This is a genomic window from Bacteroidota bacterium, from assembly GCA_016713765.1.
Classification (GTDB): domain Bacteria; phylum Bacteroidota; class Bacteroidia; order AKYH767-A; family 2013-40CM-41-45; genus Pollutiaquabacter; species Pollutiaquabacter aromativorans.
Window position 1 is genome coordinate 173,015 of record JADJON010000003.1, and the last position, 57,671, is coordinate 230,685.

Here is a 57,671-nt window from a genome sequence, read left to right on the forward strand (position 1 = left end):
CTTAACTTTCACACACACGTTGCAGTCCTACAACCCCCTGAAGGCCGTAACCTTCAGGGTTTGGGCTGTTCCCCGTTCGCTCGCCACTACTTGGGGAATCACTATTGTTTTCTTTTCCTCCAGGTACTTAGATGTTTCAGTTCCCTGGGTTGGCTTCACTTGGATGTATCGTCTTCAACGATACGGGTTGCCCCATTCGGAGATCTTCGGATTAGCGGTCGTTTGCACCTCCCCGAAGCTTTTCGCAGCTTACCACGTCCTTCCTCGCCTGCAAGAGCCAAGGCATTCACCATGTGCCCTTTCTTACTTTCTTGTCAATGTAGACAATTTCAATCTTACTCGTTGTGTTTTCTTTCAATATGTCAAAGAACGCTGTTCCTGTGGAAGCAGGAACTTGCGACAGAATACCGGAATCGAACCGGCGACCTTCCCGATAGACAGGGACGCTCTACCATTGAGCTAATTCATCTTATTTCAATTTCATTACCGCCGTTGCGGCAATGCATTCGTATTGGCATTAAACTGTTGCCGGACCGTTGTCCGGCACTGGTGGAGAATATCGGAGTCGAACCGATGACCCTCCCGGTTTCAACCGGGATGTTCTATCCGGCATTCTCTTTATTTCAATATAAGCTGAACCGTTGTTCAACTTTAGTGGAGAATATCGGAGTCGAACCGATGACCCTCCCGGTTTCAACCGGGATGCTCTATCCGGCATTCTCTTTATTTCAATATAAGCTGAACCGTTGTTCAACTTTAGTGGAGAATATCGGAGTCGAACCGATGACCCCCTGCTTGCAAAGCAGGTGCTCTAGCCAGCTGAGCTAATTCCCCATTCGAGTCCGAAGTTCGCCGTTCGCTTCTCCTGATTGCCAGGCCTGAAGAACCGCAAACCAAGTTTCGTAGTCCCGAGCAGATTTGAACTGCTGACCCCTACATTATCAGTGTAGTGCTCTGACCAACTGAGCTACGGGACTAAGTTCCCGGTGACGAGAGTCTTTTCTCAGATGGTGGGACCACCTCTCGCTCGTTTGGGCTTCAATAAGATTGAGAAATGATAGGAAACAACAGGCATACCGTAGAACGGTACATTACGAATCACTCCAGAAAGGAGGTGTTCCAGCCGCACCTTCCGGTACGGCTACCTTGTTACGACTTAGCCCCAGTCATCGGTTTTACCCTAGGCGACTCCTTGCGGTTATCGACTTCAGGTACCCCCGACTCCCATGGCTTGACGGGCGGTGTGTACAAGGCCCGGGAACGTATTCACCGCGCCATGGCTGATGCGCGATTACTAGCGAATCCAGCTTCATGAGGTCGAGTTGCAGACCTCAATCCGAACTGAGACAGACTTTGTGGATTAGCATCTTGTTGCCAAGTAGCTGCCCTCTGTATCTGCCATTGTAGCACGTGTGTAGCCCAGGACGTAAGGGCCGTGATGACTTGACGTCATCCCCACCTTCCTCACCGCTTGCGCGGGCAGTCTTCTTAGAGTCCCCAGCATTACCTGTTGGCAACTAAGAATAGGGGTTGCGCTCGTTGCGGGACTTAACCCAACACCTCACGGCACGAGCTGACGACAGCCATGCAGCACCTAGTTTCGGGCCATTGCTGGCTGACCCATTTCTGGATCATACCCTAACTTTCAAGCCCTGGTAAGGTTCCTCGCGTATCATCGAATTAAACCACATGCTCCTCCGCTTGTGCGGGCCCCCGTCAATTCCTTTGAGTTTCAACCTTGCGGTCGTACTCCCCAGGTGGATTACTTAATGCTTTCGCTTAGACGCGTACAGTATATCGCACACATCGAGTAATCATCGTTTAGGGCGTGGACTACCAGGGTATCTAATCCTGTTTGATCCCCACGCTTTCGTGCCTCAGCGTCAGAAATAGCTTAGTGAGCTGCCTTCGCAATCGGTGTTCTGTATCATCTCTAAGCATTTCACCGCTACATGATACATTCCGCCCACCTCAACTATCCTCAAGATCGTCAGTATCAATGGCAATTCTAGAGTTAAGCTCTAGGCTTTCACCACTGACTTAACAACCCGCCTACGCACCCTTTAAACCCAATAAATCCGGATAACGCTTGGGTCCTTCGTCTTACCGCGGCTGCTGGCACGAAGTTAGCCGACCCTTATTCTTTCGGTACATTCAGCCCTCCACACGTGAAGGGGTTTATTCCCGAACAAAAGCAGTTTACAGATCATAGATCGTTCATCCTGCACGCGGCATGGCTGGATCAGTCTTGCGACCATTGTCCAATATTCCTTACTGCTGCCTCCCGTAGGAGTCTGGTCCGTGTCTCAGTACCAGTGTGGGGGATCATCCTCTCAGACCCCCTACCGATCGTCGCCTTGGTGGGCCGTTACCCCGCCAACTAGCTAATCGGACGCATGCCCATCTTTAACCCCCGGAGGTTTGATCACAAGGCGATGCCGTCTCGTGATGTTATGCGGTGTTAATCCTCCTTTCGGAGGGCTATTCCCCAGTTAAAGGTAGGTTGCATACGTGTTACGCACCCGTGCGCCGGTCGCCAGCGATGTATTGCTACACCCTGCTGCCCCTCGACTTGCATGTATTAGGCCTGCCGCTAGCGTTAATCCTGAGCCAGGATCAAACTCTCCATAGTAAAGTTGATTTGACTTTTGGGATTCGCAATAGCTATTTACTCTCAATATGAATTGAGGGCAATAGAGCCTGTTGTTTCCTTATCAATTTCTCAAAGAACGTTCGCGTATGTCGAAATCTGCCGTTGCAGATCGTCGCGTTTCTTGATTGGGGCTGCAAAAGTACAAAGACTCTTGTACAAAACAACCTTTTTGCAAGATTTTTTTTGAAAATCACTTAATCTTTTGAAAACCAGCTCAAAAAAGTTGATTTCTCAGCTTTTTTGATTCAAATGCCACTTTTCAGCAGATTTTACCACTTCCCAGGGTGGCGCGATATCAACAAAGAACGATTGTGAATGGGAGGACAAAAGTACTCTGAGTTTTTGAATTAGCAAACAAGGGGGCGAAAATAATTATGAACAAGGGGGCACGGCGGGGAATGGCGCGGAAAACGGGGATGGGAGATTGGGAATTTGTAACTGGTAACTGGTAATTAGTAACTGGTAATTAGTAACTGGTTATTGGTGATTGGTTATGGTTATTCGGGATTAGGATAATTGTCCGGGTACTGCCTACCGCCTACCGCCAACCGCCTACCGGGAACAACGGTCTTCCGCCTCATGGGGTGGATGCCGATACCGGGATTGTTTTTCCGTTGAATAAGTACATCCCCTCCAGCGCGAAACGGGCTACATATTCCCCCATTCGCTCAGGAGTAGTCGAAGCGTCTATCCCGGGAAAAGCCGCGGAAAACATCTCCGTCTGCACCGAGCCTAACGCCAATGCATTTACATGCACCCCCCTTGGCTTCAACTCCTCCGCCAAACATTCCGTCACACCGATGATAGCAGCCTTACTCGAACTGTATGCGGAGAGTCCCGCAAACTTGGCACTTCCCTGCACGCCTCCCATCGACGAGATGTTTACGATATGACCTGGGGCTTCTCCTCTCGCTAAAGCTTCCCTGCTACGGATCAAGCCGGGCAACAATACCCGACTCATGGAAACGGTTCCGAAAACATTTGTCGCGTAGACTTCTTCCCAGTCTTCGGCCCGCAATTCTCCGAACGGTTTGTTGATCAATCGACCCGCATTGTTGATCAACGCATCGATCCTGGCGGAACGCGAGCGTATTTCCCTACCAATGGCTTCCACTTCCTGCTGTTTTGAAATATCCGCCGGCAGCAGGTGCACGCGCGCTCGAACACCGCGCTTTTCGGCTTCGGCTTCCAACAGTCCCAGCCTGGTGCGATTCCTGGAAACCACCATGACGGTGTGACCCTCCCGGGCGCTCCACAAAGTTGCTTCGAATCCGATACCGGACGATCCGCCCGTAATGACCAGTGTTGCCATAGTTGTTGCTGAATCTGTAACCTTTCGAACCAGCTAGGTGCTTTCACGAAAGTTGGCGTAATTTAGCAAGATGATCCGTAGGGTCCTGCTTCTCCTCTCCTGCTGCCTCTGCGCCAGCTTCCTTTCCGCACAATCACCCATGCTACAACCACCGGCCCCGTCGGAAGGTGATCGCTTCATAGACCGGGTATTCTTCGGCGGAAATTTTGGACTTCAGTTCGGCACACAAACGATCATCGAAATAGCCCCGATCGTCGGTTACCGGCTGACCGACCGTCTCGCCGCCGGCGTAGGCGGGAAGTATATCTATTACCGCTACCGTTCAGCCCCATTCGAGTATTCCACCAACATGTACGGCGGAAGCGTATTTGCCCGCTACAACATTCTGGAAAACCTGTTCGCCTATACCGAATACGAGATCCTCAATCTCGATGCACCGGATCCCTTGAATCCCTACCGACTTCGCAGAACCAATGTCACCTCCGTCTTCGTCGGCGGCGGTTATCGTCAGATGCTGGGAAATAACTCTTCCCTCAACCTGATGCTGCTGTACAACCTCAACGAATCAACCAATTCGCCCTATCAAAATCCGATCATCCGGATCGGTTTCGGCTTCGGGATTTGAATCCCCTTTCCCTCCTCAGTACTTTTCTTCCCGGAGATAGGCTTGTGCACCAAAAAGATTCAGATCGACATTGCGCATGATCTGGTTGTAATAATCCTGCTTCGGCAAATAATACACCGAGTAGTTTTTACCAATGTAATACAACAGCATGGGTTCGTCGAGGTAAGACGCAAAAACCAGATTACCGGAAGTCGTATCTCCTTCCTGTACGACCAACTGATTGTACCAACGACCGCTGACCAAGACCGCAGGCCGGCTGATGCTATCCACCGAGTTCAGGATCTCACGGGTGAAGGCCATACCCTCCTGCCGCCGCGACTTATATGCCACCACGGGGCCATGCAAGACATCCAGCATCAACATCTCTCCACCGGCCTGAAAGCGGAAACTAACCGAGGAAGGCTTGGCCGCATCCAGTCGATCGACCGGGCCAAGCGAACCTGCGAAGGGCGACAGGATCAGCAGGTAACAACACAACTTGAAGGCTGGCTCATAAAGATACTTCCCAAGGATCAGAATGACGAACGGCACAACCGGCGCCAGGTATCCCGACTCCATCGGCAAGCGCAAAAAGGCGATGACATAGAGGTCGATCGCGATAAGCCAGGCGATCACATAGCGTTCATTGACAGAGCGGGGAAACAAGTAGCGCTTGGACGTGATCCTGTTCGGGAGGAACAGCATGCCCACGCCAAGAAAAATGGCGAATAGTCCCACCACGCCCCACACTTCAAACGTGAACTTGTAGAGGATCTTCGCGATCGAGGGATAGGGTACGGGATAATACGTGAGGAAATCCCATCCGTATCGCTGGATGACGGGAGCAAAACACAGCAAACCGACTATCAATGCCGGCACTGCATACAACAGGATGCGTCGAAGATTGACGAACAGACCACCATTGCCAATCAGGATAATGATATAGGGCAGCAGCATAGCACCTGAGGTGACACGCGTGCCAATGGCCAATCCGGTGAGAATACCGGCCACTACTGGTTTTTCCGAAACGACGAAATAAAAAGATGCCAGCAGAAAACCCAACGCGATGGTGTAATCGATGGTTGTCGTACTGTGTATGTAAATTACCGGTACAGCCGCTAAGGCTGCAGCCGCCAGCAAAGGGTGACGAAACCGAAGAACTTTAAGCGAAAGAGCGAAAAAGAGTATGCCCGCCGCACTGACCATCGCCACCAACAAGTTCAGCGCAGTCGCACCACCGTTGATCAGCAGAGCGCTCAGCAGTTCCTGCACCGGATAACCCGGAAGCCGGGACGCTTCGTAGCTACCCGTATCGTGGATGTTCCTTGCCGTCAACGCGACGGCCCATGAATCCCCGTCAAGGCCATAACCATCAGAGATAAATGGCAGGCGACTTAGCAGAACGGCCAGGAAGAACAAGAAGTACTTCAGGCGGTCGTTGGAAAATTGAGCGGTCTCCAAGGCAGGGCAAATTTATACCGACTCCTGCGGGTAAGAAAGACTGATTTACATTCTTTTGAACAGCATGCCTAAAGCCCGGCTAAAAATCCTCCAGTTCCAGGTTACCCATGAACCGGACGATCCTGGACGCCTTACGCTGTATGTAGGCTGTCGGTCTTGCAGGTGACCATTTCCGGGGATTGGGCAGGACTGCGGCCAGGAGCGCCGCTTCGCGGTTGGTGAGTCGCGCGGCCGGTTTGTGGAAGTACTCCTTCGCAGCCACTTCGGCGCCATAGATGCCCTCCCCCATTTCCACAATATTGAGATAGACTTCCATGATCCTTTCCTTACTCCAGAAAACTTCGATCAGAAAAGTGAAATACACTTCGAACCCTTTCCGTACATAGGATCGGGATGGCCAAAGGAACAAGTTCTTAGCGGTCTGCTGGGAGATCGTACTCGCCCCCTTCAGTCGTTTCCCTTTGTGCCGCTCGTTGTAACGCTGGGCTTTCTGGATGGCATCAAAATCGAAACCGAAATGCTCCTCGAAACGCTGATCCTCCGCGGCAATGACTGCAAGTGGTAATGCGGGGCTCATCTTGTCGAGGGACGTCCAATCTTTGCTCATCCGTAACGACCTACCGTCCGTCAACTGCTCGACACAACGGATCAGCATCAACGGAGTAACCGGAACCGGAACGAAGCGGAACAGGATCACGGACAGGATGCTTAAAATGAAAAATCCCGCAACGATACGAATCGTCCATTTCCTCAGACGAGCCCACCACCCACTCTTGCCTTTCCCCGTTACCTTTTTCCCGGCCATTGCCTGATTCTTACTTCAACTTGATAAAAACTGTTTCACCCGGATCCAGATTGAAGCTATAGTAGTGACCAGAGCCGGAAGACCGAATCTGCATCGCTTTACTTCCCGCATCCAGCAGGTGTTCCGAATAAAGTGTAAAACCCTGCACGGGTTGGTGCCCTGAATTGGAATAACGCCAGCCATCTTCGGTTGGAACCATCTTCACTTCTCTGATCCTTTGCTGATAACTCAGATATTCCCGGACTACCGGCAACCACAGTTTGTGCTCTTCCCGGTAACGCGCTTGCAAGGCGAGCGCGTCATCGAAAGCCGGCTCTATCTCCCAATGGCCGCCATTCAGACGATAGAAACCATTCGTTGAATCCACCCGCGCGGGATAACAATGCGCGATGTAAGTTCCCCGACGCCTGACCAAGTCGTCCAGGCGCTGTTCACCCAGGTAATAGGACCACATGCTACCATCCGTCGGATCGAGCGTCGTGGTTGTACGCCAATGCAATATGCTTTTGCTTCTTGTCGGATGCGACCACCATACCGGTGCAGGAAATCGTCCGGAAATGCCGGAGTACGGGGCATCCAGGCGTGAATCGAACGAGTATGGCAGGAAGACATTCGTATCCTCGTAAAAACAATTCCACACCGAGGTGATCCCGTACCTCAACCATGTATCCAAGGCGTAGCCGTCCGAGAGCGAGTCGAGACCGTCGCAAACCAAATCTTCCCGATTGCTAGTCGGAGCATTGTCGTAACCATGGTCGATCCAGGTTGTGGTATTGAATCGGGATCGCATATACTGCAACGCGACATCCAATTGTTTTCGGTTGCTGGTGAATTGTTCGGGGGTATGCAAAGCGATCTCACTACGCGACTCCTCGAGTGTCTGCATCAATGCTTCAAATCCCGGCGTTTCCCTCATCGTCGCGATTGTACCCGGGAACGCCGCATGACGCTTTCGGTTCGTGACGCGATCCGGATTGTTGTAAAACACACTCTTGGTCATCGGAATGCCGCGTGCCACAAACCCTTTTTTCGCCGTTGACGGGTCCGAGATGGAATCATGACCAAACATCACCGCCCGTTGCAATTTCAAATCCGAGTAATCGGCATGCTCCGTCCAGATAAAGGTCGCATCGTAGCCAAACGGACGGTCTTGCAGCGCAGGAAGAAAGGATGGCATTCTGAAATACGTTTGCCATCGGGCTTCCAGGCGTTCATGCACTTTATACACACTGCAGCTCCTATCCAAGCGATGATTGCGGCTCTTCTTCTCCTTCGGCCAGTGCAGCAAGGGATGATCCATTGACCAATCGGCATTCAACCAAAGCGTGTTGGAGGCCCAATCCAATTGCAACGAAGACAGTTGATCCGGATAGGAAACGATCATCTCCGGAACGCTATCGCCAAAACTTACGGCACCCCTGCCCAACCAGCTTTCTTCGTCATCCCCGGCCCGCAGCATCCTTCCAACGACATCCACCGCCTGGCTGGCTGCCGGCTGCACCAGCATCACAATAGCCTGTCGGACCAGTTCAGTCGGTTGAAGCCATTCGGTATTCAGGCTCCAGCGTATCGCTGCCGCCTTTTCGTCTGTTGCCAGGGTAATGGTAGTGTTGAACCGTTCATTGGCTGATCGAAACAGCAGGTGGTGCACACCCTGAGCAACAGAATCGCGTTGAAACTCCAACGTACTGAACCGCGGTGTGATGGAATCGCCCTTTGCTTCCGTATATAAAAGCACATTGCGGATCAGTCGCTGCCCGTCGGGACGATCCACCCGCAGGATCCCACCGGCCGGCTGTATCCGTACGGCGTAATCCGTTCCCAGAAAGAGTTCCTGCTCCGCGCTTCTCGAATCGGATTGGGGCGAGCCCGGAGGCAGGAAGGACGGAAGTCCCCATCGGCAGAGACTGAACGTTACACCGGATGTTTCCACCCGTGACCGCCGGTCCGGCTGGTAGAGGTAGACTTTGATGGTTGTTCCGCGCCTCAGAAAATTAGCAGGCAACTTGAACCCGACGTTTGTATTGATGAATTCATCCTGCTTCCCCAACTGATTGCTCAGATCCCGGCCGTCCCACAATAAGGTTTGTCCCTGCTCTTCTATCGAAAGCACCCACTGGATACCGGGATTGAGGGTGGAAGACCGCAGTTTGGCTTCACAATGCAACAGGACGGAGCGGCTAGGCAAGCTATCGGGCCAGGTCCAGGAATAGCCGGCACCGTATGGATGGGTACTGTCCGTCACCAAAACAATATCCCCGTTCGGCAAAGCTTGTCGTTGGTCCAGATTCATCCAACCAGCTGCAGCCTGCTGTGACGAAAAATCCGCCGACCAACGAATTGTATCTGGAAATGTCGTTTGCGCCGACATTCGATATCCGATCAGCAGCAGGAAGAAAAAAAGCAACTGGCCACGCATGGACGACGAAGGTAAAAGTATCCGATGAGTGGCAAACGTTCGGTATAGCACAAAAAAAATCCACCCGGAGGTGGAGCCATGCTGCAGGTCAGAACCTATTCATTTGGTTTGTCGCCCGGCTGGAGCGCTGCCGCCGCCTGTGCCTTTCCGGCATACAGGTCCGCCATCTTCTGGTCGCCGGACTTCCGATAAGCCTTGGCCAGACTGTCATACAAGGCCGGTGAGCCGGGATGCATATCAAGATTCAGCTTCAACAATTTGATCGCTTCGTCGAAACGCCGGCGTTTCGACAATTCGCCGGCCAGCAGCGATACATGTTCTTCACTTGCCGGATAGGGTTTGAGAATTACATCCCGGGAAGCAAGGGTGATGACCGATGCCCAATGCGTGAATTCCTTTCTGATCTGCCCTACCTGCCGGATGAAGTACTCATACGGGATCATATCGTCGATCAGGTCGTGCTCATATGCGCGCAGCGATGCCTGCAGGTATTCGTAGGCTTCCCAGGGCTTCATGCCGGCACGGGAATAACGGGAAAGCATCCGGTCCCCTTTCACCAGAAATACGGTATCTCCATCCTGCTCGATCAACTCGTCGAAATTCATCAACGAAGCCAACGCGATCTGGCTGTAATTCTGGGATTCATTTTTAAAGCCACCACAGGTTGTTTGCCAGATTTGCTCAAACAACTGCAAGCCGCCGGCCTTGGGGTCGAGTGCATTGATAACACAACGGACATTACCGGCACCGGCATGATAAGCGTGTAACACCAAAAGCCGGAACCAAAGATCATGTTCCTGATACGGTATGCCTTTTTCATCCAGGAACTTCCGGATATAGGGAACACATCCCGTATTGATCAGGCGGGCGGCGGCCATACCGGCCTTGTTCATGTCCAGACGATCATCGTGGTATTTGGAAACCTTCAATCCAAAGCGACGGGCCACGGCAGGCATGAGCTGAAAGGGGCCCCGTGCTCCAACATAGGAACGTGCCGCACCTTTACCCGGGCTTTCGATCAACAGGATCGCCTGCGCGTAAAAAGGATCACAGCCGTGCTTCCGGAATACCTGGATCGCCTGATTGATATCGTCGAGTGTCTTTTTGACTTCATAGAATTCCCGCTTCCCTGCCGTGACATACAATTGCTCCGTGGGAGCGATGCAATGCACCTGGGAGAGACTGTCCTTGAAGCAGATCTTCTCCAATTCGGTTTGGTTCATCCACACCGATCTGGATACGCGTTCCACCGGTTTACGGCAGGAAGCGATGTTGATGATGCAGGTGTCGCTGGTCATCGTGATGACCTCGCGCCAGAAGCGCGCCTGTCCGACGGTGTCCCAGCCTTCCGTATAAAGCGATGAATCGCGCAAGAAGGTGTAACGACTGCTGCCGTTCCATCCCACGATCGTCTTGGTCACCCAGGCATCGGGGCCGGCCATGCTTTGAAACGCCGTGGCGAGCAACACCAGGAGCGCAAAAACGGCTCGATTCGGTTGAAAACGGTTAGAATGCGACATACCTCGAATAACCCATACGTCCGGAGGTTCCGGAAGTTGGGATAAAACGCAGGAAATCCTTACGCAATTGTCAGCTCAGAGCCCGCGAACTTTCTCCTTATGCTTTTTGATTTGCCGTGAAAGCGAGTTCATGCAGAGATCGGTCGCCTCTTCAAAGGTCTTGCATTGCTCGCTAACGATGATATCATTGCCTGGAAGTTGGATCTTGATCTGCACGATCTTGTTCTTCATATCGGAAGATTTGTCCAGCTTCAGAAATACCTCTCCGCCGATGATATGGTCGTAAAAGGTCACCAGCTTGTCCACTTTATCCTGGATGAAATCGATGAGTTTACGGTCGGCGTCGAAATGGATGGATTGAACTCTGATCTTCATAGTGCTTTCTTCTTCTTTTTTAAACGTTCGCTCAGGCTCTCGGATGAGCCTGCTGGTATACTTTTTTAAGTTTCTCGATGGTATTGTGCGTATACACCTGCGTTGCACTCAGGTTGGCATGTCCCAGCAGTTCTTTTACACTGTTGATGTCTGCTCCCCTGTTAAGCATGTGTGTGGCGAAGGTGTGTCGCAGGACGTGAGGACTGCGTTTCTCCAGTGTTGTGATGACTCCAAGATAACGCAGGACCAGGCGGTAAACGAATTTAGGGTAGAGGGATTTTCCCTGATCGGTCACGAAAAATTTTTCCCGGGATGCAAAATGGCCGTTCCGGACCTGCCGATACGCAACGATCAACTCCCGCATCTTATCAGTAAACGGAATGACGCGCTCTTTGTTTCTTTTCCCCAGGACTTTGAGCTGCATCGCGTGGAGATCGACATCCGAATCTTTCAACCCTACCAATTCGGCCAAACGCATGCCGGTTCCGTAAAGGGTCTCCAGCACCAGGCGGTCCCGAAGACCCGTAAAGCCTTCAGGAAACGCGACTTCGGTGAAGAGCTGGTCCATTTTCCGTTCATCGACGAAGGCGGGAAGCCGCTTCGATGTTTTTGGAGCCTGCACCCGCAGCATCGGGTTGACACGTAACGTCCCCTGACGAAGCAGGAATTTATAATAGGTTTTTAATGTGGTCAGCTTCCGGTTGATGGAACGGGTCGTGATCTTCTGCTCCATCAGTTGGACGATCCAGGAACGGATCATCGAATGTGTTGCTGCCGACAGATCATCGGTCTCATAAGTCGATCGCAGGAAAAGGGCATACTGCTCCAGGTCGGTACTGTACGCCTGGACCGTGTGTGGCGAGAACCGCTTTTCGTAGCGGATGTATTGAAGGAATCCCTGTATCACCGGCAATAAAAAAAGAGAACCTCCCGAGTGGGGGAAGTTCTCTTGCTATGCTTTCTTTACCATCATCGCATTCGTGTTACGAAACGACTACCAGTAAAGATACAAATTCCGGATGGATACAGCGAGCGAATCAGAGCGTTTCCTGGCGCTGCATCAGGTCGCGGTATTTCGCGCGAAGGACCTGCTGGCGGCGGGCAACCGACTTTTTCTCAAAAGTCTGGCGGCGACGCAATTCACGCAAAACTCCCGTACGTTCGAATTTCTTCTTGAACTTCTTGAGGGCCTTGTCGATTGACTCGTTTTCTTTGATCGGAACGATGATCATGTTGTTCTTTTGTATTGGGGTGGCGAAATTACAAAATCCTGAACTAAAAGCAAATTACTTTAGGATTTCGCGGGAAATAACCAGTTTTTGAATCTCGGAGGTTCCTTCCCCGATGGTGCACAGTTTGGAGTCCCGGTAGAATTTCTCAACAGGGAAATCCTTGGTATACCCATAACCGCCAAAGATCTGTACAGCGTCCGTGGAGACCTGTACAGAGACTTCCGACGCGTAATATTTGGCAAAAGCGCTTTGTTTTGTGCATTTCTCACCCCGATTCTTCAGGTCAGCCGCCTGAAGGGTCAGGAGTTCGGCCGCCTCGATCTTGGTGGCCATATCGGCCAGTTTGAAGCCAATAGCCTGAAAATCAGCGATCGGTTTGCCGAATTGCTGGCGCTCCCGGGAGTACTTCAAGGCCGCGTCGTACGCTCCTTTGGCGATCCCCAGGGCAAGGGAGGCAATGGAAATTCGGCCTCCGTCGAGGACTTTCATCGCCTGTACGAATCCGTCGCCTACATTTCCGAGGACCTGGTCCTTGTGGATGCGGCAATCTTCGAAGATGAGCTCCGCGGTCTCGGAAGCACGCATGCCCAGCTTATTCTCTTTTTTACCCGCCTTGAAGCCCTGGGTTCCACGCTCCACGATGAAGGCTGTGATGCCTTTTGAGTCAAGCAGGTCTCCTGTCCGAGCCAATACGACCGCAACATCCCCACTCTTTCCGTGGGTGATCCAATTCTTGCTACCATTGATTACCCAGTGATCACCGTCCTGCTTCGCTACGCATTGCATGCGCATCGCATCGCTGCCGGTATTGGCTTCTGTCAGGCCCCAGGCTCCGATCCACTGTCCGCTGGCAAGCTTGGGAAGGTACTGTTGCTTCTGCTGCTCATTTCCGAACGCCAGAATATGACCGGTGCAAAGTGAGTTATGCGCCGCCATGCTCAATCCGATGGAACCGCAGACACGCGCTACCTCAACAATAGCCGTCATGTATTCGAAATAGCTCAAACCCGATCCACCATATTCGTGCGGTACCAGGATTCCCATCAGCCCCTGCTCTCCCATCTTTCGAAACAACTCGACCGGGAACAGTTGCTCTTCGTCCCACTTCATCATGTCGGGGCGAATATGGGTCTCGGCGAACTTGCGAACGGTTTCGGCTATCAGTACCTGGTTCTCGGTAGGTTGGAAATTCATAGGATCAATAACAACAGCTAAGTGGTCTGTAGAGTTCAATAAGATACCAGCGCTTTAACGGGAGCGCCGTATGGGTTCAGTTTATCCCGACCGTTGAGAAAGTCGAGGCTAACTACGAATGAAAAGCCGGCGACTTCACCGCGCAGGTGGCGGATCAACTCGGCGGCCGCGGCCGCGGTTCCGCCGGTTGCCAGCAGATCATCGTGCACCAGGATGCGTGTACCCGGCTCGATCGCGTCTTCGTGCATCTCCATCGTTGCACTGCCGTACTCGAGTTTGTATTCGTATGAAACGGTTCGATACGGAAGCTTCCCTTTCTTGCGAATGGGGATGAAGGGCACCTGGAATCGCTGGGCGAGCATCATGCCGAAGAGAAAGCCCCGGCTCTCTACTCCTACTATACCGCCGATCTTTTGTCCGGAAAAATCCTGGTGAATGGCTCCGACGATATCCGAACACAAAGCAGGATCGAGCAGAATCGGCGTGATATCCTTGAACAGGATTCCGGGTTGCGGAAAATCGGGTATATCGCGAATTGCGGTACAGATACGGGATACTACGTCCATGGATTGGGTGCGGGACGCTTCTAAATAATTGACTAACAATTATTTATTCACTGTACCCGACTTCCAGATAAGGCGCAAGTTTACGGAAAATGTCCTCTTCTATCAACCCGGTTTTCAGTAGTTCCTCCACGTGTTGATAGGGACCGTGCTGCTTCCGGTAATTGATCAGGATGCGGCCCAACTTCCAACCGAGGTAAGGATGCCGGCCGAAGCGCTCGAGTGAATCCGTGTTCAAGTACAACTTGCGATGAAGCCCCGATTCATCAACCGTCAAGCGGCGTACGATGAATGAATACAAGCTGTCGTCAACACCCCAAACCTCCTTCAGCTGCTCCAACGTATGATAACCACCGAGCCGATCGCGGTACCGCACGATCCTGCCGGCCAATCCGGGGCCGATTCCGGGCAAAGCTTCCAGCGAGGCAGAGTCGGCTCCATTCAATTCGAGCAGTTGGAGTCCTCTTCGCTTATAGACAGCCGATTGCCGAACACGATCCGGCAGTGAATCCGGCAGCAGCAGAAATGGTGCAAGCATCTTTGCACGCTTCACTCCGATTCCGTATGCCTTTGCCAAATCACTTTTCACCCGAAAGCGTCCGCCTTTCTCCAGGTACTTGAGCACCGATCCGGCTTGCTTCGCTGTCAGTCCAAGCCGTTCCCAGCCTGCAGCATCCAGTCGGTTTGGATCGAATGGAGCTATCGTCTTTACAACTGAACCAGTGCGCTTCCAAGGCTCGCGCTGCAAGCCCTGATGCTCTTCATCGGGCTGTCTGCTATTCATCGCTTCCACCAGTTTGCGTTGCAAGGTGGCCGCGTCGGAAGGCAAGGGCGGAGCTGCAAACTTGTTCAGGTAATACAGGTATGCGCATTGCCCCAGCAGGATCAGACTCAGGATGGCGATCCCTTTTCGTTCGCGTCTGGTGAAAGTGAAATGGTCCTTCCAGGTATGGAAGACCGAAAAGCGATTAGCCGACCGGCGCATCGGCCAAAGGAAGCTACTCCCCCGGCAATGCGCCAACCATTATAAGCTGTTTCTTCACAACCTCGAGTCCTTCCAGGAATGAACGCGGACGAAAGCCCAATTCACGTTCGGCCTTTCCGATGATGAAACCGGTCACCGGTGGTCTCCGTGCAGGTTGGTTCAACTCATCGGAACTGACGGATCGGATCAGCGAAGCGTCCAGTTGGAAATAATCCGCCACGATCTTCACCATGTCGAGAATGCACATGAGTTCACGACCGGAGACATGATAGATCCCGTTGGCGCGCCTGACCGCTGCTTCGATGCAGGCATCGGCGAGGTCTTCCGCCAAGGTGGGAGAGCGGAACTGGTCATTGATCGCATTGATGGATTTACCGGCCTTCAGTGAGTTCAGGGTCCACAGCACGACATTGGAGCGGCTGTTGTCGTCGACCACTCCGTAAATGATGATCGTGCGGAGAATCGCCCAGGATCGCGCCGTCGCCATGACCACCCGCTCCGATTCCAGTTTGGTAGCGGCATAATGACTCAAGGGGTTCGGCTGATCCGATTCGATGTAGGGACCGTTTGCCCCGTCGAAAACGAAATCAGTCGAAAGGTGAACCAGGTGCGATCCGTGCTCATTACATGCATGCACGAGGTACTCGGTCGCCGTCACATTCATCAGCACGGCTTCTTCCCTCCTGCTCTCGCAGGCATCGACGTTGGTGAGCGCGGCGGTGTGGATCACCGCATCTGGCCGATAGCGCTCCATGACCGACCTGACCTGGTCAGGATCCGTAATGTCGAGGGAGACATATTCGTATCCGTCTTTCCTCATTAAGCGGTTCTCACCGCGGGAACTTGCAACACAACGAATGTTGTCCCTGCCGATCAAGCCGTAAACGATCTTTTGTCCAAGCAGGCCGTTGCTGCCGGTGATCAGTATCGTCGTGGAATTACTCATAAGGATTGTCGGATGATCTCCCGGAACTGCATCACTTGTTCCTGCGTACCGAGTACGAACAATTTGGTATCGGGGAGCATGGGGGTAGCGGGATCAGGGTTGATGAGATACTCGCCATCGCGTGTTTTCATTCCGATGATGTTCGCGCCGGTCTTGTTTCGTATCTCCAGTTCACGGATCGTCTTGTTCCGCATGCGCTCCGGCAAATCGCGGCACATGATCTCCTCCAGCCGGATGTTGATCCTTCCTGTGATGTGGTCGATGAACTCCAATACGTCCGGCTTGGTGATCAGGGCCGCCATGTGTGTACCGCCGATTTTGTCGGGCATGATCACGTTGTCCGCTCCGGCACGCTTCAGCTTGTGTTCAGAGCCATCCTCCGAAGCGCGGCTGATAATCTTCAGTCGGGCATTCCGGTCCCGTGCTGTCAGCACCACGAAGACATTGGAAGCGTCCGAAGGCAGGGCGGCGATCAGAGCCTTGGCACGATCCAGGCCAGCATCCAGCAATACTTCGTCTTTCGTCGCGTCACCCTCGAGGAACAGGATATTGTCCTCTTCCTGCATCTGCGCGATGATCGCCGGATTGGACTCGATGGCGACGAACGGGATGTTCCCGGACCGGAGCTGTTCGCAGGCCTGGCGGCCATTCCGGCCGTAACCGCACACGATGACGTGATCGGTGAGTTGCTTGATTTCCTTGTTCACGCGATAATGTTTGAAGTACAATTGGAATTCTCCTTCGATCACGTACCGGGTGATCACCGATACTGCGTAGGCAAAAGCGCCGATACTGAAGATGATCAGGAAGACTGTGAAGATCTTCCCATCCGTATCCAGCTCCCGCACCTCCCGGTATCCCACCGTCGCCACGGTGATGACGGTCATGAATACGGCGTCGAGGAAGTTGTAGTCTTCCAGCAACATGTAGCCGGCAACCCCCAACAGCAGCACAAAAACGACCAGGCCGAGGGCTATGTACAGTTTCCTGAAATAATGGAAGTTGGAATGGAGCAGGCTCACACGTACGGGATACGTGTCAAAGTTAATTCCGGGGCCGGACATCCCTTGGTGACGCCGGTCATTTTTTCAACGATGTGTATGACCCATCCAGACTCCCCAGCCGTGTGTTCCGGCAACCAGCAAGCCGTCCGATTTCCGGATCGCCAGGCCACTAATCATACAAGCCGGTAAGCCGCCCGACCAATCCGACCAGCGATTATCCTGCAGATGCCAAACGCCGCGACGGGTGCCGGCATAGAGGGTGCGGTGGGCATCCCAATCGTACGTCAGCGCATAAACATCATTGCTGCCGGACAATCCTTCCACGACCGTTTGCCAACGCTGAGCAACACCACCGCTTCGGTTCTGCATGACCTTACCCTTTGCCCCACCCCGGAAACCTACGGTGATCCATTCAGCATGGTCAGGATGAACAGCCAGGCTGGTAATCGACATCCAAGCTACCGACTGCAATCCGGAGGTAATATCGACCCACGTGTCACCGCCGTCGGTTGACTTGTACAAGCGTTGCTTCAATCGGTCCGACCATACCGGATTTTCAAATGCGACATAGATGGTAAGGCTATCCGAAGGTGCCCAGGCAACGGCGGTCATGGTCAGACCGGGATCCAGTGTGGAATCGACCCGGTGTCGCGTCCAGGATCGCCCCTCATCGCGACTGATAAAGAGATCATGAAAACCGGACAGGACCAAATCCGGATAAACCGGATGAGCGGCAAGCGCGGTGAGGTAATACCCCCGGCCGGAACCTTTTGGCGTGCAGGTATTCCAGGTGATGCCACCATTCCCGGATCGCCCTACGATCGTGTTGTTTCCATCGGCATGATAGGCTACCGAATCATTTTCCGCATCGAACTCTACTCCCATACCGTCACCACCACGCACAATGAACCAGGCGCCACCGAGCGTATCGGACCGGTACAAAACGGTACCACAGTCCTGCAGACCCGAAAGAACACGTAGGGAAGTGTCCGGAGCAATGGCCACATCCCAGCATTCCGCCATTGAAACGCTTTCGGAAGCTTTGGACCACGTTTTCCCGCTATCGGTTGTCGCGTACAAGCCGCCGTCCGTCGAAGCGAGCAGATATTTCCCCTGAGGATCGAACATCAGCTCATGCACATCATCGTGCAGATCTCCGCCGGCATAGACGGCACGCCAGGTGGTTGCCGATCGGACAAGTCGGTTGACCTTATTACCGGCACTAAAGAAAATCAGTTCCGGATCCTCCGGATGTACTGCCAGAGCAGTCCGCCAGGGAGGCGAGGCTGCGCCATTGCCCAGCAAGGAGAAGGAACAACCTTTGTCAAGCGACCTGAAGATCTGATTGGTCCGCAAGGAATCATTGACAACGAGCAGATCCACCATTCCGGAACGGCCAACGCCTACCGACAATTCCATTCTCGAAACCGTCTTCGCGGCAGGCAGACCGCTGTGATCAAGCAGCGTCCAATGACTTCCGAAATCGAGCGAACGGTAGAGCGCGGAGCCGGCGGCATACAAGACTCCTGCACGTTGGTCGTACTCCAGTTCCTTCAATCTGCCGAGCGTATCTTGCAAAACCGGATACCAATTGGCACCTGCGTCGAGTGACCGGTACACATAGCCGGTATAACGCCTTTCGGAATAATCATACGTGTGCAAGACCAGGCACATCCTGGCCGGGCGTTTCGGGTCGATGATCAACCGGCGGGCAACCTTTCCCGATGGCGCTGTCCAGAAATTGGTATCCACACTTCCATCCGGCCGTATCCAATTTCCGATCGGGCCTTCCCAACTTCGTCCTGCATCTTCGGACCGAAACAATCCACTGGACACACAATGCTCCGCCCATAAGGCCGGACCGTTGTGATCAAGTATGCAATCAGCATCGCCTGCGACCGCGTACCACTTTGACAAATTCTTAGGATGCTGTTGCAAATCGGCCACACCGCCCTCCAGCAAATCAGAGCTGGTGATCACTTCCCAGATCAACATTTCCTGATTCCATTTCCACATACCGCCATACGGTGTGAGCAGGATCCGTATCAGCGCTCCATCGGCTTGCTTCAGGAACCGAACTGCTCCCGCCCTGCCGATGCCGCGCGCATTCTTCAGAAAGAAATCCGACTTACCGGGGAATTCCGGAAACGTGGAAGGTCCCAGCGCGCGCCAATCCTGTGCCTGGGCCCGAAGTTCAAGAAGCAAGTGAAGGGTAATCAGCACAACGGTCAGGCACCTGGAGACGCCGACCGGCTGCCGGAAGCTTTCAAAGATCCCAGACCGAGGTACGCCTGTTGAAGACATAGTTCTTCATTTTGATCCAGAAAGCTAGAATCATGTATAAGATGACCGGAGAGCCGACCGCCAGAAAACTGGCGTAGATAAAAAACAACCGGATCGATGCGGTCTGCATATTCAGCCGCTCGCCCAACCAGGAACATACGCCGAATGCCTGACGTTCCCAACGGTCACGGATCGATTCGAAGAGCTTCATCGGAAGAATGGATCAAGTGGTTGCCGATGCTGCAAGATAAACATTTTTTAGGCGTACAGTAGTTCCGAAGCAGGTGCAACAAGGCCTGTCCGTCGCCTGCATGCTGCGGCTTTACTCCGGCTGTCCTCCATTCGCGCAGCGGCAGGCTTTTTTCAGAAGGCAATTCGCAGAGCCAGCGCAGCGCCTTCTCCTGCCAGTATGAGTTGCCCTCAGCTTTTCCTCTGGCAAAGACGAAAGGAACGACTGTGTTCAACAACAAAATCCGTATTGCATCATCGCCCAGCCACTTTTCCTCAAATTTGGTTGGCACCCCGAACCGGTAGTGATTGTGCCAATAGGGCGAAACGTTTACCCGAAACCTCGATAAGAGTGACTTGAGTTCATGTTCTTCTAGGCAACGCTGGAGCAAGGGAAAAGCGGTTTGAATCAGGGATGCGAGTTGCGCCAGCCGAATCGTGGGGAAATTTCGCGGTCGCATCCGAAGAAATTTCCATCCGGGCAGTGGTATCGGCTCAATTCCCAGTTTATGCCGCTGGAATCGATACTCCTCCAGCAAAACTGAGCTATACTCATCCGGAGCCGGCGCCTGCAACAAGCCGGATTGTCCGAAGAGCAAGGCTTCCAACGAATCCCTCCGTTGTGCTGTTTTAAGGAGAACTTTCAGCGGCAGGGAAGCCGCAACACGTTCCATCGGATCGGCATTGACAGCAAAACCCATCGCGCGGCTGACCGCACGAAAGATCGCGTCTTCCCAGTCGCCCCGTGAAACATGCAACTGTTGATCGACTCTTCTGACACGCTCTTCGAGTCGCTCCATCAACATGCGATCGATCCAGGAACTCCAAAGGTGCGGGGGCACGAATGGGAGCCGGTCGGTGCACGCGATAGCTGACGGCCGTTGCACCAGTAGTTCATATTGTCCCCACCAGGCGGCCAACGCTGATTCCGGGAATACGAATGTCGGCAGCATTCGGCCATGCACATCAAACACCTCCGCATCGTGCACGGCAACGGCATGCAGAATGCAATTGCCGTATAACGGGTCGAATTGGTGACCATGGCGATTCCAGTCGGAGGAACGCAGGTGAATCTCTACGTTTCCCGCCCATTCGGCCCCACCGATACGTAAACGGGCATTGAAGAAATCGGGACCTGCATCATGATTGTAGAGGCCTGTCTGCAGAATCTGCAAGGGCTCGCCCGATTTGGTTAGCAGTGGCTCGAACTGGAAAACGCGTTGTGACCAGACGTGGTGGAGGAATCGTTCGTTCATGGGACCGACTGCAAAGCAAATCGGCAGAACATTAATTCACTCTCAATAAATGCGGGAAACTCAAGCTTCGAGCAATCGGGACATCTCCTGTTGCAATGCCATTGCCTCTTTTCTTGCCGCTTCGGCGAAGTCTTCGCCAGAGGAAGCGTAGATGATTTGCCTGGAACTGTTCACGAGCAAACCCACCTGGTCGTTCATGCCCGCTTTCGAAATGGCCTCGAGGTCACCCCCCTGTGCGCCCACTCCGGGAACAAGGAGAAAATGATCCGGTACAATCTTACGAACACGTGTAAACAACTCCGGATGTGTTGCACCGATCACGTACATCATGGAATCGGGTCCGGACCAGCGTTGGGATGTGTGCAGGACGTGTTCGAAAAGTTGTTCTCCGGCCGCGTGTCCGGGCAAGGCGACATCGAGCATCTGGAAATCCAGGCTTCCGGCATTGCTCGTCAGTCCAAGCAGGATCACCCACTTCCCCGGAAACTCCAGAAACGGAGTGACTGAATCTTTTCCCATGTAGGGGGCAACGGTGACTGAATCGAAAGCATAGCGTTCGAAAAATGTCCGGGCATATAAGCTGGAGGTATTCCCGATATCACCTCGTTTAGCATCCGCTATGGTGAAACAATCTTTGGGAATCGCGGCAAGCGTACGCTCCAGACTCACCCATCCGGACGGACCTTCCGCTTCGTAGAAAGCGATGTTGGGCTTATAGGCGACACACAAGTCTGCGGTCGCTTCAATGATTTGACGGTTGAATTCGAATACGGGATCCTCCGCCTTTAGCAAATGCTTCGGCAGTTTGCGGATATCCGTATCGAGCCCAATGCACAGGTAGGATCGCTTGGCGCGAATCAATCGGGTCAGTTCCTGGCGTGTCACGCCGTAAAAGTACGGAATGCCGGCGGGATGTATTGTCGAAACCGTGCAGCGAATTCATCCAATCGAAAAACCGCTTACCTTTCCAACGCTTATGGCCTCACCTCCCAACCACCGCAAACTCTCCCTCTTCGACTCCACCGCCATCATCACCGGTTCGATGATCGGCTCCGGAATTTTCATCGTATCGGCCGAGATCTCCCGACAAGTGCACTACCCCGGCATGTTACTCCTGGCCTGGGCGGTCACGGCTGTCATCACCATCCTGGGCGCCCTCAGTTACGGCGAGTTGGCTGCAGCCATGCCTAAGGCCGGCGGGCAGTACATCTACCTTAAAGAAGCTTTCGGACCACTGTACGGGTTCCTCTATGGCTGGACCCTGTTTTCCGTTATTCAGACGGGAACCATAGCAGCAGTAGGTGTCGCCTTCGCCAAATTCACCGGTGTATTCTTTCCGGAAATCGGTCCAGAACGATTGGTGTTCGCGATGGGCAACTTCGCGATCAATACCCAACAACTCCTGGCAGTGGGCGTCATCGTATTGCTGACGCTCTACAATTTCAGAGAAGTGAAATCCGGTGCTTTTCTTCAAAACATCTTTACTGTCTCCAAAGTTGCCGCACTCATCCTGCTGGTTGTACTCGGCTTCTACTTTGGCATGAAAGGACTCGGCGACTGGTCAAATTTCAGCCCTGCTTTTCCGGATGTCATGACCTTGGCGACAATCGGCGTTTTCGGTGCCGCCATGACCGGCTCGCTTTTTTCGGCGGACGCATGGAACAACATCACCTACACGGCGGGAGAAGTGGATCGTCCGCAGCGTAACCTGCCGCTCTCGCTATTTCTTGGCACCAGCATCGTGTTGGTGCTCTACTTCCTGGCAAACATGGCCTACATCTACGTTTTGCCCATGGAGAAGATCCAGACTGCGGACAACGACCGGGTAGGGACGCTGCTCTTTGAAACCATTCTTGGGGAAAATGGCAAGTACTTCATGGCCGCGATGATCATGGTCTCGACCTTCGGCTGCCTGAACGGTATCATCTTCACGGCAGGTCGTGTTTATTACGCGATGGCACGCGACGGCTACTTCTTTCCCAGCGCCGCCAAATTGAATAAGAATCATGTACCGGCGAACAGCCTGGCCATCCAATGCCTCTGGGCATGTCTGTTGTGTTTTTCGGGAACGTATGGTGATCTGCTCAATTATATCATGTTCGCCGTGATGCTTTTCTACGTGCTGACCATTGCCGGCTTGTTCGTGCTCCGTAAGAAACGGCCGGAAATGGAACGACCGTATAAGGCCTTCGGTTATCCCGTGTTACCCGCGATCTATATCCTGCTGGCCGCGCTGGTGGCCCTGGACATGCTGATCTATCAGACCTCCGCCAGCCTCTATGGCCTGGTCATCATCTTGCTGGGCATTCCTGTTTATGCCTTTCTCCAAAACAAACAGCAGAAAAACGGCCGCCTTTCCTGACCATGCGCATCCTGTTCGGTTTCACCCTCGCCTGCGTTGTTTCTTCTTGTGCCTGGACCGATCACTCACCGGAGAACGGTTGGTATGAGGAGAATTTCGACAACCTCAATCATTGGAAAAAAGATGCCGTGATTTCATCCAATCAATGGCGTAGCGGAATGTATGCGACGTACGCGGACAGCGCTCACCCGGTCAGTGAGTCATTCACCATGCACTTCAACGAAGTTCGCTTTCATCATTACACGGGCGTAAAGGCTACTGCCTGGGTCTTCAATCCTTCGAACGATACCAGCGGACAGGTCGTTCTCGAGGTGGTGGATATGCGGAGCGGCGAACCCGAACGCGTGCTTTCCGAACAAGTCATCCTTGGAACAGACTTCCGGGAGTTCAACAGTTGGGGTAAAGTACAATTGACGCTCGACTTCCCTACCCTACCGGGGCCCCACCAGGTGCTGCGTTTTTATCTTGCGTCCCTCAATTGCAGGAAATCATACATGGACGATGTCACCCTGGAATTCCAACGCGAACTCATCCATCGCTGAACTCGTCAAAACCCGGTACGCACCGCTGATTTTTTCGGCATCCACAAGCGCACGAGTACGCTGACCAGTACGATCAGGTACAGCACTGCCACGGCAGGGGGACTCGACAGGATCGTGGGTACTCCGTTTAGAAAGTGTGGCAATGCACGTTCGTTGTTCAGCAGGTAGGCCATGGAAAAGACTCCGAACAGCCACCACCACCGGGACTGAAGCGCGATGAAGGCGATGAAGTAGAAGGCTGGAAACGTATAGCGTTCGTGCATCTGCGTGCTGAAGAAGAAAAATGCAAGAACCGACAAGCCGAGCAAACCGGCTGCATCTTCCAGATCATACGTCACCATCTGGCCTTTCCAGCGCTTATAGAGCACCAATAGCAGTGGGAAGAAAACCAGCAGCAAGGTCGCAGCCGTCATGATCAGCCCCCAGGTCTTGTAATTCAATCCCATCCAGGTATTGAAGTCACCGGTCAGCCGCAGGTTCCCGCTCATGCTGAGGTACCAGAAGTTATCGGCATACAGCGAAAGATAGGAGTAGCGGCCACCCAGGGAATCGACCACTTCCCATAGTCGCCCCATACTTTTCGACACGATGAACGGAGCCAGGATCACCAGTTGCATCGCCACCAGGATGGCCAGGCCGCGCAGCATTTTTCTCAAATCCGGTTTTAATCCGGACGCGTAGACAAAAAGCAACACCATGGCCGGCAGGAACAGGATCGCCTGGAACTTGAAGTTCAGCGCCAACAGGTAGCTGATGGCCGAAAGCAGATATCGCCTTTTATGCAGGAAAATGAATGATCCGAAGACAAGGGCGGAAAAGACCGTATCGAATTGCCCCCACACCAGGGTGTTGTGCAGGAAGGCCGGATTCAGTAAGAGCACCAACAACAAAGCATGTTGCTGCCAGCGCACGCGCGCACACGACGCCAGCAGGAAGGCACCAACAAGGTCACCCAACAAGGTGATTCTCTTGAGCTGATAAATGTGAGCAGCCAGGTCCTCTTTGCTGTCAAAGAACAGCGAGAAGAGTTTTAACTGATATAGGTGTCCCGGAAAGTAATTGGTACCCGACTCATAACTGTGCCGAAACCCTTTTTCAAGGTAGTAAGCGGCCCAATCTGACCAGCACTGATTATCGTAGACGTGGCCGCAGTCGGGAACAAGAACAAAATAGATAGCATATAAGAAAAGACCCAGCGCTATGGTCGAAGGATGAAGCTTGTACATCGTGGGAAGCGCGGAAGCTCTGGGCGGCCTGGACTTGGCGATTTACCCGGCGAACAAAAATAAAGAACCCCGCGGATTGGCGGGGTTCTTTGCTTCGATTTCTTATCGCTTCAGTTTCGTTTTCGGCTTGGCGCCTAATCCGACCGGGCTGCCTACGCGCACCATGGCGCAGCGGAAGCCGATGTCGTCGGTGGACTGATTCTCGTCGAGGAATCGGCGGGTACCGGGCGACATCCAGTAAGCGCGATCTTTCCAAGAGCCGCCTTTGTAAACGCGGGCCTTGTCATTCACCATACTGGTAGCGCCGTAGTCGTACTTGATATACTCCGCCTCATCCGCATCGAGGTAGTTGATGTTGTCGGCTTTGGTATAGTTGCGACGGTCAACGTTTTCTTCTTCCGTAACATCGCGCATGGGAACACGGCCCAGGCTGTCCTTCTCCACAATCGTTCCTTCCTCATCGCGGATCTGTGTCTTGAACACGTTACCACGATACGGGTTGAAGTCGGCCTTGTCTTCCGGCGAAAGCGGACGATATACGTCCATCACCCACTCATTCACGTTACCGGCCATGCAGTACAGGCCAAAGTCGTTGGGCCAGTAGGATTGTACAGGAGCCGGACGGTCCGCGTTATCATTCAGGAAGCCGGCGGTACCCATCTGGTCACCGCGACCGCGCTTGTAGTTGGCCATCATCTGGCCTTTGTACTTCTCGTCCTTATTACGCACGATGTGTCCGTTCCAGGGATACTGGCGACGATCCGTTACACGCTCATATACCGTGTTGCCGATTTGCGACAAAGCGGCGTATTCCCACTCCGCCTCGGTGGGGAGGCGGTAGCGGGGAAGCAGAATACCGTCTTCCATGCGGACCTTACGGGTACCATTGGAACCGGAGCTGGGATTGAGGTCCATCAGATCGGACTTCACCAAACCTTCGTATTGACCGGCCAGATAAGAGTCAGAGTTGAAGTTGTCTTCGTTGATCTGGTTCGGGTTGACACGCAAAATACCTTCGCGGATCAGGATCTGTTCGTTGACCCGGTCGGTACGCCAGTTACAGAAGTCATTGGCTTGCAGCCAATTGACACCAACCACCGGATACTGCTGATAGGCCGGGTGACGCAGGTAGAGCTCGATCATGGGTTCGTTGTAACCCACTTTATCGCGCCAAACCAGCGTATCGGGAAGCGCCTTCTTGTAAACTTCGGGATAGTCGGCAGAGAATACGCGGGAAGTCCAATACAGGTACTCCAGGTAGTGGATGTTGGCCACCTCTGTTTCGTCCATGTAGAAGGAACTGACCGTAACGCGACGAGGAATGTTGTTCCAGTCGATCGTGACATCCTGTTCCGTACGGCCCATGGTGAAGGTACCGCCCTCCACCAGAACCAGTCCCGGTCCGGTTTCCTGCTCATCGTAGGGAACCACTTCGAAACCACCATTTTTGGGGTCGTTGTAATTCCAACCGGTAACGGAGGATTTCTCCTTTCCGCAGGAAGTCAGTAGAAGGGCTCCCGCGACGAGGCCGATTGAACTCCGAATGAGGTTTTTCATCCGCTTTTTGGTTTGAATAGATGGTGCTCTAACGAGCGCCAAAAGTATTTATTTTCTTCGATTTAAGGCAATCAGAAGGCCGGACATTTGATGGTCCGGAACCGCTTCTTTTTGGGGTGACAGCCGAACTGCAAACCCAGGGAAATTTCGTGAGAACCGGCTGAAGCATTGTAGAGCTTCGAGGTGGTCACATCATAACTGTATCCGAATTTGAAGATCCCCTGCTGCAATCCCACCAAGGCAATGAAGGAGTCGCTTCCACGATACCAGAGTCCGCCAACCAGCGGTGCTTTGGCTATGTAGAATCCGACATTATACTGCTGGAAGTCGCGTTGTTTCTGGTACAGGAAATTCGGCGATATGTACGTAGTGCCATCGCGGTTACCGGCGATCGGGATGATCGCACCGGCATGGGCGGTGATCTTCATCGGTAATTTGGAACCGGGAGCTTCGGTGATGAAGAATTCCTGGGGTTCCGTCATGTGGTGAACGGCCACTCCCCATAATACCGATTACTGTAGGCTACGATACCACTGGAAAAATCCCAGAAATTCCTTGTTTCGTTCGGGCGCTGTTCCTGCGTCTCATAAATGAACCCATAACGCGGGTCGATCATATCACCGAACGTCAGTTTATTCCAATCCACGCGCTTCTGCGCGTATGTGCCTTGCAGTCCCAGGCGAATCGAGAATTCGCGGGTGACATTGAGCTGGTAGGAATAGATACCGGAAACATTCGTGGTTGTCAGGGTTGATTCGCCGGCTTTGTCCTGCAACACCAACAAGCCCAATCCACCGATCGGATCAACATGCTGGTCGTAGGACGCCGTGTAGGTAACGAACGTACCGGTCAAGGCCGGCCATTGGTTACGGTAATTGAGGCAAACCCGCGGACAGCGCTGAGCACCGGCAAATGCCGGATTCAGGTACAGCGGATTGGCATAGAATTGCGTGAATTGCGGATCCTGAGCCATTGCTGCCCCTGAAATCAGGACGAAAAAGAAAGACAGGACCTTGCGGAGCTGCATAGTTGGTCAGAGTGTATTAGCGCATCATACGGCCTGAAAGATACATGGTTTCAAGCGGCCAGATCGTTCAACCGTGCGCACTAATACGTACCGTAAGATTTTGTACAATTTTAATAATTTTAAACGGATCAACTACGAATCTGACGGAATAATTCAACCAATTACCGACATCCTCATTCCTGCTGATCTGATGCTTTCTCCGGCAACCAAATTGGGATAAATTTGTTGATTACAATATTGTAAGCCGGACCACGTTTTGAGACGATCCGGTCGACACACCCTTCCTATGCCCACTTTCTTCTCCCGTACTTGCCTGCTCCTGGTTTTACTGGCATGCCGGCTTGCTCCCGCCTCCGCACAGCAGGATAAAAAGAGCAGCTCGACCCGATCACTTCAATGGACTGCACCTTTCCAAAAACAAACCAGTGAAGATTCGTTTTTCCGATCCCTCCACTTTGAAGGATGTCATATGAACGAATCCATGCTGCCGGAATACGTAGAGCGAGTGGAACTTCCGGCCGGATACAATTCCTGCACTGCTTCCATCGTGGCCGTGCAAACCGAACCCGTTCAGGACATCAGCCTTCTGCCGGCCGATGCTGCGATCAAATCGGAATTCGAGGTAAGTACGCTGATCGGATTCCGAAAGAAGCAGCCGGTAGCCACCGTGCGCGTAGTACCGATTCGCAAGTCGGGTTCCGGTTACGAGCGCCTGGTCCGCTTCCAATTGCAAGTGACGCCCTCGGTAAATACGCAGCGCACCGCGTTGCGCACCTATTCGACCAATAGCGTACTCGCAAGCGGGAGCTGGTTCCGCATCGCCACCACGCAACAGGGTGTACACAAGATGACCTATCAGTTCCTAAAAGACCTTGGCATCGACGTGGATAACATCGACCCGCGCCGGCTGAGAATCTATGGGAACGGCGGCGGTCAGCTACCCTTCAACAACTCCAAGTTCCGATACGACGACTTACAGGAAAATGCTATTCTGGTGCAAGGTGAGAATGACGGAGTTTTTGACAATACCGATTTCGTCCTCTTCTTCGCCACTGCTCAGACACGCTGGAAGTATGATGGGACCGGTGAAACCTTTAGCCACCAGTTGAACGGATATTCGGATTCGACGTATTACTTTATCACGACGGACCTTGGTTCCGGCAAACGGATCCAGCACCTCGCGGAAGCATCGGGAACCCCTAACCAGACCGTTTCCACCTATAACGATTATCAGTTCATCGAGTCAGAACTGGTGAACCTGCTCAAGTCGGGACGTGAATGGTACGGCGAGAGCCTGGATAATCTTAACAGCAGCCGTTCCTACAACTTTTCATTCCCGAACCTCGTCACCTCCGAGCAGGCAACGTTCCGGGCAAACATGATCGCCCGGGCGGTGAACGGCAGCAGTACCACCAACCGGGTATCCGCTTCGCTATCCGGGATAAGTCCAATTGTGACGTACTTCAATAACGTGGGCACCAGTCCGCAGGATAATTACGCATTGCCGATCTCCTTCAATCAAGCTTTCCTTCCCTCCTCCTCTACTATCTCCGCTTCCATCTCCTTCAGCTCTTCGGACCCCAATGCGCTCGGTTGGGTGAACTATCTGGAGATGAACGCCCGCTGCCAACTCACGGCAACCGGTCGTGGAACGCAAATGGGCTTCCGGGATGTCCGGTCTGTCGGCACCGGCAACATCACTGAATTCAACCTCACATCTGTCACGAATTCTCACCAGGTCTGGGACATTACGGATCCGCTCAATGTCGCGATCCAGGATCACCGTTTTCTGGGTAATCAGATTCTCTTCACTACCGAAACATCCGTCCTGAAGGAATTCCAGTTGCTGGACGGCGTCAATTACCTGGTACCCGTCAAGGCAGGCGGTATCGCGAACCAGAACCTGCATGCCTTGCCTCAGGCCGGCATGATCATCGTCGCTCCGGAAGGGTTCTTGTCGACAGCCGACAAACTCGCCGATTATCACCGATCCCACGACGGATTGGTTGTCCATGTCGTAACCCCTCGTCAGATCTTCAACGAGTTTTCCTCCGGAGCACAGGACGTATCCGCGATCCGTGACTTCATGAAGATGTTTTATGACCGCGCAACGAGTCCGGCTGACATGCCCCGGTATCTCTTATTATACGGAGACGCTTCGTACGACATGAAGTACCGGATCACCAACAACAGCAACATCGTTACGAGTTACCAGTCGGCCGGTTCGCTCAACCAGACCCAGACGTACATGTCGGATGACTTCTTCGGTCTTCTGGATGACACGGAAGGAGACTGGACCAGCGGCGAGATCGTTGACATGGCCGTGGGCAGGTTGCCCGTGCGTACCGCGACGGAAGCGGAAGCGATGCTGAACAAGATCCTCCGGTATGGCGGTGGCGACGATCCGGCAATAGTCCTTGGCGACTGGCGCAACACGATCACCTTTGTCGGGGACGACCAGGACAGCAATACGCATTTCAAGCAGTCGGATACCCTCGCCGTTCGTAACGATCGCAACGAACCGGTTTACAACATCGACAAGATTTATCTGGACGCCTACAACCAGATCTCGACACCGGGAGGTCAGCGTTATCCGGATGCCCAGCAGGCGATCATTGACCGGGTGCAACGCGGCACGCTGTTGCTGACCTATATCGGTCATGGTGGTGAAGTCGGCTGGGCGCACGAACGCATCCTGGAAGTTTCCGATATCAACGGGTGGACCAACTTCAACAAGCAGGCCGCCTTCCTTACTGCGACCTGCGAATTCACCAGGGTCGACGATCCGTCGCGCACCTCAGCCGGCGAATTGGTCATGCTGAACCCGAACGGCGGCGGCATTTGTCTGTTCACGACCTCCCGGCTCGCCTTCTCCAGTTCCAACAACAACCTGTGCCAGCGATTCTTTACCCATGTATTCACGCCGATCAACGGACGCATGCCGACGATGGGCGAAGTGTTTGAGCAAACCAAGATCGACGTTTACACGGATCCTTATGTGCGCAACTTCCTCCTCATCGGCGATCCGGCCCTGCGCATGGCGTATCCGCAGTACGAGGTAGTTACGAGTACGATCAACGGCGTTCCCGCCAACCTGCCTACCGACACCCTGAAAGCCCTTAGCCGGATCACGGTCACCGGAGAAGTGCGTGGACTCAATGGAAGTCGGCTTACCTCGTTTAATGGCACACTCTACCCGACCGTTTACGACAAGACGGAAACGATCTACACGCTGGGCAACGACATCAACGTAACGAACGACCCCAGTTTCCCCGCTCCGTTCCAGTTGAGAAAGAACGTGATCTTCCGCGGGAAGGTCAGCGTGACGAACGGCACTTTCTCCTTCACTTTCATTGTTCCGCGCGACATTCGTTTTCAATACGGCTACGGACGCATCAGTTACTATGCCCAGAACGGACAAACCGACGCGCATGGCTATAACAACGACATCGTGGTAGGCGGATACAATTCACTTGCTGCCGCGGATTCCAAAGGGCCGGAGATCCGGTTGTACATGAACGACGAGAAGTTCGTTCGCGGCGGCCTGACGGATGCCAATCCATACCTCTACGCGATCGTCAGCGACACCAGCGGAATCAATACCATCGGCAACGGAATAGGTCACGACATGACCGCGGAGTTGAGCACCGAAACCAACAAGATCCACGTGCTCAACGACTATTTCGAAAGCGACCTCAACAGCTACCAGAACGGAAAAGTCTATTACCCCTTTTCCGAACTGAGCCCGGGTCCGCACACGGTCACTTTCAAGGTCTGGGACGTTTACAACAACTCCAGCGAATCCAGTACCGATTTCATCGTGGCGGAATCGGCCGACCTGGCTTTGAGTCACGTACTCAATTATCCCAATCCGTTCACCACGCGAACCACGTTCATGTTCGAACACAACCGGCCGTACACCAACCTGGATGTCCAGGTTCAGGTATTCACGGTTTCCGGTAAACTGATAAAAACGATCAGTGGCAAAATATTCTCGACCGGTTATCGTTCCGATGACCTGCACTGGGATGGCCTCGACGACTTTGGCGACCGGATCGGTCGCGGAGTTTACGTTTACAAACTCCGGGTTCGCGCAAGCGACGGTTCCTATGCGGATAAATTCGAAAAATTGGTGATTTTACGTTAAGGAACCATTTTGGGTACCAGCACGTATATTTGCCGACCCTTACACTGAACTCATGAATTTTAGCAGAAAAAAGGCTGTTTTTGCAGCCTTGGCCGCAGGTGTATTCAGCCTTCCGGCCAAAGCGCAAATCAGTTCCTTCCGGGACTCGTTGCTTGGGCAGATCAATACGATCACCACGGCGGTTCCTTTTCTTCAGATTGCACCTGATTCCCGCGCTGGTGGCATGGGCGATTACGGTGTCGCGACGAGCCCTGACGCCAATTCCATTCACTGGAATGCCGCTAAACTTGCCTTCGTCGAAAAGAACGTCGGTTTCTCCATCTCCTACACCCCCTGGCTGCGCGCCCTGGTGAACGACATCAACCTGGCGTATATCTCCGGCTACAAGAAGCTGAAGGACGATCAGGCGATCGCGGGTTCGCTTCGTTATTTCTCCCTGGGTAACATCGACTTCACCAACGATAATGCCGAAAAGCTCGGTTCCTTTAATCCGAACGAATGGGCGTTGGACTTCGCGTATTCACGCAAACTGGGCGAGAACTTCTCGGGTGGTCTTGCACTCCGTTATATCTACTCGAACCTGACCGGCGGAATCGCCATTCAGAACAACACGATCCAGACGCGTCCCGGCCGTTCGGTCGCTGCCGACGTTTCCGGCTATTACAACAAGAAGATCGACCTTTCCAACAAGGATGCTATCCTGGCCTTCGGTTTGAACATCTCGAACATCGGTGCCAAGATCTCCTATACCGACACCAAAGCGAAAGATTTCATCCCGATGAATTTCCGCCTGGGATCGAATCTGAAAGTCGACCTCGACAGCTACAACACTATCTCGTTCGGTGTAGACATCAACAAGCTCCTCGTACCCACTCCTCCGGTCTATTGGAAGAATTCCATCGGCTCCGACAGTCTTGACGCCGCCGGAAACAAAGTGATCCGCGCGGGCAAAGACCCCTCCAACATCTCTCCGGCGCAAGCCATCTTCAGTTCCTGGTCGGATGCTCCGGCCGGTTTCGAAGAAGAGTTGAAAGAATTCACGTATTCAATCGGCGCCGAATACTGGTACGACAAGCAGTTCGCCATCCGTGCCGGTTACTTCCACGAAGCGGCTACCAAGGGCAACCGTAAGTACTTCACCATCGGTGCCGGACTTCGTTACAATGTGTTCGGCCTTGACTTCGCCTACCTGATCCCGACGACGCAACGCAACCCGTTGGAGAACACACTCCGCTTCACGCTCATCTTCGATTTCGAAGGATTGAAAAAAGAAGCTGCTGAAGAATAAGCTTCTTCCCAACCATACTCAAGAGGCCGTGCTGTTGAACAGCACGGCCTCTTGCATTTAGGATAGGTCTGCAGTCGATTGATTAACTTTGGGGAAAAGCAAGATCCATGCGTATCGGTTTCGGATTCGACGTTCACCAATTGAAGGAAGACCACCCATTCTGGCTGGGCGGCATCCACATACCCCATACGAAAGGAGCTTTCGGTCATTCGGACGCCGATGTACTCATTCACGCCATATGCGACGCATTGCTGGGCGCTGCGGCCCTGGGCGACATTGGCAAACACTTTCCAGACACGTCCACCGAGTTCAAGAACATCGACAGTAAGATCCTCCTGCGGCGGGTACGCGACCTGATCGACAGCAAAGGCTGGCAGATCGGGAACATCGATGCAACGCTTTGCCTCGAACGACCCAAGATCGCCGGGCACATCCCAGCCATGCTGGAATCGCTTTGCGGAGTACTGGAGATTCCCGCTTCGGACCTTTCGATCAAAGCCACCACGAATGAAAAGATGGGGTACGTAGGACGCGAAGAAGGCGTAACCGCTTACGCGGTAGCACTGCTGCTGAAAAAAGCCTGATTAAAAAGTGATGCTGTAGCCGAGACCCGTGATGTATTCGTTGTAAACACGGTCTTCCGGATTACGTTTGAACATGTAGAACACGTTCAGGCTTTGGTCCTGGGTGATGGAGTAATCAATCCCCACTTCGTATCGGTATTGATCCACTGAATTACCGGGATTTTCCAGGTCACGGGTCCGGTAGAAGATCTCGGTACTCGCATAGGGCTTCCAGGAAAGATCGGTATCGTATTTCAACGACAAGCGGGTACGCAGGTACCAGGCCGGATATCTTCCTAGGTCGCTAGAATAGACATCCTTGAATTGGGACTGAATGCGTTCCCGGAGTCCTATGACCACTCTTCCGTACTTCTGCTTATAACTCAGATCAAGGAATACGCGATGACGCGTGGAAAAATAATCAAGCCGGTTGCTCTCGGTCAGGCGGTAGTTCAGTGTAGCGCGAAAGTTCCGCGTGATGAGGAATTCGCCGCCAAGCTCCGCCATGTATTGGTCAACGGTAGCCAGGTTCCTGTTAAAACGCACCTGCGGATTGACGTTCAGCGAAAACGTGCGGGTGACGCGTTTCTGAACGTTAACACTGAACCAGGCGCCAAAATCGCTGTCCGGCTCAAAGGCAGCAGCCGATGAGCCGATCAACAGGGCCAACACGAACAGCCGGATACTCCGCATCATTTGGAATGGCGCACGGTGTCTTCGTAGTAATACACCTTTACCACCGCGATGTCTTTCAGAAAGTCGATCTTGTTGATGCTGGCACGGTGGATATTCAGGCCGGTACGCTTCCGGAGGTCCTCCAGGAGCAACTGGTAATTCTCGGGACGGATCAGATCGATGTTCTCGTATTGTACCGTCTTGATCATCTCGTTGCGCACCAACCAGTTTCCATCCAGCGCATAGGTGAACCCGATCAGGATGAGGTTGATCACACCCAGTTCGAAATAGGTCGCCTTACTTACCGCACAGATCAATCCGATCGCGATCACGATGAAGAGGTAGGTCATATCCTTCGTCGTAATGCCCTCGGTACGGTAGCGCAACATGCTGAAGACGGCAAAAAGTCCGAACGCAGCTCCCATCGACATATCCACCTTGTTGAGCAGGTAGGTGATGATGAAGATGATGATGTTGAACAGGAAAAAGGTGAAGAGATAATCTTTCTTCTTGTAGATCCGGAAATAGATCAAACGCACCAGTACCAGCATCGAGACGATGTCGATGAGGAGGCGGATGAAGAACTTGTCGGAAAGCTTGTCGAATAATTCGAAGCCGGTCATTGCGTCATTCATGATGCACGAAGTAATTTTTGGAGGTATAAAAGCGTGGGTTTGAATCTGTTTCTCTTTACGTCGGGATTCAGGCTGATGACCCCGAGGCAATACTTACTGATGGATCGCTGGGGAATGGAATGCTCCCGCATCAGGTCGACGAATACGCTCTTATCGCGGGCGCTCCCCTGCTTCACTTCGGCAATCACGAGACCGTTGTAGTCGACCTGATGACCGTCGTTGCGGTACGTCAGCCTGGTATCGACCGTGAGACGCTCCTGCGAAGTCTTGGATACGAACGTGATGCGGACATAATCCACCCAGAGCTGCGCGCGGAGTGTGGAGGGATCAACATTGGAAGCACTGCGTACCATCTCCTCGGCTTTATCCGCGATCACGGGAGAGATCTCGGGGCGTTTGATGCGGTCCTTGATCGTTCGGCCCTTGTTGTTCTTGAATTTCACTTCGAAGAAGTGCAGGTTGCTTTCCACATACCGCCTGGCTCTGAACTTGAAGCGGTTGAGCTTGCCGTTGTGGTGGCGCAGGTAGAGGCCGAAATTATGCGTATCGAAGTAGAGCGTCTCGTAGTGATTGTAGCGCTGCCCGTTGATCTCCAGGACATAATATTCCGGGCGCATTCGCTCAAGAATGGCCGGGAGGAGTTCCTCGCGAAACATGAACTTCGTATCGACCCGGTCGAGCAGTTTGACATTGTCCATCTGCTTGAGGGAGATCGGATCGAACGGAGCCAGCAGTGTATCGAGCGCGATCACGGAATCAGTATTCGTATTGATATTTTTTCGTTTCCACCAGGGTACCCTTGGCGTCAAAGGTCTTACGCTCAATCCGCATGCCCTTGGCATCGTAGATCATGAGCGACTTCTCCACCGTATTGTTCTTGCCATCCAGTACGATCTCCGCCGTCCGTTCGCCCTTTGCATTGTACGTATAGACCGACTTTTCCTGCAACACATTGTTGGCGTCGAAGCGTTGTTCCTCCACCTTATCGCCGGCGGCATTGTATTTCATGACATGCCGCTTTTTCAATTTCCCGTCGCTCGTATAGTAGGCTTCTTCGGTCGGATCACCGGCCTTGTTGAAGGTCCGGGTGATTTTCGATTTGAACGCGCCTTCGGAATCGAAGTCCACCTCCTCGATGATGTTGCCCTCCGAATCGTACCGCTCATCCAGTTCTACCACGGTAACTTCTTTCCCATCACGCGTGATCGTACTGGTAATCTTCGCGGCTTTGAGCTTGTATTTCTTGGCATCCTTGCTTTTCTGCGCGGATACCTGAACCGTTGTGCCGATCACGAGGAACGACACTAATAACATCCTGTACATTCGCATTACTGATTATTGTCGAGCATGATGATATCCTTAGCAACGACTTCGGACCGGTTGGAAGTGATCTCCACTTCGACCATCGAAGGAAGCCTGGGGCGGGAATCGTTATAGGTGCCGTTGGAAGCACCGGTCGTGTCCTTGGTATAGGCGAAAATCTTGTACTTCCCTTTGCGCAGGTACTTGAATTCAAAGCTGCCGTCGTAACTGGTCTCCATTTTATCGTCATAGGTCGACCGGTCATCTCCGTAGATGATGTAGACGTCCTCCTTGAAGGCCGGATACGTGTCCTGACAAGCCTGGAAAGAAGCGTCATAATCATACACCATCACCTTGCCCTTGATAGTCGAAGTCCCCCCCTCACCCGCATCTTTATCGCAGGAAGAGAGAAACAGGCCGGAGACGATCAGCAGCGCGGCTAAAACTGACTTGATATTATGTAACATTCTCATTATCAGATCATTTCTATTAATAGGCAACTGCAAATATGCTGAATTTATCCGCCATTGTGGACCAGGATATGGCGTTCGGTCAGAGATATACGGAAAGGCGCCCCGAAATGTTGTTAAAGGAAGGGCAAAATCCTTGCCGAAACTTACTTCCTTCCGACAATTGCCTACGCGTTCTCTACCCAGTCTCCCGTCGTCTTCCTACATTCGCTCTTCCATGAAAAAAGAGATCCAACTTCAATCGACCTTTACGGAGTACGATGACATTTCCGATCTACCCGAGCAGGACCGGTTGTTAGTCGCGGAAGCCCGGAAATCGGTTGGTCAGGCGTATGCACCTTACAGTCATTTTCAGGTAGGCGCCGCGCTGCGCCTGGAAAACGGTGTCATCCTGCGGGGCAACAACCAGGAAAACGCGTCCTATCCGATCGGGCTCTGCGCGGAACGTGTAGCCGTCTTTGCGGCAGGCGCGAATTATCCCGGCATCCGCATCCTCTCCCTCGCCATTACCGCTAACTCCAATCACTTCCACGTAAACAAACCCATCACCCCTTGTGGCGCGTGCCGACAAGCGATCGCCGAATACGAGCACCGGTATCAGCAACCGATCCGGCTCATCATGGTGGGCGAGTCCGGAAAAGTCCTGGTCGCCGACAGTATCCAGCATTTCCTGCCGTACCAATTCAACGCGGATGACCTGCAAGTCAAGACCTCATGAGTGATCCGGGTGAAATCTATCTGCTGGAATGCCTCAAGAGTTTCAAAGGCATCAAGAGCACGTCCGAGAAAGCCATTATCCAGATCAAGGATGAGGAATTGCATTGGTCGTCTGATCCGGAATCCAACTCGGTGGCCATTATTCTTCGACATATATCCGGCAATCTCCGGAGCCGCTTTACGGACTTCCTGACGACCGATGGAGAAAAACCCGACCGCAACCGCGACGCGGAGTTCGTGGACAGCGGCATCTCCCGGGAAGTCCTCTTATCGGAATGGGAGACCTCCTGGAAGATCCTGTTCGATACGTTGGGACAGCTAACCTCCGCCTCGCTCACACAGACCGTATATATCCGCAACGAACCGCACACGGTCATACGCGCACTTCAGCGGCAACTGGTACACTACGCTTACCACAGCGGTCAGATCGTGTACCTTTGCAAACAAATCCGAGCCGGCAATTTCAAATCGCTCACTATTCCGCGCGGCGCTTCCGGCGATTTCCTGCACTCACCTCCCACCTCCGCGACGTGACAACCGAATATCGATTCCGCTTCAGCCAATTCCGGCTCTTCCTGCTAGTGCTGGCGTGTTCAGTCGTCGGCCGAAGTGCTTCCGCGCAGAAAAGTGTGCGGGATTCCAGCATCTCCATGACCATGATCGGCGCGATCGTCGGCGTTCAGTCGCCCGGTGGTGATCTATCGGACCGGTTCGGGACGAATTTCAACATCGGCGGCACCTTCCAATATAAGACACGCACGAACTTCCTGTTCGGAGTTGACGGGTATTTTCTGTTCGGCCCCGACGTCAAGGATGAAGGCCTCTTACGTTATTTCCTGAACAGTTCCGGCGCTATCACCGGTCTGGACGGTCAGTTCGCGAACATACTCCTCTACGAGCGGGGCATGAAATTCGACCTGAAGGCCGGCAGGATATTTCCCGTAATCGGTCCGAACCCCAACTCCGGCATCACCCTGACATTGGGAGCCGGTTGGATCCAACACAAGATTCGCATCGACAACAAATCGGAAGCCATTCCGGCGTTGAGCGGAGACTACCTGAAAGGGTATGACCGGCTGACGGGGGGATTCGCGCTCACCGGCTTTGCGGGTTACACCAATTTCGGAAACAAGCGACTCGTCAACTTCTTCCTGGGCGTGGAAGTAACCCGGGGATTCACCCATAATCTGCGTCGATTCAATTTCGATACCCGGGAGCAGGATGATCGATTGCGCAACGACTTATTTTTCGGCATCCGTGGTGGTTGGTTGTTTCCGCTTTATCGGCGGTCGCCCCGAGCTTACTATTATAATTGATGTACGCTCTTTACAACCTGGGAATTCTCCTCTACGGAGCCGGTATCCGGCTCGCAGCCTTGCTCGGAAATAAAAAAGCCCTTGCCTGGTCCGGCGGACGTGCTGAATGGGCGTCCACCCTACAGCGGGCGATCGAGGCGAAAGGTGGGACGTGGATCTGGGTGCATTGCGCTTCACTTGGTGAATTCGAGCAAGGCAGACCGCTGATCGAATCACTACGGGAACGGCACCCGGAATACCGGATCCTGCTCACCTTCTTTTCGCCTTCCGGATTTACGATCAGGAAAAATTACTCCGGTGCCGACCATGTCACCTATCTCCCACTCGATACACCCGGGAATGCGCAAAAGTTCGTACAGCTTGTACAACCGTTCGCTGCTTTCTTCGTGAAGTATGAGTTCTGGCTTAACTATCTCTCAGCGTTGCATACATCCGGCACTCCGGTTTTTCTGGTATCCGGCATTTTCCGCCCGGGACAAGTTTTCTTCAAATGGTATGGCGGAAGATTCCGTAATGCGCTCGGGAATTTCAACCTACTCTTCCTGCAGGACACCAATTCGTTTGACCTGCTGCGGAACGTCGGTGTACCCGAGGAAAAGATGATCGTTGCAGGCGATACCCGTTTCGACCGTGTCGGCTCCATCGCCGCTTCAGCAGAAACGGACCCCAAACTTGAAGCATGGCGCGGAGGAGACAGGGTCATCGTGGCCGGAAGTACCTGGCCGGAGGACGAGCGGATCCTTTTACCGGCAGTGGCTGACAATCTATTACCGGATGTCCGGCTCCTGATCGCGCCGCACGAAATCGATGAATCGCACCTGAACGATTGCCTGAGCAGGATACAAGCGACCTTCGGGAAAGACGCTGTCGTCCGCTATACGCAACTCGAGGAGACAGCCAACATCGCTTCGTACAAGGTACTCCTGCTCGATACCATGGGACAGTTGTCCCGCGCCTACCGATGCGCAACCGTCGCCTACGTGGGCGGAGGATTCGGCAATGGCATTCACAACATACTGGAGGCAGCGGTCTGGGGTACCCCGGTACTGTTCGGGCCCAACTATGATCGCTTTCGGGAGGCGCGCGAACTTCTCGCACTTCGGGGTGCACAATCCATTCGCTCTACGGAGGAATTGAGCGCAGCCCTTCGGCATTTCCTGCTCGATGAGCACGCCCGGAAAACCGCCGGAGATCATTGCGCGAATTACATCCGAACGCAAAGCGGAGCAACCTCGAGGATGCTTTTTCATCTGGAAAGCACAGGCGATGCCCCCTTGTTTCCGTAGCTACTCCGGAAATCACTAACTTCCGTTCCCATGAACGCGACCTGCCGACGGCTGCAACCCCCGACCTTATTGGGCCTATTGCTGCTGCTGAGCTTGACACTTCAGGCTGCCGGGCAGGGATCCAACTACTATTATACCAGTAAGGGATCGATCAGTTTCCGCTCCGACGCCCCGCAGGAAATCATCGGGGCGGAATCCGACCATTTACAAGGGCTTATCAGCCCCGACAAGAATTCATTCGTTTTCCGTGTTCTGATCAGAACCTTCAGCGGATTCAATTCGGCGCTTCAGCAGGAGCATTTCAACGAAAAATACCTGGAGTCAGAAAAATTTCCGGAAGCAATTTTCACGGGTAAGATCATCGAAGACATCGACCTCGCTACCGATGGAACGTATGCCGTTCGCGCGAAAGGGAAATTGAAAATCCACGGTGTGGAGCAGGAACGTATCATCCGGGCGAAGATCGAAATCCGTAACGGCGTGTTGCACCTGGTTTCCCAATTTACCGTCTTGTTGGCCGATCATTCGATCAAAGTACCCAAGGTGGTTCACGAAAAGATCGCGTCCGAGATCAACATCACCGTGCGTGCAGAACTGACGATCAAGGCAATGAAATGATTCTGCGCGAAAGAATTCACATTCAGCTTCTGTTAGTTACAGCCATCCTGGTTTGCAGTCTTGCGGGGTGGGCACAATCGCCGCTCTTCCGGCAATACGAGTTACGCGAAAGCAGGTTGAAACCCCGTATTCTCTGCATGGCGAATGACCGACAGGGTTTACTCTGGTTGGGTACGGAAGACGGCTTATTCTATTTCAACGGGCTTGAATTCAAGCGCCCCTATCTGGCCGACAGTGTGAAAAATCTGTCCGTGACCGCTCTTGCACAGGATCGTCAGGGACACATGTGGGCGGGGACGGATAAGGGAATCATCCTTCGACTGCATCACTATCAGCAAGAAGCCTTTGTCCCGGAAGAGGGATTTCCCAAAGTCGCCATCAGTGGAATCGTGGAGGAACGCGATGGAACCCTTTTCTTCTCGACACACGGAGAAGGGATCTATTATTGGAACGGGAAGAGACTGTACAATGTGGATACCGATGATGGCCTCAGTGACAATTACTGGTACTCGCTGGTACTCGGACCTGGAAACGGTGTGATCGCCGGGACGGATAATGGAATTTCCCATGTCACGGTACGTGACAGCACGAAGAAAATAAACGTAATCGGCCGCGCCGAAGGCCTTACCGATGATATCGTCAGAGTCATTTGTCCGGTCAAGGGCGGATACTGGATCGGTTTTCAGGAGGGAGGTGTCCTGTTCCTCGACCTTCGCCTGAAAACTTTATCACGAACTACAGGGTATCCCGCCGGCATACCGAGCCAGGTCAATTCGCTCTGCGCATTGGGAGAAGAGTTGTGGGTTGGCACCGAAACCGCCGGTATACAGCGACTACCTTTCAAAGGAATCGGTTCGACAGGAGATCCGACCACGCTGGAATCAACCGGTTCATGGCGAGTAACCGGAATGCTCCGGGATCCTGCAGGTAACGTCTGGATCGCCAGCGGGAACAAGTTGATACGCTGTACCGGTGAGAATTTGCGGGTGTTGAACCAGGCCGGCAAACATGCCCTGCACCACATCCATTGTATCCTGAATACTTCGGACGGCAGGATATGGTTCAGCCCGGATCAGCAACTGTATTCCATTCATCCGTTGGGAAACGATCTGCAGCTGCATCGTTATGAGATTACCAGTCCGGAACGGCTAACCGACATCGTCACGCTTTATGAAGATCCTTCAGCCGGTATATGGGCCGGAACACTTGGCGAAGGCGTCTTCCGACTCGATCCCGGAAGCGGAAAGGTCCGGCAGGTAACCGAAATCCCTGAATTGCAGAATGCCAGTATCCTCTCCATCACGGGAAGAGGCGAAGACCTTTGGGTCACCGGATTCGGCGGTGTGAACCATTTGAAACTGGCTTTTCACGATGGGAAAGTGGAGTACGCATCCGTTCCGGAACCAGCGCTCGAAATCCTGACCGGGATTTATATCTACAGCAGTCACCTCGATCGTCAGGGTGCCTTATGGCTCGGCAGCGATGAACACGGATTGTACCGATATGCGAACGGGAGCCTCAAGCAGTACACACAGGCAGCGGGTCTTCCCGGCAATAGCGTTTTGGGAATATGTGAAGACGCTGCCGGCGTCCTCTGGGTCAATTGCATCGATGGCGGAGTAGCGGCCCTACGCCAGGATAGTTTGCATGCATATGGTATATCGGACGGTCTTACCGACCTAAGCCTAAGTGCCATCTTAGCCCTTCCCGACACATCGCTGCTTGTTGTACATGCCAACGGGCTGGATCGCTTCGATCCCGCGACCGGCACCTTCTCCCCCTTCCGGCCAGACGAATTAATGAACGATCTGAATCCTGACCCCAATACGCTTTGTCTTGATCAGGCGGGGAATGTATGGCTGGGCACGGAAAAGGGACTGTTGGTCCTTGAACCACCGAACCCGGGCGACCGACCGTTCCCTCCCACCGCGCTGGAACACATCATACAATATCCCGATCCGGTCAACTTTTGGGAGCGGCGACGATTTGCCTATGATGAAAACAATTTTCGCTTTGAGTTTTCCGGCATCTGGTATGCCGATCCCGGGAGAGTCCAATATGCCATACAGCTCGAAGGATTGAGTGACAAATGGCAATTCAGCCATGAACCGGCAGCCTGGTTCAGCAATCTTGCACCGGGCAGCTATACGTTCCGAGTCCGGACATCGCTGAACAATCGCTTCCTGCGTTCGCCGGAATACATTTATCACTTCGTGGTCGAACCTCCGTTCTGGAAGACCTGGTGGTTCCGCATCCTGCTGGCCACCGGAATTGTCGGGGGCATCTGGTGGTTCGTCCAGCGTCGCGAACGGCAATTGCGGGAGATCGAACGCTATGAAAAGGAACGTATCATGTTCCAACTCGAGACCCTGCGCAGCCAGGTCAACCCGCACTTTCTTTTTAACAGCTTCAACACCCTGTTGAACCTGATTGAAAAAGATCCGAAGAAAGCGGCCGAATACACGGAGCAACTGTCTGATTTTTTCCGTGACATTATTTCCAACCGCGACCTGCCGCAAGTCAGGCTGGAAGATGAATTGAAATTGTTGTCGAATTATATCGCGATCCAGAAGAAACGATACGGTGATAATCTGAATGTCCGTATCGAGGTGGAACCGGAGCATGCCAGGGCCTTTCTTATTCCACCCATGACCCTGCAACTGCTTGCCGAAAACGCTATCAAGCACAATGTCGTTTCGCGTGATCTGCCGTTGAACATTACGATAGCATTGGCAGGAAATTCACTTTGTGTAACCAACAACCTGCAGCCACGTCTCCAACACGAGCCTTCCACCGGCCTGGGCCTGGAAAACATCAAACGGCGATTCAGTCTCATGATCGAAGAGCCCGTACGGATAGAGCAGACTGCGCATGAATTTCGTGTATGTTTGCCCCTGCAACGCATCAACCCGTCATGAACATCCTGATCATTGAAGACGAAGACCCGGCAGCCGAGCGGTTGGAAGGCTTGCTGTCGGAAGCTGCCGCCAGTGCGAAAATCCTTGCGCGTCTGGACAGCGTGGCGGCGGCCGTGAACTGGTTAAGCGCGCATCCGGCACCGGACCTGATCTTTCTTGACATTCAACTCGCCGACGGTCTCAGCTTTGAGATATTCCGTCAGACCGAGGTGAACGCTCCAGTCATCTTCACGACCGCCTACGATCAATACGCGCTTGACGCGTTTCGCGTGAATAGTATCGACTATCTGCTCAAACCGGTTAAGCGGGAAGAACTGACGCGCGCCCTGGAAAAGTTCAACAAGACCCAGGCGGCTGTCATGCTCCCGGATTTGAATCAGCTGATTCGGCAATTACAACCGAACGCGCCCGTCCGGGAATTCAAAAGGAGGTTCCTCATCCGATTCGGCGATAAGATCAAAGCGATCGATGTGGACCAGGTCATGTATTTTTATACGGAAGACAAGATCAATTACCTCCGGACGCGCGATAATCAAACCTACCCGGTTGACCAGAATCTTGACCGGCTGGAAGAATTGCTCGACCCCAAGCGTTTTTTCCGTATCAACCGGCAGTTCATCGTCAGCATAGAATCGATCGATCAGATGTACGCTTTTTCAAAAAGTCGGGTAAAAATCACACTCCGCCCGCCTTCGGAAGGCGACACGATCGTGAGTACCGAGCGCTCACCCTTATTTAAAGAATGGCTGGCGGGGGAATCTTGAATAAAGGATGAAATTCCAGCATTTCACCTCTTTTTCGCCTCTTTTTCAAGTAGCCGCCAGAATTGCACCCCATCTTTGGAATCTCTGCGCCATTGTCTATCCCATCCAATACCGGTTCAAAGCCTGATAATTCCCGTTCGGCAAGCTTGATTTCAAGCCCCTGCAGTGCCGACCGTAGTTTTACGGCAAGATTGAATCGGAATGGCTTCGATGAGAAAAAATAATCTGCTAGATATCTTGATCGCGGGGACGGCAATTCTGCTGACGATGATGTTATTGATGACATCCTGTAAGCACGAAGCCGAGGTTGTGCCGAAGAACAGTGACGACGGCAACAACAGCGGTGGCGGCAACAATGGCAGTGGTAGCGACTGCGACCCGAATACCGTCTACTTTCAAAACACGATCCTTCCCTTGTTACAAGGGAATTGCGCGAGCAGCAACTGTCACGACGCAAACGATCCGGAAGACGGCGTGCAACTCACCGATTATACCAACATCCTGGCAACCGCCGAGGTTCAGCCCGGCGACCCTTCCGACAGTAAGTTGTTCGAAGTATTGATCGATAGCGATCCTGATGACCGTATGCCACCAGCAGGTCAACCGCAACTTTCCCAGGCGCAAATCGACCTGGTCTATACCTGGATCGCGCAGGGAGCCCAGAATAATGTTTGCAACAGCGCCAACTGCGACACTTCGGCTGTGACGTATACCAATACTATCGCTCCGCTGATGCAGAACAAGTGTGTCGGATGTCATAGCGGTTCGAACCCCGGCGGCAATGTGCTGTTGACCAGCTATGCCACGGTTGTCGCGGCCGGACAGTCGGGACAGTTACTCGGCTCAGTCGAGCGGGTGGCTCCATACAGTCCGATGCCCAAAGGCGGAAACGCGTTGCCCGCATGTGAAATCGCGAGTATTCGGACCTGGGTCCGGGAAGGGTATGCGCAATGAAACCGGCCTTGAAAGACCTCCAAAAGGCTCGAATGCGTGCGTCTGCCGTAGCCTTGTTCAGTGTGATGAGCTTCAACGGTTGCTATTACGATATTGAGGAAGAATTATATCCCGGGAGTTCAGCTTGCGACACCTCCAATGTGAGTTATTCTTCGAATGTTGAACCGATCATCCGACGTTCGTGTTATTCCTGTCATGGTACCGGTATCGGCCTGGGCGGGATCACCCTGGAAGGCGCAACCAATCTCAAGACCTATGCCGATAACGGCCGACTGATGGGTTCCATCGAACACCGCTCCGGCTATAGTGCCATGCCGCAAAGCGCACCAAAACTATCTGACTGCGAAATCCGGACGATCCAGGCGTGGATCAGTGCCGGTCAACCATAATACTTAATGAGAACGAAAATGAAAAAGCTTCTGATCATCGGTGGATTGTTGGGCGTATTGACGGCCGGAGGAATCGGCGTGTATCTCTTCAACAAACCTCACCAGAGCATCAAGACGGTTGATGCAGAGTTTCAATCAACCGCGACGGAACTCGTAACACAGTTTCAGGACAACGAGGAAGCCGCCAACAAACAGTACCTGGGTAAAGTCATCGAAGTGAACGGCGTTGTCGGTGATATCGCCACCGACGAAAAAGGAGTACTGAATATCACCCTGCAGGGCGGCGACCTTTCCGGCGTGACTTGTCAGTTCGAAAAAGCGAATCAGGAGAGCGCGCTTACGCTTAAGAAAGGCCAGTCCGTATCCATCAAAGGGATCTGCACCGGGATCCTCATGGATGTAGTCCTGGTCGATTGTGTCGTTTCCTCCAACCCCAGCTAAGCCATGAAGAGTCTCGATCAACCCGTTGAGTTCCGATCTGTAGCATTTCGTGAAATGTCAATGCCTGTTCTCCGCATCAGTCCGTCCGGCAAGATCCTGTACGCGAATAAGGCCGCGACCGGTCTGCTGAAGGAATGGAATTGCATGGCCAGCGAAAAGCTCCCGGATCAGCTGACCTCCGAGTATCCGCTGTTACTGAACCTGTGGTCGGATGAGGAATTGGCTATCCCCGTTTCAGGCGGAACTTGTCGTTGCGCCGTGATCGGGTTTCCCGACGCCGACTACATTGGCATCTACGTTCACCACCTGACAGCCTACACGGATCCAACCGCCGTTGACGAACGCATCATGGCCAGTGTCTGATCTGGCACCATTCGTGCATTAACAATCAAAACCCAATAAAATCCAATGAAAACATCCATCCTGATCGCGTTTCTGGCTTTCCTGACTGCAGGCGTAAGCGCCCAGAACCGCTACTTTACCAAAACCGGCAAGATTTACTTTGACGCTACCACCCCAAGTAGCCCGGAAAAAATCGAAGCCACCAACGAAAAAGCAACCAGTGTGATCGATGCCGGTTCCGGCGCGATGGAATTCGCGGTCCTGTTGAAAGCGTTTGCGTTCGAGCGCGCGTTGATGCAGGAGCACTTCAACGAAAACTATGTGGAGTCGGATAAATATCCCAAGTCCACATTCAAAGGAAGCGTTACCAACATCAAAGAGGTCAACCTTTCCAAAGACGGTAGCTACCCGGTAAAACTGAAAGGCCAGATGACGCTTCACGGCGTAACAAAAGAAGTCGAAGCCGACGGCTCGTTGACGGTTAAAGGTGGCGCGATCGTCAGCGGTAAATCCAACTTCAAGATCCTGTTCAGCGATTTCAATATTGTCATCCCGAACCTGGTCAAAGACAAAGTCGCCAAAGAAGCAACGATCAAAGTGGATGTGAATTACGAGCCACTAAAGGCTTCTTAAAGAATACGGTTTCCTCCCCACCACGGCCCTGTAAGGCCAGTCACAACCGGCAGCATCATCGATCTGCCGCTCGTTCCAACAAATTCCGATCTGGTACCTCACGGGCCGGTGAACCAACAACTCACCGGCCCGTGTTGTATCCTATTGCCGCTGCACCATGAAAAAAAACTACTCTCTCCTGCTATTGGGTCTCCTGCTGACCACCTTAACGGTACGTGCCCAGGACGACATGTTGTCGCTGTTGGGCAATGACGCGCCCGTTCGCGAACCTGTAAAGAACGCCTTCAAATCCAGCCGGGTGATCAATGGGCATTCGATGGAAATGATTGCCGGTGGCGTACTGGATTTCCGCATCCTGCACCGCTTCGGTCGTGTCAACCAGGGAGTCAAAGAACTCTTCGGGCTCGATCAGGCCAGCATGCGCATGGGCTTTGACTACGGCATCACGGATCATTTGACCGCAGGCGTAGGCCGCAGCACGTTTAAAAAAGAGCTCGATGGTTTTCTGAAGTTCCGCCTGCTGCAGCAATCCACCGGCAAGGGAGCGTTTCCATTTTCCATCATCCTGCTATCGGGCATGACCCTTGATGGTAGCGAGTGGACACAACCGGAGCGAAACAACTACTTCACATCCAGACTGGCCTATTATCATCAAGTCATCCTTGGTAGAAAATTCAACGACGTCTTCAGTCTGCAGCTAACGCCGACACTACTTCACCGAAATCTCGTGCCTACCACCGAAGCCCCGAGTGATCTGTACGCGCTGGGCGTGGGTACACGTGTGAAATTGAACAAGCGCATTGCGCTGACAGCCGATTACTCTTACAACTTCAATCCCGGGCCTTCACCAGCTTATCGCAATCCACTCTCGATCGGATTCGATATCGAAACCGGTGGCCATGTATTTCAATTGCATTTTTCCAATACACGCGGAATGAACGAGCGGGCTTACCTGGCCGATACCGAAGGAAAATGGGGAAAAGGCGACATCATGTTCGGCTTCAACCTGTCGCGGGTCTTTACACTCGACAGCCGGGGTCGTCAAGGCAAATAGGCTTCGAGCAGGAGGTCCAGGCTCCAGCGATCCGCGGCCCACGGCATCAGCAAGAGCGCGGTAACGAACACCATCCGGGGAAAGAAATACTGCATATCCCACATCGCCTTGAAGTTCGAAAAGGCGATGGCAACGAACAGCAGGTTGAGTGACAGACAGGTTAAAGCGAATCCGCGGAACAAGCCGAAGAACAACAAGGCACCGCAGATGAATTCCACCCATGAACTGATGGTAATGAAAAAGCGAAAGAGGTTGGTGGGCAGGATATCCTTCCTATTGGCATCGGTGAAGGCCGTAGCCACGCCCGGTACCCCGATATTGAAGAGCTTATCATATCCCTGAAAGAAGAATAAAGCGCCTGCTACTCCCCGGAGCAACAGGAAGGCCATCGCGATCTGCACTTCTGGTGTAAACATGTTCCCGACTTTTCTCAAATTTACGAAATTGCCGGCAATCGGGCGGTCATCGAATGATCGTTCACCAACCTCACCACCGGGATGTTCAACCTGATCGCATTCTTGCTGCTCGCCTTCCTGTCGGAAATTGTCGGAACCATTGGCGGTTTCGGATCGTCCGTCTTTTTCGTTCCAATCGCCCAGTTTTTGTTCGACTTTCAGACGGTCCTGATGTTGACAGCCATTCTGCACGATTTCAGCAATACCGCAAAGCTCTTCTTGTTTTACCGGCACTTGGACTTCCGGCTATTGCTGCTCTACGGCATTCCCAGCACGGTATTCGTCATTCTTGGCGCCTGGTTGAGCAAGGATCTTTACCTCCAATATCTGGAATTGATCCTGGGCGTGTTTCTGCTGCTGTTCGGGAGTTTTGTCATGATGTACCCGAGCTTCCGGTTGTCACAAGACCGGGTCAGCGCGGTCACGGGCGGATCGGTTGCCGGATTCCTCGCGGGATTGATCGGGACCGGTGGCGCCATTCGTGGTATGAGCCTGGCCGCCTTCGATCTGGAGAAGTCCACTTTCATCGCCACATCCGCAGGCATCGACTTCTTTGTCGACCTCAGCCGCACTATCGTCTACTGGCAAAACGGTTTTTACCGATCGGAATTCAGTTGGTACATTCCCCTCTTGATCCTGATCGCCTTTGCAGGCTCTTATGCGGGGAAACGACTGTTGGGGAAAATAGCTCAGCCCACTTTTCGCAAGATCGTACTCAGTCTGCTGATCCTGATCGGCATTACCATGATCGTAAAAACCCTAACGGGTAATGGACTGGCTGTATGAAGCCTTGTGGTTCCGGCAACAATCCTTGGGGTTGGTCGTCAGTCCCCGGATGATCAGGAGCACGCCTATCACTACGGCGATAACCGGCGTCAATTGGCGAACCGCCTTTTGAAACCGGAAGCCGAAAAAACTGCCGGCAACCGTCATGGCAAACATGGCCGGTACCGTACCCAATCCGAACAGGAACATATAAGTCGCACTGGACACGACATCTCCCGTCGCGACCGCGGCTGCAACGGCCAGGTACACCATCCCACACGGTAACAATCCATTTACCAAGCCGATGGCAAAGAGACGTGTGCCGGAATGCGAAGAAAAAAGTTTCCGGAAACCGGAACGAATGACGCCGGTCCATTTTGCCGAGGAGGCTGAAAGCCGTTCCAGGTAGCGCGCGATCACCGGTACCGCTACCGCGAGCAGGATCAACAGTCCGGAAGCGATCGACAAGTAACGTTGAAATCCCGCCATCGCGATGGTATGCCCGATCAGTCCTGCCAGTACCCCGAGGAACGTATAGGTAACGACCCTCCCACTGTTGTACATCAATCGTCCGAAGAGGAACCGCCAGCTCGCCTTGTCCTGTAATGGAAGGCTGAGCGCGATCGGTCCGCACATGCCAACACAATGCAGGCTGCCGACAAAACCGACGATGAGTGCGGAATACAGGAACATCTTCAGTTGATGAGGACTTTCTCCTGCTGATAGAAAGGCTTACCCGCGTGATTCCACTGTACCTGGACGTTCCACCAGCCCTGCTTGACTTTCTCCGTTGCGATCCGCTGCTCGTTGGCTGATCCGGAGTTCACCGGAACGGTAAAATCAAGTTTCGCATTGTCCGGACGAAAGAAGCGCACCTCGCCGGTCATTTGTCCTGATTGATGGTCTTCCGGGTAACGGATCACGACTTCACCCGGCCCGGCTACCACGGTAAGCTTACCCGAGAGCGCGAGGGTGTTTTTCTCCTGATCGATCTGCTCCTGATACTTGAGCTCCTTTTCATAGTACTTATCCGTCACCAGGTCGACCTGCTGTTGAGAGCATTGGTAGACCAGGTTGAGAATGAACGCGACGAACAAACCGGCCGCGACGACAATTCCGAATCCCCAGTTGAAGCGCATGTTGCTATTGTTTAGTATTGGGTCCCATGAAATTCGTTTCCACACGATCGATCTCCTTACCCGCAGACTTAACGCTGATCACGACCGGCGTTTTGATCTGGTGGATCTGGTTCCGATCCAGGACAATAAAGAAAACACCTTCCGCCAATGAATCCTGCCGGACCATGTTCAGTTCCTGGCCCACATACCTGATCTCACCGGCTGGCGATACCAAGTCGACATCCAACGGAAGATCGTTAAACGTCTTGTTGACGATCTGAATGTTGTAGAGGTTGGAGATCGTACCGTCAGTTAGCTGCTGGTACATCTGTCCAGGTGTCCGCAGCACGGTCGTTTCCACATCGGAGCGGAGCACCAGCAAGGTGATCAGCGTGGTCAGCAGCACCAACAAGACCGCGATGTAGCCGATGATCCTGGCCGTAAACCGGAATCGCTCCTTGTTGGCGATATTGTTCTCACTGGCCCAGCGGATAAGTCCTTTCGGAAATCCCACATGGTCCATGATGTTGTCACACGCATCGATGCAGGCTGTACAGTTCACACACTCCAGCTGAGTACCGTTCCGGATATCGATACCCGTCGGGCAGACATTCACGCACTGGTGGCAGTCGATGCAATCGCCCAACTTCCTATCCTCGCCTTTATGGATATTACCACGCGGTTCTCCGCGCTGGTAGTCGTAGGCGATGACCATCGAATTACGGTCAAGCAAAACTCCCTGTAACCGGCCGTAGGGACAAACAACGATACAGGCCTGCTCCCGGAAGCGGGTATAGACAAGGAAGAAGACAAACGTGAATACCACCAGCCCGATGAAGCCCACCATGTGGGCGAAAGGGCCGTCCACTGCCAGTAACTTCAACTGGTCGATGCCGATGATATAGGCCAGGAAAGTATTCGCAATGACGAAGGAGATCAGGAAGAAGGCTATGTACTTACCTGTCTTCTTCAGCATCTTGTCCGGCGTCCAGGGCGCTTTGTCGAGGGCCTTTTGCTGGGTGTAATCGCCCTCAATCCAGTATTCGATCTTCCGGAAGACCATTTCCATGAAGATGGTTTGTGGGCAGGCCCATCCGCACCATACGCGACCGAAGATGACCGTGAACAGGATGATGAAGACGACGAACGTCAGCATCGCCAGCACGAAGAGGAAGAAATCCTGCGGCCAGAATGGAATACCGAAGAGAATGAACTTCCGCTCGATGATATTGAATAACATCAGCGGATGTCCGTTCACCTTGATGAACGGTGTACCAAAGAGGAAGGTCAGCAGGATGATGCTGACCCAAGTCCTCTTATTATAAAGGGGACCTTTCGGTTTCTGGGGATAGATCCAGGCCCGATTCCCTTCTTTACTAATGGTCGAGACGCTGTCTCTGAATGAACCCGGATCGCCCGGTCGAGCTTGAGATGCCATGATTACTGTTCACTTACTTCGCCGCCACTGCTGGCGCAGCCGCAGAGTCGGCCGGAACTGCCGCCGCCGAATCGGAAGGCGCCGCCCCTGCTTCAATCCATTTATCGCCCTGCGGTTCTTTCGCTCCGGGCGGATTGGTTCCATGTAAGGTAATGATGAAACTGCCTACTTCCTGAATCTGCTTGGGTGAGAGCTGGCTCTTCCAACTGATCATACCTTTAGCCGGTACCCCCTCCGTAACCGTGCGGAAAATATTCTTGATGCCTCCACCATGGATCCAGAAATCGTCGGTGAGGTTCGGACCAACCGTACCCTGCCCCTTATCGCCATGACAAGCGACGCAATTCTTCGTATAAACTTCAAGTCCCGACGCAATTGCCCCCGCCTCGGTCAAAGCAACGACGTTGGCTTCCGTCACAAAGTCAGCGCTGGCTTTCATGCGCGCTTCCTTTGCCTGCTCGGCTTCCTTCATGGCGTCCTGGTACTCGGCCAACTGAAGTTTTCCGGTGCCGCTGACGTGGTAACTCACGAGGTACACCAAGGCGAACACGATGGTGAAGTAAAATCCCCATTTCCACCAGGGCGGCAATTGGTTGTCCAATTCCTGGATGCCGTCATAATTATGATGTAACATGACATCCTCTTCCTTCTCGACCGGGACGGAAGCGGTGAGCGACTGCATCAGTTTACTCCAGGCCGTGTCCTTGCGACGATATTCCGTGGCGGCCGTGCTTGCGGCAGCCGGCAGGCCGGACTTTTCCTGAATGGTCCTGCTGAGCGAGTTTACCGCTTGAGACAGGGCGATGATCACAATGACAAGAATGAACGCGACCAACAGCCAGATGTAAAAGGATGGCTCTAGGAAGGCCTGTGGAACCTGTGCCGGAGTTTTCTGTGCGGCAGCATCTCCGGCGGCTTGCGCACCGGCGGTGACCGTCAGCAGGCTCAGCAAACCTGTAACGAGTAACCGGATCTTATAGATGGTGTTCATATGCGGGATGGTTGTTTACGGTTGTGTGGTATCGTTGGTGATGGAATCGTGCAGCGGCATTTCGCCGAGTTCCTGCATTTCTTTGTTATCGGCTTTCCAGAAGAGCCAGAAGGTCAGCCCGACAAAGAAGGCGAAGAATACGATCAGCAGGAACAGCGGATAGCTGTCGATGCCTTCGATTCCTTTGAAATAGTTCTTGAACATGACGGATCAGCGTGAAGCGGTTTCAGAAGCTTTGATATCCTTACCAAGGCGTTGCATGTAAGCGATCAAGGCGATCACTTCTTTTCCAGGATCCACTTCGATGCCGTTTTTCTTGAGGTCGGCGGCGATCATATCGGATTGCTTTTTCAGATCCGCGCCGGCCTGGTCGGCATATCCTTCCGGATACGGTACACCCAGACTCTGCATGGTTTTGATCTTCGCGGCCGTATTGGCGGTGCTGAGATCGTTTTCGATCAGGAACATGTAGGACGGCATGATCGAACCGGGCGACATCGTGGACGGATCCATGAAGTGGTTAAAGTGCCAGGAGTTCGGATAGCGACCGCCTTCGCGTGCCAGATCCGGTCCCGTACGTTTGGAGCCCCACTGGAACGGGTGGTCGTAGACGAATTCACCCGATTTGGAGTATTCACCGTAGCGTTCGGTTTCGGAACGGAACGGGCGGATCATCTGGGAGTGGCAGGTGTAGCAACCTTCGCGGATGTAGATGTCGCGGCCTTCCAGTTCGAGCGGCGTATACGGCTTGACTGAAGCTATGGTCGGGATATTCGATTTGATGGTCAGCATCGGGATGATCTCGACCAGTCCACCGATCAGGATCATCACCAGGCTGAGCAACAGCATTTGAACCGGGCGACGTTCGATCCAACGGTGCCAGTGACCCTTGTCCTCCGGAGCGACTTTCTCCAATGCTGGTGCTTCCGCATCTTCATTGGCGACAAAGCTGCCTGCACCCATGGTTTTAACAAGGTTGTAAACCATGACGAACGATCCGATGATGTAGAGCGTACCACCCACCACACGCAGTTTGTACATCGGCAGGATCTGTACTACGGTTTCGAGGAAGTTCGGGTATTTCAATACGCCGTCCGGAGTGAACTGCTTCCACATCAGCGATTGCGTAAAGCCTGCCCAGTAAAGCGGAATCGCATAGAAGAGGATGCCGAGGGTGGCCATCCAGAAGTGGAAATTGGCCAGTTTGCGTGAATGCAGGTTGGTCCGATAGAGTCTTGGGATCAACCAGTACAGGATGCCGAAGGTCAACATCCCGTTCCAGCCGAGCGCGCCGATGTGCACGTGTGCAATGGTCCAGTCGGTATAGTGCGAGATCGCGTTGACGTTCTTCGTCGACAACATCGGTCCTTCGAAAGTGGACATACCATACGCGGTAACGGCCACGACCATGAACTTCAGGATCGGATTCTCGCGAACACGGTCCCAGGCGCCACGGAGGGTCAGCAAGCCGTTGATCATACCGCCCCAAGACGGAGCAATCAGCATTACGGAGAAGACTACGCCGAGCGACTGCGCCCAATCCGGAAGTGAGGTATACAACAAGTGGTGCGGACCAGCCCAGATATAGAGGAAGATCAACGCCCAGAAGTGGATGATGGAAAGTTTGTACGAGTACACCGGACGCTCAGCAGCTTTCGGCATGAAGTAGTACATCAGGCCCAGGTACGGAGTGGTCAGGAAGAACGCGACCGCGTTGTGGCCGTACCACCATTGCACCAAGGCATCCTGAACTCCGGCGAAAACGGAATAACTCTTGAGGAAGTTAACCGGAAGCGCGAGCGAATTCACGATGTGCAACACCGCAACGGTCACCACGGTGGCGATATAGAACCAGATTGCCACATAGAGATGTCGCTCCCGGCGCTTGATGATCGTTCCGAACATGTTGATCGCAAAAACGACCCAAACGAGCGCGATCATGATGTCGATGGGCCATTCCAGCTCGGCATACTCCTTACTCGTCGTGATACCCAACGGAAGTGTAACAGCGGCGGCGACGATGATCAATTGCCAGCCCCAGAAGTGGATGCGGCTCAAGGCATCGCTGAACATGCGTGCCTTCAGCAGGCGCTGCAAAGAATAATAGACCCCCATGAAAATTCCGTTGCCGACGAAGGCGAAAATCACCGCGTTCGTGTGCAGCGGGCGAAGGCGTCCGAAATTAAAGTAGGGCGCAAGGTTGAACTTGTTGCTGGTCATTTCCAGCGCCACCCAAAGGCCGACCAGGAATCCGACTAAGCCCCAGACAATGGTGGCAATCGCGAAGTCCCGGACGATCTTGTTGTCGTAACGGAATTTTTCTGTGATCATAAATCTTCGGTTGATGTGGATTGTTGTTTTTGGGGCTCGTCTTCGAAAAGCATCCTGACGGATGGGGTGTATTCATCTTCATACTGGCCGTCCCTTACGCTCCAGATGAACGCCACGAGAAATCCGATGGCCAGCAGGAGACTGAAGATGATCAGGAGGAAGATGACACTCACGTGACGGAAACTTTTGCGTAAAAATATCCCTGACAGGCAGGCCTGAAGATGATTCTAATCAGCCTAAAATATGATTTCTGTCAGACGCTTCATTTAGTCCTATATAACTAATCTTCAATTACTTATCAACAATGCGGGCAAAGCATCGCATTTTCGCCCACCTCAGCAATTCCCATTATTTCCGGGCCGCCAGGTTGGACATTCCCGTGGTGAAACTGATGATGGTGACGGACGAGATCGGCATCAGGATGGCCGCGATGACCGGGGACAGGTTTCCCTGGACGGCGAACCACAAACCCACGGCGTTATAAGCCAGTGCGATCAGAAAACTACCCAGAATGATCCGACGGCTTGCCTTGGCTGTACGCAGGATCGAGCCCAGTCGATTGAAGCGGGAACCATCGAGAATACCGTCGCAGGCGGGTGAGAAATTGTTGATGTCGTCCGTGATCGATACCCCGACATCGCTTTGTTTCAAGGCACCGGCATCGTTCAACCCGTCGCCGATCATCAGGACGTTTCGTCCTTCCTGCTGTAAAGCCTGGATCGCGTTGAGTTTGTCGGCCGGTGATTGACGGAAACGGATCTCCGCATCGGCTCCGAACAATTGACGCAGGCGCACGGCCTCTCCAGGGTGATCACCGGTCAGTACCAGCCTGCGGAAGTTGTGTTTATTCAAGTAGTTCAATACATCTTCCAGTCCTTCCCGATACGCATTTCGGATAAAAAACCTTCCGAGGACTTTTCCATCGATATTGCAATACACCGACGACTCCGTTTCCTCCGTCTTGACCGCCTCCAGTCCGCAGAACGATGGAGCACCAAGCAGGATATTCTTTCCGGTGACAATTCCTGAAAGGCCACTTCCCGGAACCTCCCGGTACTCCTGCACCGGTAATCGATTCGATTCAGGCAAGAATCGGTAGACTTGTCGGCTCAGCGGATGTGCGGACTGCATGACGAGCGACCGGATAGCCTGTAGTTGCACGTCATCCAGACTTGTCCCCTCCCATCCCGTTTCCGCCTGATCGCGTTGCGTGATCGTGCCGGTCTTGTCGAAGACGACCGTATCCACCCGTGCGAGCTTCTCGATGACCGAATAGTTCTTCAAATAAAACTTATTCCGGCCGAACACCCGTAGGATGTTTCCGAGCGTGAAGGGCGAGGAGATGGCGAGCGCGCACGGACAAGCGATGATAAGCACCGCAGTGAAGGCAGCCCAGCCTCGATTGAAATCGCCCGTCATCATCCAATAGCCGAGCGAAACAAGCGCCACCGCCAATATGAAGATGGTGAAATAATGGCTGATCCGATTGACCAGTAACTGAAAACCGGAATCCTCATGTTTGCTGAGGTACGCGTCGTTGTTCCACAACTGCGTCAGGTAGCTTTGCGAAACCGGCTTGATCACTTCCACTTCAATCGCGGCGCCTTGTTGCTTACCGCCGGCGTAGATCCACTCCCCTGCTCGGCGCGTAACCGGAACGGCTTCACCGGTGACAAAGCTGTAGTCAATGCTCGCATCACCCTTCAGTAAGATGCTGTCGGCCGGAATCAATTCTTCGTTCCGTACGATCATCCGATCGCCGACCTGCAGTGAGGAGACCGGAATGGAAGTTTCCTTGTCATTCTTCCGGACCATGACCGCGATCGGGAAGAACGATTTGTAGTCGCGTTCGAAGGAAAGTGTCGCGTACGTCTTATTCTGAAAAGCGCGACCAATCAGCATGAAGAAGACCAGGCCGGCCATCGTATCCAGATATCCGGGACCGATGCCCGTCAGGATCTCCTCCAGGCTTCGAATGAACATGATGAGAATACCGAGCGCGATCGGCACGTCGATGTTCAGGAATCTCTGGTGGAGACTTTGCCAAGCCGCCTTAAAGAACGGAAAACTGCAGTAGAAAAATACCGGAAGGGAAAGTCCGAAGTTGATGTAACTGAAGATACCCTTGAAACCCGGCTCGATGTAATCGCTTAGTGAGAAATACTCGGGAAACGAGAAGAGCATGATGTTTCCGAACGCGAATCCCGCTACGCCGATCCGGTACGCCATAGAGCGGTCCAGCTTGACTTTCCGTTCCTTCTCCAGGTCATTCAATTGGATCAAGGGTTCGTAGCCGATGGTCGCGAGCATTTCGACCAGACCCCGCAGGCTCAGTTCCTTCTCCCGGAAACTGATGCTGACTTCCCGTTTCAAAAAGTTGACGCGTGAACGGACGACCGCCTGATTGATCCGGTAAAGGTGCTCCAACAGCCAGATGCAACTGCTGCAGTGCATCTGGGGAATGTAGAACGTTACCGAAGTCTGGGAATCGTCGCAGAACTGAATGA

Annotated in this window: 55 protein-coding genes, 4 tRNA genes and 2 rRNA genes (2 of these 61 running past the window's edge); 20 read left to right on the top strand and 41 right to left on the bottom strand. The window is 53.1% G+C overall.

Going from position 1 to position 57,671, the window contains the following annotated elements; genetic code table 11:
* The 7 genes from IPJ96_11470 to IPJ96_11500 form a co-directional block, all read right to left on the bottom strand.
* Nucleotides 1-313 (bottom strand): 23S ribosomal RNA (locus IPJ96_11470) (it extends 2,564 nt beyond the left edge of the window).
* An 85-nt stretch (nt 314-398) separates the two neighbouring features.
* Nucleotides 399-470, bottom strand: a tRNA-OTHER gene (locus tag IPJ96_11475).
* A 185-nt stretch (nt 471-655) separates the two neighbouring features.
* Nucleotides 656-722 (bottom strand) — tRNA-Phe (locus IPJ96_11480).
* Nucleotides 723-760: 38 nt separating this feature from the next.
* Nucleotides 761-834 (bottom strand) — tRNA-Ala (locus IPJ96_11485).
* Between the two features lie 69 nt (nt 835-903).
* Nucleotides 904-977 (bottom strand) — tRNA-Ile (locus tag IPJ96_11490).
* Between the two features lie 130 nt (nt 978-1,107).
* Nucleotides 1,108-2,632: ribosomal RNA gene (locus tag IPJ96_11495) — 16S ribosomal RNA — on the bottom strand.
* The 16S and 23S rRNA genes sit together here with 4 tRNA genes alongside, the layout of an rRNA operon.
* Nucleotides 2,633-3,230: 598 nt before the next feature.
* Entirely contained in the window at nt 3,231-3,965 is a 735-nt protein-coding gene (locus IPJ96_11500) for an SDR family oxidoreductase (GenBank protein ID MBK7910953.1), read from the bottom strand.
* A gap of 70 nt (nt 3,966-4,035) precedes the next feature.
* Here IPJ96_11500 and IPJ96_11505 point away from each other — a divergent pair, with 70 nt between their 5' ends.
* The gene (locus IPJ96_11505) at nt 4,036-4,590 is read left to right on the top strand and encodes a hypothetical protein (GenBank protein MBK7910954.1); all 555 of its coding nucleotides are present in this window, start codon (nt 4,036-4,038) and stop codon (nt 4,588-4,590) included.
* 15 nt (nt 4,591-4,605) lie between these two features.
* Here IPJ96_11505 and IPJ96_11510 read toward each other — a convergent pair whose 3' ends face one another.
* From IPJ96_11510 to pyrF, 16 genes are all read right to left on the bottom strand, one after another.
* Nucleotides 4,606-6,030: a hypothetical protein gene (locus IPJ96_11510; protein MBK7910955.1), complete on the bottom strand. Its 1,425-nt coding sequence runs from the start codon at nt 6,028-6,030 to the stop codon at nt 4,606-4,608.
* A 79-nt stretch (nt 6,031-6,109) separates the two neighbouring features.
* On the bottom strand, nt 6,110-6,835 hold the full coding sequence (gene mtgA, locus IPJ96_11515; GenBank protein ID MBK7910956.1) for a monofunctional biosynthetic peptidoglycan transglycosylase: 726 nt from the start codon (nt 6,833-6,835) through the stop codon (nt 6,110-6,112).
* 10 nt (nt 6,836-6,845) lie between these two features.
* Nucleotides 6,846-9,254: a hypothetical protein gene (locus tag IPJ96_11520; GenBank protein ID MBK7910957.1), complete on the bottom strand. Its 2,409-nt coding sequence runs from the start codon at nt 9,252-9,254 to the stop codon at nt 6,846-6,848.
* Between the two features lie 95 nt (nt 9,255-9,349).
* Nucleotides 9,350-10,774, bottom strand: a complete 1,425-nt coding sequence (locus IPJ96_11525) for a transglycosylase SLT domain-containing protein (protein ID MBK7910958.1) — start codon at nt 10,772-10,774, stop codon at nt 9,350-9,352.
* A gap of 75 nt (nt 10,775-10,849) precedes the next feature.
* Entirely contained in the window at nt 10,850-11,149 is a 300-nt protein-coding gene (gene raiA / locus IPJ96_11530) for a ribosome-associated translation inhibitor RaiA (GenBank protein MBK7910959.1), read from the bottom strand.
* A 31-nt stretch (nt 11,150-11,180) separates the two neighbouring features.
* Complete coding sequence (locus IPJ96_11535) at nt 11,181-12,053, bottom strand: tyrosine-type recombinase/integrase (GenBank protein ID MBK7910960.1); 873 nt, start codon at nt 12,051-12,053, stop codon at nt 11,181-11,183.
* Between the two features lie 133 nt (nt 12,054-12,186).
* A complete protein-coding gene (locus IPJ96_11540) occupies nt 12,187-12,381 on the bottom strand; it encodes a 30S ribosomal protein S21 (GenBank protein MBK7910961.1) in 195 nt (64 codons plus the stop codon).
* 54 nt (nt 12,382-12,435) lie between these two features.
* The gene (locus IPJ96_11545) at nt 12,436-13,575 is read right to left on the bottom strand and encodes an acyl-CoA dehydrogenase family protein (protein ID MBK7910962.1); all 1,140 of its coding nucleotides are present in this window, start codon (nt 13,573-13,575) and stop codon (nt 12,436-12,438) included.
* Nucleotides 13,576-13,610: 35 nt separating this feature from the next.
* Nucleotides 13,611-14,141, bottom strand: a complete 531-nt coding sequence (locus tag IPJ96_11550; protein MBK7910963.1) for an adenine phosphoribosyltransferase — start codon at nt 14,139-14,141, stop codon at nt 13,611-13,613.
* Nucleotides 14,142-14,184: 43 nt separating this feature from the next.
* On the bottom strand, nt 14,185-15,123 hold the full coding sequence (locus IPJ96_11555; GenBank protein MBK7910964.1) for a helix-hairpin-helix domain-containing protein: 939 nt from the start codon (nt 15,121-15,123) through the stop codon (nt 14,185-14,187).
* A gap of 13 nt (nt 15,124-15,136) precedes the next feature.
* Nucleotides 15,137-16,069 (bottom strand): SDR family oxidoreductase, encoded by a 933-nt coding sequence (locus IPJ96_11560; protein ID MBK7910965.1) that lies wholly within the window; start codon nt 16,067-16,069, stop codon nt 15,137-15,139.
* On the bottom strand, nt 16,066-17,133 hold the full coding sequence (locus IPJ96_11565) for a potassium channel protein (GenBank protein MBK7910966.1): 1,068 nt from the start codon (nt 17,131-17,133) through the stop codon (nt 16,066-16,068). Before IPJ96_11565 ends, IPJ96_11560 begins: the two co-directional genes overlap by 4 nt.
* Before the next feature lie 24 nt (nt 17,134-17,157).
* On the bottom strand, nt 17,158-19,278 hold the full coding sequence (locus tag IPJ96_11570) for a hypothetical protein (protein MBK7910967.1): 2,121 nt from the start codon (nt 19,276-19,278) through the stop codon (nt 17,158-17,160).
* Between the two features lie 61 nt (nt 19,279-19,339).
* Nucleotides 19,340-19,567, bottom strand: coding sequence for a PspC domain-containing protein (locus IPJ96_11575; GenBank protein ID MBK7910968.1), 228 nt, complete (start codon nt 19,565-19,567; stop codon nt 19,340-19,342).
* A complete protein-coding gene (locus IPJ96_11580) occupies nt 19,542-20,840 on the bottom strand; it encodes a DUF2851 family protein (GenBank protein ID MBK7910969.1) in 1,299 nt (432 codons plus the stop codon). The genes IPJ96_11575 and IPJ96_11580 overlap by 26 nt, the downstream gene beginning before the upstream one ends.
* Nucleotides 20,841-20,900: 60 nt before the next feature.
* Nucleotides 20,901-21,725, bottom strand: coding sequence for an orotidine-5'-phosphate decarboxylase (gene pyrF / locus IPJ96_11585; protein MBK7910970.1), 825 nt, complete (start codon nt 21,723-21,725; stop codon nt 20,901-20,903).
* A gap of 91 nt (nt 21,726-21,816) precedes the next feature.
* Between pyrF and IPJ96_11590 the strand changes: the two genes are divergently transcribed.
* Together IPJ96_11590 and IPJ96_11595 are read left to right on the top strand one after the other, a co-directional pair.
* Nucleotides 21,817-23,202 (top strand): amino acid permease, encoded by a 1,386-nt coding sequence (locus IPJ96_11590; protein MBK7910971.1) that lies wholly within the window; start codon nt 21,817-21,819, stop codon nt 23,200-23,202.
* A gap of 2 nt (nt 23,203-23,204) precedes the next feature.
* Nucleotides 23,205-23,744 (top strand): hypothetical protein, encoded by a 540-nt coding sequence (locus IPJ96_11595; protein ID MBK7910972.1) that lies wholly within the window; start codon nt 23,205-23,207, stop codon nt 23,742-23,744.
* A gap of 5 nt (nt 23,745-23,749) precedes the next feature.
* On the opposite strand, the gene IPJ96_11600 is transcribed toward IPJ96_11595, so the two are convergent.
* From IPJ96_11600 to IPJ96_11615, 4 genes are all read right to left on the bottom strand, one after another.
* Complete coding sequence (locus IPJ96_11600) at nt 23,750-24,970, bottom strand: hypothetical protein (GenBank protein ID MBK7910973.1); 1,221 nt, start codon at nt 24,968-24,970, stop codon at nt 23,750-23,752.
* A gap of 102 nt (nt 24,971-25,072) precedes the next feature.
* Complete coding sequence (locus IPJ96_11605) at nt 25,073-26,527, bottom strand: SUMF1/EgtB/PvdO family nonheme iron enzyme (protein ID MBK7910974.1); 1,455 nt, start codon at nt 26,525-26,527, stop codon at nt 25,073-25,075.
* Between the two features lie 71 nt (nt 26,528-26,598).
* On the bottom strand, nt 26,599-27,009 hold the full coding sequence (locus IPJ96_11610; GenBank protein MBK7910975.1) for a type IX secretion system membrane protein PorP/SprF: 411 nt from the start codon (nt 27,007-27,009) through the stop codon (nt 26,599-26,601).
* Nucleotides 27,006-27,554 (bottom strand): PorP/SprF family type IX secretion system membrane protein, encoded by a 549-nt coding sequence (locus IPJ96_11615; protein ID MBK7910976.1) that lies wholly within the window; start codon nt 27,552-27,554, stop codon nt 27,006-27,008. Before IPJ96_11615 ends, IPJ96_11610 begins: the two co-directional genes overlap by 4 nt.
* A gap of 286 nt (nt 27,555-27,840) precedes the next feature.
* Between IPJ96_11615 and porU the strand changes: the two genes are divergently transcribed.
* From porU to IPJ96_11630, 3 genes are all read left to right on the top strand, one after another.
* Nucleotides 27,841-31,701, top strand: a complete 3,861-nt coding sequence (gene porU / locus IPJ96_11620; GenBank protein ID MBK7910977.1) for a type IX secretion system sortase PorU — start codon at nt 27,841-27,843, stop codon at nt 31,699-31,701.
* A gap of 52 nt (nt 31,702-31,753) precedes the next feature.
* Nucleotides 31,754-32,989 (top strand): type IX secretion system outer membrane channel protein PorV, encoded by a 1,236-nt coding sequence (gene porV, locus IPJ96_11625; protein MBK7910978.1) that lies wholly within the window; start codon nt 31,754-31,756, stop codon nt 32,987-32,989.
* Between the two features lie 107 nt (nt 32,990-33,096).
* On the top strand, nt 33,097-33,573 hold the full coding sequence (locus tag IPJ96_11630) for a 2-C-methyl-D-erythritol 2,4-cyclodiphosphate synthase (GenBank protein ID MBK7910979.1): 477 nt from the start codon (nt 33,097-33,099) through the stop codon (nt 33,571-33,573).
* Here the strand turns inward: IPJ96_11630 and IPJ96_11635 are convergent, their stop codons facing one another.
* From IPJ96_11635 to IPJ96_11655, 5 genes are read right to left on the bottom strand one after another with little or no spacing between them, the layout of a single operon-like run.
* Nucleotides 33,574-34,248, bottom strand: coding sequence for a DUF2490 domain-containing protein (locus IPJ96_11635; GenBank protein MBK7910980.1), 675 nt, complete (start codon nt 34,246-34,248; stop codon nt 33,574-33,576). It abuts the gene before it with no gap.
* Nucleotides 34,245-34,862: a DUF4956 domain-containing protein gene (locus IPJ96_11640; GenBank protein ID MBK7910981.1), complete on the bottom strand. Its 618-nt coding sequence runs from the start codon at nt 34,860-34,862 to the stop codon at nt 34,245-34,247. Before IPJ96_11640 ends, IPJ96_11635 begins: the two co-directional genes overlap by 4 nt.
* Complete coding sequence (locus IPJ96_11645) at nt 34,859-35,614, bottom strand: polyphosphate polymerase domain-containing protein (GenBank protein ID MBK7910982.1); 756 nt, start codon at nt 35,612-35,614, stop codon at nt 34,859-34,861. The genes IPJ96_11640 and IPJ96_11645 overlap by 4 nt, the downstream gene beginning before the upstream one ends.
* 4 nt (nt 35,615-35,618) lie before the next feature.
* Entirely contained in the window at nt 35,619-36,185 is a 567-nt protein-coding gene (locus tag IPJ96_11650) for a hypothetical protein (GenBank protein ID MBK7910983.1), read from the bottom strand.
* A gap of 5 nt (nt 36,186-36,190) precedes the next feature.
* Nucleotides 36,191-36,631, bottom strand: a complete 441-nt coding sequence (locus tag IPJ96_11655) for a hypothetical protein (protein MBK7910984.1) — start codon at nt 36,629-36,631, stop codon at nt 36,191-36,193.
* 220 nt (nt 36,632-36,851) lie between these two features.
* Here IPJ96_11655 and cdd point away from each other — a divergent pair, with 220 nt between their 5' ends.
* From cdd to IPJ96_11720, 13 genes are all read left to right on the top strand, one after another.
* Nucleotides 36,852-37,352: a cytidine deaminase gene (gene cdd / locus IPJ96_11660; GenBank protein ID MBK7910985.1), complete on the top strand. Its 501-nt coding sequence runs from the start codon at nt 36,852-36,854 to the stop codon at nt 37,350-37,352.
* Nucleotides 37,349-37,885, top strand: coding sequence for a DUF1572 family protein (locus IPJ96_11665; GenBank protein ID MBK7910986.1), 537 nt, complete (start codon nt 37,349-37,351; stop codon nt 37,883-37,885). Before cdd ends, IPJ96_11665 begins: the two co-directional genes overlap by 4 nt.
* Nucleotides 37,882-38,667, top strand: coding sequence for a hypothetical protein (locus tag IPJ96_11670; protein ID MBK7910987.1), 786 nt, complete (start codon nt 37,882-37,884; stop codon nt 38,665-38,667). The genes IPJ96_11665 and IPJ96_11670 overlap by 4 nt, the downstream gene beginning before the upstream one ends.
* On the top strand, nt 38,667-39,953 hold the full coding sequence (locus tag IPJ96_11675) for a 3-deoxy-D-manno-octulosonic acid transferase (protein ID MBK7910988.1): 1,287 nt from the start codon (nt 38,667-38,669) through the stop codon (nt 39,951-39,953). The genes IPJ96_11670 and IPJ96_11675 overlap by 1 nt, the downstream gene beginning before the upstream one ends.
* A gap of 30 nt (nt 39,954-39,983) precedes the next feature.
* On the top strand, nt 39,984-40,571 hold the full coding sequence (locus IPJ96_11680; protein ID MBK7910989.1) for a YceI family protein: 588 nt from the start codon (nt 39,984-39,986) through the stop codon (nt 40,569-40,571).
* 137 nt (nt 40,572-40,708) lie between these two features.
* Nucleotides 40,709-43,489, top strand: a complete 2,781-nt coding sequence (locus IPJ96_11685; protein ID MBK7910990.1) for a histidine kinase — start codon at nt 40,709-40,711, stop codon at nt 43,487-43,489.
* Nucleotides 43,486-44,253, top strand: a complete 768-nt coding sequence (locus IPJ96_11690) for a response regulator transcription factor (protein ID MBK7910991.1) — start codon at nt 43,486-43,488, stop codon at nt 44,251-44,253. Before IPJ96_11685 ends, IPJ96_11690 begins: the two co-directional genes overlap by 4 nt.
* A gap of 267 nt (nt 44,254-44,520) precedes the next feature.
* Nucleotides 44,521-45,207 (top strand): hypothetical protein, encoded by a 687-nt coding sequence (locus tag IPJ96_11695; protein ID MBK7910992.1) that lies wholly within the window; start codon nt 44,521-44,523, stop codon nt 45,205-45,207.
* 8 nt (nt 45,208-45,215) lie between these two features.
* Nucleotides 45,216-45,596: a hypothetical protein gene (locus IPJ96_11700; protein ID MBK7910993.1), complete on the top strand. Its 381-nt coding sequence runs from the start codon at nt 45,216-45,218 to the stop codon at nt 45,594-45,596.
* 18 nt (nt 45,597-45,614) lie between these two features.
* Entirely contained in the window at nt 45,615-46,037 is a 423-nt protein-coding gene (locus IPJ96_11705; protein MBK7910994.1) for a hypothetical protein, read from the top strand.
* Between the two features lie 60 nt (nt 46,038-46,097).
* Nucleotides 46,098-46,400, top strand: a complete 303-nt coding sequence (locus IPJ96_11710) for a hypothetical protein (GenBank protein MBK7910995.1) — start codon at nt 46,098-46,100, stop codon at nt 46,398-46,400.
* 45 nt (nt 46,401-46,445) lie between these two features.
* Nucleotides 46,446-47,012, top strand: coding sequence for a YceI family protein (locus IPJ96_11715; protein ID MBK7910996.1), 567 nt, complete (start codon nt 46,446-46,448; stop codon nt 47,010-47,012).
* Nucleotides 47,013-47,169: 157 nt separating this feature from the next.
* Complete coding sequence (locus IPJ96_11720; protein MBK7910997.1) at nt 47,170-48,066, top strand: hypothetical protein; 897 nt, start codon at nt 47,170-47,172, stop codon at nt 48,064-48,066.
* Here the strand turns inward: IPJ96_11720 and IPJ96_11725 are convergent.
* Entirely contained in the window at nt 48,054-48,482 is a 429-nt protein-coding gene (locus IPJ96_11725) for a DoxX family membrane protein (GenBank protein MBK7910998.1), read from the bottom strand. The two genes, IPJ96_11720 and IPJ96_11725, sit on opposite strands and share 13 nt — an antisense overlap.
* 81 nt (nt 48,483-48,563) lie before the next feature.
* Here IPJ96_11725 and IPJ96_11730 point away from each other — a divergent pair, with 81 nt between their 5' ends.
* Entirely contained in the window at nt 48,564-49,307 is a 744-nt protein-coding gene (locus tag IPJ96_11730; GenBank protein MBK7910999.1) for a sulfite exporter TauE/SafE family protein, read from the top strand.
* Here IPJ96_11730 and IPJ96_11735 read toward each other — a convergent pair.
* From IPJ96_11735 to IPJ96_11770, 8 genes are all read right to left on the bottom strand, one after another.
* Nucleotides 49,281-49,979 carry a sulfite exporter TauE/SafE family protein gene (locus IPJ96_11735; GenBank protein ID MBK7911000.1) on the bottom strand — a complete coding sequence of 233 codons (699 nt, stop codon included), beginning with the start codon at nt 49,977-49,979 and terminating at the stop codon, nt 49,281-49,283. The genes IPJ96_11730 and IPJ96_11735 overlap by 27 nt on opposite strands.
* 2 nt (nt 49,980-49,981) lie before the next feature.
* On the bottom strand, nt 49,982-50,425 hold the full coding sequence (locus IPJ96_11740) for a FixH family protein (GenBank protein ID MBK7911001.1): 444 nt from the start codon (nt 50,423-50,425) through the stop codon (nt 49,982-49,984).
* A gap of 4 nt (nt 50,426-50,429) precedes the next feature.
* On the bottom strand, nt 50,430-51,842 hold the full coding sequence (gene ccoG / locus IPJ96_11745) for a cytochrome c oxidase accessory protein CcoG (GenBank protein MBK7911002.1): 1,413 nt from the start codon (nt 51,840-51,842) through the stop codon (nt 50,430-50,432).
* A 13-nt stretch (nt 51,843-51,855) separates the two neighbouring features.
* Nucleotides 51,856-52,833 carry a c-type cytochrome gene (locus IPJ96_11750; GenBank protein ID MBK7911003.1) on the bottom strand — a complete coding sequence of 326 codons (978 nt, stop codon included), beginning with the start codon at nt 52,831-52,833 and terminating at the stop codon, nt 51,856-51,858.
* Nucleotides 52,834-52,848: 15 nt separating this feature from the next.
* Nucleotides 52,849-53,037 (bottom strand): cbb3-type cytochrome c oxidase subunit 3, encoded by a 189-nt coding sequence (locus IPJ96_11755; GenBank protein ID MBK7911004.1) that lies wholly within the window; start codon nt 53,035-53,037, stop codon nt 52,849-52,851.
* A 6-nt stretch (nt 53,038-53,043) separates the two neighbouring features.
* Nucleotides 53,044-55,164, bottom strand: a complete 2,121-nt coding sequence (ccoN, locus tag IPJ96_11760; GenBank protein MBK7911005.1) for a cytochrome-c oxidase, cbb3-type subunit I — start codon at nt 55,162-55,164, stop codon at nt 53,044-53,046.
* Nucleotides 55,161-55,337: a cbb3-type cytochrome oxidase assembly protein CcoS gene (gene ccoS / locus IPJ96_11765; GenBank protein MBK7911006.1), complete on the bottom strand. Its 177-nt coding sequence runs from the start codon at nt 55,335-55,337 to the stop codon at nt 55,161-55,163. The genes ccoN and ccoS overlap by 4 nt, the downstream gene beginning before the upstream one ends.
* Before the next feature lie 175 nt (nt 55,338-55,512).
* Nucleotides 55,513-57,671, bottom strand: the 3' portion of a protein-coding gene (locus tag IPJ96_11770) for a heavy metal translocating P-type ATPase metal-binding domain-containing protein (GenBank protein ID MBK7911007.1). The gene runs 244 nt beyond the window's last position; the window shows 2,159 of its 2,403 coding nt (coding positions 245-2,403); its start codon lies beyond the right edge, outside the window; its stop codon occupies nt 55,513-55,515.

Bases quoted from the DNA above. Each gene is read 5' to 3' on its own strand.
- IPJ96_11500 (MBK7910953.1), bottom strand. From the start codon at position 3,965: ATGGCAACACTGGTCATTACGGGCGGATCGTCCGGTATCGGATTCGAA.
- IPJ96_11505 (MBK7910954.1), top strand. From the start codon at position 4,036: ATGATCCGTAGGGTCCTGCTTCTCCTCTCCTGCTGCCTCTGCGCCAGC.
- mtgA (MBK7910956.1), bottom strand. From the start codon at position 6,835: ATGGCCGGGAAAAAGGTAACGGGGAAAGGCAAGAGTGGGTGGTGGGCT.
- IPJ96_11520 (MBK7910957.1), bottom strand. From the start codon at position 9,254: ATGCGTGGCCAGTTGCTTTTTTTCTTCCTGCTGCTGATCGGATATCGA.
- IPJ96_11525 (MBK7910958.1), bottom strand. From the start codon at position 10,774: ATGTCGCATTCTAACCGTTTTCAACCGAATCGAGCCGTTTTTGCGCTC.
- raiA (MBK7910959.1), bottom strand. From the start codon at position 11,149: ATGAAGATCAGAGTTCAATCCATCCATTTCGACGCCGACCGTAAACTC.
- IPJ96_11540 (MBK7910961.1), bottom strand. From the start codon at position 12,381: ATGATCATCGTTCCGATCAAAGAAAACGAGTCAATCGACAAGGCCCTC.
- IPJ96_11545 (MBK7910962.1), bottom strand. From the start codon at position 13,575: ATGAATTTCCAACCTACCGAGAACCAGGTACTGATAGCCGAAACCGTT.
- IPJ96_11550 (MBK7910963.1), bottom strand. From the start codon at position 14,141: ATGGACGTAGTATCCCGTATCTGTACCGCAATTCGCGATATACCCGAT.
- IPJ96_11555 (MBK7910964.1), bottom strand. From the start codon at position 15,123: ATGCGCCGGTCGGCTAATCGCTTTTCGGTCTTCCATACCTGGAAGGAC.
- IPJ96_11560 (MBK7910965.1), bottom strand. From the start codon at position 16,069: ATGAGTAATTCCACGACGATACTGATCACCGGCAGCAACGGCCTGCTT.
- IPJ96_11565 (MBK7910966.1), bottom strand. From the start codon at position 17,133: ATGTCCGGCCCCGGAATTAACTTTGACACGTATCCCGTACGTGTGAGC.
- IPJ96_11575 (MBK7910968.1), bottom strand. From the start codon at position 19,567: ATGAAGCTCTTCGAATCGATCCGTGACCGTTGGGAACGTCAGGCATTC.
- IPJ96_11580 (MBK7910969.1), bottom strand. From the start codon at position 20,840: ATGAACGAACGATTCCTCCACCACGTCTGGTCACAACGCGTTTTCCAG.
- IPJ96_11590 (MBK7910971.1), top strand. From the start codon at position 21,817: ATGGCCTCACCTCCCAACCACCGCAAACTCTCCCTCTTCGACTCCACC.
- IPJ96_11595 (MBK7910972.1), top strand. From the start codon at position 23,205: ATGCGCATCCTGTTCGGTTTCACCCTCGCCTGCGTTGTTTCTTCTTGT.
- IPJ96_11600 (MBK7910973.1), bottom strand. From the start codon at position 24,970: ATGTACAAGCTTCATCCTTCGACCATAGCGCTGGGTCTTTTCTTATAT.
- IPJ96_11605 (MBK7910974.1), bottom strand. From the start codon at position 26,527: ATGAAAAACCTCATTCGGAGTTCAATCGGCCTCGTCGCGGGAGCCCTT.
- IPJ96_11610 (MBK7910975.1), bottom strand. From the start codon at position 27,009: ATGACGGAACCCCAGGAATTCTTCATCACCGAAGCTCCCGGTTCCAAA.
- IPJ96_11615 (MBK7910976.1), bottom strand. From the start codon at position 27,554: ATGCAGCTCCGCAAGGTCCTGTCTTTCTTTTTCGTCCTGATTTCAGGG.
- porU (MBK7910977.1), top strand. From the start codon at position 27,841: ATGCCCACTTTCTTCTCCCGTACTTGCCTGCTCCTGGTTTTACTGGCA.
- porV (MBK7910978.1), top strand. From the start codon at position 31,754: ATGAATTTTAGCAGAAAAAAGGCTGTTTTTGCAGCCTTGGCCGCAGGT.
- IPJ96_11630 (MBK7910979.1), top strand. From the start codon at position 33,097: ATGCGTATCGGTTTCGGATTCGACGTTCACCAATTGAAGGAAGACCAC.
- IPJ96_11635 (MBK7910980.1), bottom strand. From the start codon at position 34,248: ATGATGCGGAGTATCCGGCTGTTCGTGTTGGCCCTGTTGATCGGCTCA.
- IPJ96_11640 (MBK7910981.1), bottom strand. From the start codon at position 34,862: ATGAATGACGCAATGACCGGCTTCGAATTATTCGACAAGCTTTCCGAC.
- IPJ96_11650 (MBK7910983.1), bottom strand. From the start codon at position 36,185: ATGTACAGGATGTTATTAGTGTCGTTCCTCGTGATCGGCACAACGGTT.
- IPJ96_11655 (MBK7910984.1), bottom strand. From the start codon at position 36,631: ATGTTACATAATATCAAGTCAGTTTTAGCCGCGCTGCTGATCGTCTCC.
- cdd (MBK7910985.1), top strand. From the start codon at position 36,852: ATGAAAAAAGAGATCCAACTTCAATCGACCTTTACGGAGTACGATGAC.
- IPJ96_11665 (MBK7910986.1), top strand. From the start codon at position 37,349: ATGAGTGATCCGGGTGAAATCTATCTGCTGGAATGCCTCAAGAGTTTC.
- IPJ96_11675 (MBK7910988.1), top strand. From the start codon at position 38,667: ATGTACGCTCTTTACAACCTGGGAATTCTCCTCTACGGAGCCGGTATC.
- IPJ96_11680 (MBK7910989.1), top strand. From the start codon at position 39,984: ATGAACGCGACCTGCCGACGGCTGCAACCCCCGACCTTATTGGGCCTA.
- IPJ96_11685 (MBK7910990.1), top strand. From the start codon at position 40,709: ATGGCGAATGACCGACAGGGTTTACTCTGGTTGGGTACGGAAGACGGC.
- IPJ96_11690 (MBK7910991.1), top strand. From the start codon at position 43,486: ATGAACATCCTGATCATTGAAGACGAAGACCCGGCAGCCGAGCGGTTG.
- IPJ96_11695 (MBK7910992.1), top strand. From the start codon at position 44,521: ATGATGTTATTGATGACATCCTGTAAGCACGAAGCCGAGGTTGTGCCG.
- IPJ96_11705 (MBK7910994.1), top strand. From the start codon at position 45,615: ATGAAAAAGCTTCTGATCATCGGTGGATTGTTGGGCGTATTGACGGCC.
- IPJ96_11710 (MBK7910995.1), top strand. From the start codon at position 46,098: ATGCCTGTTCTCCGCATCAGTCCGTCCGGCAAGATCCTGTACGCGAAT.
- IPJ96_11715 (MBK7910996.1), top strand. From the start codon at position 46,446: ATGAAAACATCCATCCTGATCGCGTTTCTGGCTTTCCTGACTGCAGGC.
- IPJ96_11720 (MBK7910997.1), top strand. From the start codon at position 47,170: ATGAAAAAAAACTACTCTCTCCTGCTATTGGGTCTCCTGCTGACCACC.
- IPJ96_11725 (MBK7910998.1), bottom strand. From the start codon at position 48,482: ATGTTTACACCAGAAGTGCAGATCGCGATGGCCTTCCTGTTGCTCCGG.
- IPJ96_11730 (MBK7910999.1), top strand. From the start codon at position 48,564: ATGTTCAACCTGATCGCATTCTTGCTGCTCGCCTTCCTGTCGGAAATT.
- IPJ96_11735 (MBK7911000.1), bottom strand. From the start codon at position 49,979: ATGTTCCTGTATTCCGCACTCATCGTCGGTTTTGTCGGCAGCCTGCAT.
- IPJ96_11740 (MBK7911001.1), bottom strand. From the start codon at position 50,425: ATGCGCTTCAACTGGGGATTCGGAATTGTCGTCGCGGCCGGTTTGTTC.
- ccoG (MBK7911002.1), bottom strand. From the start codon at position 51,842: ATGGCATCTCAAGCTCGACCGGGCGATCCGGGTTCATTCAGAGACAGC.
- IPJ96_11750 (MBK7911003.1), bottom strand. From the start codon at position 52,833: ATGAACACCATCTATAAGATCCGGTTACTCGTTACAGGTTTGCTGAGC.
- IPJ96_11755 (MBK7911004.1), bottom strand. From the start codon at position 53,037: ATGTTCAAGAACTATTTCAAAGGAATCGAAGGCATCGACAGCTATCCG.
- ccoN (MBK7911005.1), bottom strand. From the start codon at position 55,164: ATGATCACAGAAAAATTCCGTTACGACAACAAGATCGTCCGGGACTTC.